At 68.2% G+C, this 57,671-nt stretch carries 47 protein-coding genes and 2 pseudogenes (1 of these 49 running past the window's edge); 19 read left to right on the forward strand and 30 right to left on the reverse strand.

Annotated elements, in window-relative coordinates:
• Positions 1-496: 496 nt before the first annotated feature.
• From WS69_RS06125 to WS69_RS06155, 8 genes are all read right to left on the reverse strand, one after another.
• Positions 497-1,105, reverse strand: a complete 609-nt coding sequence (locus tag WS69_RS06125) for an acyl-homoserine-lactone synthase (RefSeq protein ID WP_059469916.1) — start codon at positions 1,103-1,105, stop codon at positions 497-499.
• Between the two features lie 304 nt (positions 1,106-1,409).
• Positions 1,410-2,102 carry a LuxR family transcriptional regulator gene (locus tag WS69_RS06130; protein ID WP_059469917.1) on the reverse strand — a complete coding sequence of 231 codons (693 nt, stop codon included), beginning with the start codon at positions 2,100-2,102 and terminating at the stop codon, positions 1,410-1,412.
• Between the two features lie 821 nt (positions 2,103-2,923).
• Positions 2,924-4,531: an acyl-CoA ligase (AMP-forming), exosortase A system-associated gene (locus WS69_RS06135; RefSeq protein ID WP_059469965.1), complete on the reverse strand. Its 1,608-nt coding sequence runs from the start codon at positions 4,529-4,531 to the stop codon at positions 2,924-2,926.
• A 274-nt stretch (positions 4,532-4,805) separates the two neighbouring features.
• A complete protein-coding gene (locus WS69_RS34020) occupies positions 4,806-5,024 on the reverse strand; it encodes an AMP-binding protein (protein ID WP_197419216.1) in 219 nt (72 codons plus the stop codon).
• 85 nt (positions 5,025-5,109) lie between these two features.
• Entirely contained in the window at positions 5,110-5,892 is a 783-nt protein-coding gene (locus WS69_RS06140; RefSeq protein WP_059469918.1) for a 2OG-Fe(II) oxygenase, read from the reverse strand.
• Between the two features lie 111 nt (positions 5,893-6,003).
• The gene (locus WS69_RS06145) at positions 6,004-7,590 is read right to left on the reverse strand and encodes an inorganic phosphate transporter (protein WP_059469919.1); all 1,587 of its coding nucleotides are present in this window, start codon (positions 7,588-7,590) and stop codon (positions 6,004-6,006) included.
• 122 nt (positions 7,591-7,712) lie between these two features.
• Positions 7,713-8,117, reverse strand: coding sequence for an SRPBCC family protein (locus WS69_RS06150; protein WP_059469920.1), 405 nt, complete (start codon positions 8,115-8,117; stop codon positions 7,713-7,715).
• 149 nt (positions 8,118-8,266) lie between these two features.
• On the reverse strand, positions 8,267-8,731 hold the full coding sequence (locus WS69_RS06155) for an Lrp/AsnC family transcriptional regulator (protein WP_059469921.1): 465 nt from the start codon (positions 8,729-8,731) through the stop codon (positions 8,267-8,269).
• Positions 8,732-8,866: 135 nt separating this feature from the next.
• On the opposite strand from WS69_RS06155, the gene WS69_RS06160 reads away from it, so the two are divergent.
• The 4 genes from WS69_RS06160 to WS69_RS06170 all read left to right on the forward strand — a co-directional run bounded on the left by WS69_RS06160 (position 8,867) and on the right by WS69_RS06170 (position 13,601).
• Positions 8,867-9,493 (forward strand): LysE family translocator, encoded by a 627-nt coding sequence (locus WS69_RS06160; protein WP_059469922.1) that lies wholly within the window; start codon positions 8,867-8,869, stop codon positions 9,491-9,493.
• A gap of 381 nt (positions 9,494-9,874) precedes the next feature.
• Positions 9,875-11,464 (forward strand): S53 family peptidase, encoded by a 1,590-nt coding sequence (locus WS69_RS06165; RefSeq protein ID WP_059469923.1) that lies wholly within the window; start codon positions 9,875-9,877, stop codon positions 11,462-11,464.
• Positions 11,465-11,522: 58 nt separating this feature from the next.
• A complete protein-coding gene (locus WS69_RS33010) occupies positions 11,523-11,696 on the forward strand; it encodes a hypothetical protein (RefSeq protein WP_156437963.1) in 174 nt (57 codons plus the stop codon).
• 237 nt (positions 11,697-11,933) lie between these two features.
• The gene (locus WS69_RS06170; protein ID WP_059469924.1) at positions 11,934-13,601 is read left to right on the forward strand and encodes a S10 family peptidase; all 1,668 of its coding nucleotides are present in this window, start codon (positions 11,934-11,936) and stop codon (positions 13,599-13,601) included.
• Positions 13,602-13,913: 312 nt separating this feature from the next.
• Here the strand turns inward: WS69_RS06170 and WS69_RS06175 are convergent, their stop codons facing one another.
• From WS69_RS06175 to WS69_RS06200, 6 genes and pseudogenes are all read right to left on the reverse strand, one after another.
• Complete coding sequence (locus WS69_RS06175; RefSeq protein ID WP_059469925.1) at positions 13,914-14,528, reverse strand: SCO family protein; 615 nt, start codon at positions 14,526-14,528, stop codon at positions 13,914-13,916.
• A complete protein-coding gene (locus WS69_RS06180) occupies positions 14,525-15,346 on the reverse strand; it encodes a formylglycine-generating enzyme family protein (protein ID WP_059469926.1) in 822 nt (273 codons plus the stop codon). Before WS69_RS06180 ends, WS69_RS06175 begins: the two co-directional genes overlap by 4 nt.
• A gap of 31 nt (positions 15,347-15,377) precedes the next feature.
• Positions 15,378-16,935 (reverse strand): annotated as a pseudogene (gene nirK / locus WS69_RS06185) (copper-containing nitrite reductase).
• 450 nt (positions 16,936-17,385) lie between these two features.
• Positions 17,386-17,826 (reverse strand): SRPBCC family protein, encoded by a 441-nt coding sequence (locus WS69_RS06190; protein ID WP_059469927.1) that lies wholly within the window; start codon positions 17,824-17,826, stop codon positions 17,386-17,388.
• Positions 17,827-17,869: 43 nt separating this feature from the next.
• A complete protein-coding gene (locus WS69_RS06195) occupies positions 17,870-18,712 on the reverse strand; it encodes a phosphoenolpyruvate hydrolase family protein (protein ID WP_059469928.1) in 843 nt (280 codons plus the stop codon).
• 2 nt (positions 18,713-18,714) lie between these two features.
• Complete coding sequence (locus WS69_RS06200; RefSeq protein ID WP_059469929.1) at positions 18,715-19,932, reverse strand: Tm-1-like ATP-binding domain-containing protein; 1,218 nt, start codon at positions 19,930-19,932, stop codon at positions 18,715-18,717.
• A 111-nt stretch (positions 19,933-20,043) separates the two neighbouring features.
• Here WS69_RS06200 and WS69_RS06205 point away from each other — a divergent pair, with 111 nt between their 5' ends.
• Positions 20,044-21,018, forward strand: coding sequence for a TetR/AcrR family transcriptional regulator (locus tag WS69_RS06205; protein ID WP_059469930.1), 975 nt, complete (start codon positions 20,044-20,046; stop codon positions 21,016-21,018).
• A 12-nt stretch (positions 21,019-21,030) separates the two neighbouring features.
• On the opposite strand, the gene WS69_RS06210 is transcribed toward WS69_RS06205, so the two are convergent.
• From WS69_RS06210 to WS69_RS06240, 7 genes are all read right to left on the reverse strand, one after another.
• Complete coding sequence (locus WS69_RS06210; protein ID WP_059469931.1) at positions 21,031-21,675, reverse strand: LysE family translocator; 645 nt, start codon at positions 21,673-21,675, stop codon at positions 21,031-21,033.
• A gap of 112 nt (positions 21,676-21,787) precedes the next feature.
• Complete coding sequence (locus tag WS69_RS06215) at positions 21,788-22,450, reverse strand: glutathione S-transferase family protein (protein WP_059469932.1); 663 nt, start codon at positions 22,448-22,450, stop codon at positions 21,788-21,790.
• 164 nt (positions 22,451-22,614) lie between these two features.
• On the reverse strand, positions 22,615-23,517 hold the full coding sequence (locus WS69_RS06220; RefSeq protein ID WP_059469933.1) for a DMT family transporter: 903 nt from the start codon (positions 23,515-23,517) through the stop codon (positions 22,615-22,617).
• 86 nt (positions 23,518-23,603) lie between these two features.
• Positions 23,604-23,789, reverse strand: a complete 186-nt coding sequence (locus WS69_RS06225) for a hypothetical protein (protein ID WP_059469934.1) — start codon at positions 23,787-23,789, stop codon at positions 23,604-23,606.
• 487 nt (positions 23,790-24,276) lie between these two features.
• Positions 24,277-25,308, reverse strand: coding sequence for a Zn-dependent oxidoreductase (locus WS69_RS06230; protein WP_059469966.1), 1,032 nt, complete (start codon positions 25,306-25,308; stop codon positions 24,277-24,279).
• A gap of 51 nt (positions 25,309-25,359) precedes the next feature.
• Complete coding sequence (gene manD / locus WS69_RS06235) at positions 25,360-26,568, reverse strand: D-mannonate dehydratase ManD (protein ID WP_059469935.1); 1,209 nt, start codon at positions 26,566-26,568, stop codon at positions 25,360-25,362.
• A gap of 21 nt (positions 26,569-26,589) precedes the next feature.
• Positions 26,590-27,315 carry a GntR family transcriptional regulator gene (locus WS69_RS06240; protein ID WP_059469936.1) on the reverse strand — a complete coding sequence of 242 codons (726 nt, stop codon included), beginning with the start codon at positions 27,313-27,315 and terminating at the stop codon, positions 26,590-26,592.
• A gap of 174 nt (positions 27,316-27,489) precedes the next feature.
• Here WS69_RS06240 and WS69_RS06245 point away from each other — a divergent pair, with 174 nt between their 5' ends.
• The 4 genes from WS69_RS06245 (at position 27,490) to WS69_RS06260 (ending at position 33,777) form a co-directional block, all read left to right on the forward strand.
• Complete coding sequence (locus tag WS69_RS06245; protein ID WP_059469937.1) at positions 27,490-28,959, forward strand: mannitol dehydrogenase family protein; 1,470 nt, start codon at positions 27,490-27,492, stop codon at positions 28,957-28,959.
• Between the two features lie 250 nt (positions 28,960-29,209).
• Complete coding sequence (locus WS69_RS06250) at positions 29,210-30,508, forward strand: MFS transporter (protein ID WP_059469967.1); 1,299 nt, start codon at positions 29,210-29,212, stop codon at positions 30,506-30,508.
• Between the two features lie 118 nt (positions 30,509-30,626).
• The gene (locus WS69_RS06255; RefSeq protein WP_059469938.1) at positions 30,627-31,385 is read left to right on the forward strand and encodes a DeoR/GlpR family DNA-binding transcription regulator; all 759 of its coding nucleotides are present in this window, start codon (positions 30,627-30,629) and stop codon (positions 31,383-31,385) included.
• 577 nt (positions 31,386-31,962) lie between these two features.
• On the forward strand, positions 31,963-33,777 hold the full coding sequence (locus WS69_RS06260; protein ID WP_059469939.1) for a phospholipase D-like domain-containing protein: 1,815 nt from the start codon (positions 31,963-31,965) through the stop codon (positions 33,775-33,777).
• A 67-nt stretch (positions 33,778-33,844) separates the two neighbouring features.
• Here the strand turns inward: WS69_RS06260 and WS69_RS06265 are convergent, their stop codons facing one another.
• A complete protein-coding gene (locus WS69_RS06265) occupies positions 33,845-34,543 on the reverse strand; it encodes a TetR/AcrR family transcriptional regulator (RefSeq protein WP_082715992.1) in 699 nt (232 codons plus the stop codon).
• Positions 34,544-34,979: 436 nt separating this feature from the next.
• Between WS69_RS06265 and WS69_RS06270 the strand changes: the two genes are divergently transcribed.
• On the forward strand, positions 34,980-35,327 hold the full coding sequence (locus tag WS69_RS06270; RefSeq protein ID WP_059469968.1) for a hypothetical protein: 348 nt from the start codon (positions 34,980-34,982) through the stop codon (positions 35,325-35,327).
• 175 nt (positions 35,328-35,502) lie between these two features.
• Here WS69_RS06270 and WS69_RS06275 read toward each other — a convergent pair whose 3' ends face one another.
• The 3 genes from WS69_RS06275 to WS69_RS06285 form a co-directional block, all read right to left on the reverse strand.
• Positions 35,503-36,795, reverse strand: a complete 1,293-nt coding sequence (locus WS69_RS06275) for an NAD(P)/FAD-dependent oxidoreductase (protein WP_059469940.1) — start codon at positions 36,793-36,795, stop codon at positions 35,503-35,505.
• A 348-nt stretch (positions 36,796-37,143) separates the two neighbouring features.
• Positions 37,144-37,590 carry a type II toxin-antitoxin system Phd/YefM family antitoxin gene (locus WS69_RS06280; RefSeq protein WP_059469941.1) on the reverse strand — a complete coding sequence of 149 codons (447 nt, stop codon included), beginning with the start codon at positions 37,588-37,590 and terminating at the stop codon, positions 37,144-37,146.
• 59 nt (positions 37,591-37,649) lie between these two features.
• Positions 37,650-38,558 carry a LysR substrate-binding domain-containing protein gene (locus WS69_RS06285; protein ID WP_059469942.1) on the reverse strand — a complete coding sequence of 303 codons (909 nt, stop codon included), beginning with the start codon at positions 38,556-38,558 and terminating at the stop codon, positions 37,650-37,652.
• Positions 38,559-38,736: 178 nt separating this feature from the next.
• Here WS69_RS06285 and WS69_RS06290 point away from each other — a divergent pair, with 178 nt between their 5' ends.
• The 3 genes from WS69_RS06290 to amaB all read left to right on the forward strand — a co-directional run bounded on the left by WS69_RS06290 (position 38,737) and on the right by amaB (position 42,648).
• Positions 38,737-39,756, forward strand: coding sequence for a DUF1338 domain-containing protein (locus tag WS69_RS06290; RefSeq protein ID WP_059469943.1), 1,020 nt, complete (start codon positions 38,737-38,739; stop codon positions 39,754-39,756).
• Positions 39,757-39,810: 54 nt separating this feature from the next.
• Positions 39,811-41,028, forward strand: a complete 1,218-nt coding sequence (locus WS69_RS06295) for an aminotransferase-like domain-containing protein (RefSeq protein WP_059469944.1) — start codon at positions 39,811-39,813, stop codon at positions 41,026-41,028.
• 108 nt (positions 41,029-41,136) lie between these two features.
• Positions 41,137-42,648 carry an L-piperidine-6-carboxylate dehydrogenase gene (gene amaB, locus WS69_RS06300; RefSeq protein ID WP_059469945.1) on the forward strand — a complete coding sequence of 504 codons (1,512 nt, stop codon included), beginning with the start codon at positions 41,137-41,139 and terminating at the stop codon, positions 42,646-42,648.
• Between the two features lie 278 nt (positions 42,649-42,926).
• On the opposite strand, the gene WS69_RS06305 is transcribed toward amaB, so the two are convergent.
• Together WS69_RS06305 and WS69_RS06310 are read right to left on the reverse strand one after the other, a co-directional pair.
• Positions 42,927-43,505: a hypothetical protein gene (locus tag WS69_RS06305; RefSeq protein ID WP_059469946.1), complete on the reverse strand. Its 579-nt coding sequence runs from the start codon at positions 43,503-43,505 to the stop codon at positions 42,927-42,929.
• 368 nt (positions 43,506-43,873) lie between these two features.
• Positions 43,874-44,875, reverse strand: a complete 1,002-nt coding sequence (locus WS69_RS06310; RefSeq protein ID WP_059469947.1) for a LacI family DNA-binding transcriptional regulator — start codon at positions 44,873-44,875, stop codon at positions 43,874-43,876.
• 225 nt (positions 44,876-45,100) lie between these two features.
• Here WS69_RS06310 and ptsP point away from each other — a divergent pair, with 225 nt between their 5' ends.
• The 6 genes from ptsP to WS69_RS06335 all read left to right on the forward strand — a co-directional run bounded on the left by ptsP (position 45,101) and on the right by WS69_RS06335 (position 54,153).
• Positions 45,101-47,629 (forward strand): phosphoenolpyruvate--protein phosphotransferase, encoded by a 2,529-nt coding sequence (ptsP, locus tag WS69_RS06315; RefSeq protein ID WP_059469948.1) that lies wholly within the window; start codon positions 45,101-45,103, stop codon positions 47,627-47,629.
• Positions 47,626-48,930 (forward strand): 1-phosphofructokinase family hexose kinase, encoded by a 1,305-nt coding sequence (locus tag WS69_RS30300; RefSeq protein WP_082715993.1) that lies wholly within the window; start codon positions 47,626-47,628, stop codon positions 48,928-48,930. The genes ptsP and WS69_RS30300 overlap by 4 nt, the downstream gene beginning before the upstream one ends.
• A 21-nt stretch (positions 48,931-48,951) precedes the next feature.
• Complete coding sequence (locus WS69_RS06325; protein ID WP_059469949.1) at positions 48,952-50,886, forward strand: PTS fructose-like transporter subunit IIB; 1,935 nt, start codon at positions 48,952-48,954, stop codon at positions 50,884-50,886.
• A gap of 523 nt (positions 50,887-51,409) precedes the next feature.
• The gene (locus tag WS69_RS34025) at positions 51,410-51,814 is read left to right on the forward strand and encodes a hypothetical protein (protein ID WP_197419218.1); all 405 of its coding nucleotides are present in this window, start codon (positions 51,410-51,412) and stop codon (positions 51,812-51,814) included.
• Positions 51,807-52,541 carry a GNAT family N-acetyltransferase gene (locus WS69_RS06330; protein WP_059469969.1) on the forward strand — a complete coding sequence of 245 codons (735 nt, stop codon included), beginning with the start codon at positions 51,807-51,809 and terminating at the stop codon, positions 52,539-52,541. Before WS69_RS34025 ends, WS69_RS06330 begins: the two co-directional genes overlap by 8 nt.
• A 187-nt stretch (positions 52,542-52,728) precedes the next feature.
• A complete protein-coding gene (locus WS69_RS06335; RefSeq protein WP_059469950.1) occupies positions 52,729-54,153 on the forward strand; it encodes an MFS transporter in 1,425 nt (474 codons plus the stop codon).
• 437 nt (positions 54,154-54,590) lie between these two features.
• On the opposite strand, the gene WS69_RS06345 is transcribed toward WS69_RS06335, so the two are convergent.
• The 3 genes and pseudogenes from WS69_RS06345 to WS69_RS06360 all read right to left on the reverse strand — a co-directional run.
• A complete protein-coding gene (locus WS69_RS06345; RefSeq protein ID WP_059469952.1) occupies positions 54,591-55,604 on the reverse strand; it encodes a DUF2891 domain-containing protein in 1,014 nt (337 codons plus the stop codon).
• Positions 55,605-55,728: 124 nt separating this feature from the next.
• Positions 55,729-56,370 (reverse strand): hypothetical protein, encoded by a 642-nt coding sequence (locus WS69_RS06350; RefSeq protein ID WP_059469953.1) that lies wholly within the window; start codon positions 56,368-56,370, stop codon positions 55,729-55,731.
• Positions 56,371-56,946: 576 nt separating this feature from the next.
• A pseudogene (locus WS69_RS06360) lies at positions 56,947-57,671 on the reverse strand (LysR substrate-binding domain-containing protein) (it continues 267 nt past the right edge of the window).

Here is a 57,671-nt window from a genome sequence, read left to right on the forward strand (position 1 = left end):
GCCGGCTTGCCGCCCCCGCCAACATGCGGACATTTCATTTGCTACAAAACCGGACATTTCTATTTGTCCGCGACAGTCATAAAGCTGCGGATGTCGATGAGGGCCGGATCGAATGACGGGACTGGGGCCGGCCTGCATGGACGCATCGGGATGGCGGACGCTGCACTGGCGGCGCGGCGGCGCGCGTGACCGGACGCTCGCGGCCGGCGGCAGCGCGAGCACCGACGTGCAAGCGAATGAGGAATCCCGAGACGGGAGTGCCGAGCGCCCGGCAAAATCGGCTGCCTCGCGGCCAGCCGGCTGAGGCCGTGGCCATAAGCCTTGGCGCACAGTCAGCGAAGTTGGCGGAGGCCGTCCAATCCGACGGCGCGTGGCCTCGGCGGATATCCGAGCGACGCCGAACGGCGAGCGACAAAGCGAGCTTGCGCGTCGGACGTCGGACATGGCGAAATCGGCAAAAACGACAAGACGCGCGTCTCGCCCAGACGCGCTCGCGTCAATGCATCGACAGGCACGACGCGCACTGCATCCGGCCGAACGGCGCGAACGCGAGGCGCGGCAATTCGACCGAGCACGCGGAGATGCTGCCGCCTGCGTACGGCGCCGCGTTGCCGAGGCGCTGCAGCGCGAATCCCGAGCGCCGGTACAGGCGCTCGATCGACAGCGACATCACGCCGACCACGCGCGTCGCGCCGAGCGACGCGGCCACCGAGAGCACCGACGGAAAGAAATCCATCCCGAGCGGTTGGTGCCCGGTCGCGCGGCGGCGCCGGCGCGATGCGGCGAAGCGCGACATCTCCCAGACCGTCGGCGATTGCGGCGCGGGCGCCGAGCCGAGCAGATGCGGAAAGACATCGCGCAGCAGGTACGGGCCCGTCGTCGGCAACAGGCGCGCATAGCCGCATACTCGACGCGCGTCGTCGAGTGCGACGACGTGGATCGTCGACGGACCGTCGAACTCGTCCCATTCCGCATGATCGTCGCGCGCGTGGGCCGCGATCGTCCAGCCGAGCCGGCGGACGAACACGTCGTAGCGATACGCGCCGAGATCGGCCTGAACGTGCGGCGGCAGTTCGTTCAATCGGCCGGCGATGATGTATGACATGGCGCTTCGTTCTCCGATGGATCGATCGTCGGCGTGAAGATAAGGCGCGTGCGATCGCGTATGAGCGGTGATGGTTGAGAGGCGCGCGCGTCGCCGTGACGACGATCCGGCCACGCACCGAACGCGCGCCGCATACGAACGCGACATGTCCTCGCCGCTGCATGGCGACGATGACGACGGCGTACGGAATGGCGTTCGACGCGGCTCGATCAGGATTCCGATGCAATCGGCCGATCGCGTCGCGTCGGCGCACGACGCGGCGGGCGTGACGGACGGCCCTAACGCACCCGGATGGATGGTGAATTCATGGAAAAATCAGCCCTTGTCGCGTCGCCTTCACGGCGGCGAACGTGCGGCTGCGCGTGTTGAGCTTCTCCATCGCGTTCTCGATGTGGAAGTCGACCGTGTACTTGGAGATGTCGAGCATGTTTGCAATGACCCACGACGACTTGCCGCGCGCGACCCAGGTCAGGCATATCTGCTCGCGATCCGTCAGGTGGACGGAAGGCGGAATGGGGCGGCTCGTTCGCATGCTCTGGAATTGCAGATGGAACTGCATGCTGAGCAGATAGGCGTTGCGCCATTTCGCTTCGGCGTCGTGTGTCGGCGCGGTGCCGGACAGGTTGATCAGCAACACGTGTCCGAGCGGCTGATGAAGCGGAATGCTGATTCCGTTGTCGAGGCCCGCGTCCTCCGCTTCCATCAGCAGATTCCGTTCACACAGGTTCGACGTCGCAACGTCGCTCCACGAGAACGGCGTGCTGTACCGGAACGCCGCGCGAGGGACGGGATCGATGTCGAAGTAGTCGTTGCGCGTGTAATGCTCGATCCACTCTGTCGGGTAGTGCAGCGAGACGACGTTGACCGACGCGGAATGCGACTTGCCCGACAGCTCGACGATCGCATGATACTGATAGCCGATCTGCAGCGCCGCCTGCCTGAAAGTCTCGATCAGCGTGCGGACGTCGCGCGATTCCGGCAAGGCGGCGGAGAACATCGGTGCCGAAGCGCTTTCTCCCGACGACCCCGCGCCGTCATCCCCACCTGTTCGATATTCGCGTTGAAGCAGCCTGCTCAATTTGCATGCCCCCATTATTGAAAATCAAGACTTTTGGAAGTGCCGTGTACCGGATTGGGGACGCGTCGCCAATGAAAATCGGATAACGCAATGACGTTGAAATTGTCCGGAAATAATATCAAATGTAATAACGATTGCAAGAGCGGCGTTCGGATAATCGGCGATTTATTTTGAGGCGATGTTCGATATTTTTATCTCGATACCCCATGTGTTTTTCACTGTCTGCAACGATCTGGCCCATGTGGAGACGGGGTGTGGCCTGTTCGATACGGCACCCGGAATTTAAACCGCTGGCTTGATGCAATGGGCGAGTTCATTTCGTTTTTGCGTGGACGAGATTTTTGTGCGAGCCGAGTAAGTGCCGCATCGTTTCGCGAAATCGCTATCAGTAGGGAATGGTATCGAGTGGATATTCGAACGGATTCGGGTTTATTAGATGCGCGGTAAATTCTTGTTTTCCATCGAGGAATGGCGCGCGAATATATTCGTGGCGGAACGGAAACTGGCGCTGAGAAATGATTCGGCCGAATGCGGGCGCGCGCGGCTGTAGTGCGTGTCGCCGAGCGCTCGTGGACGTGAGCGCGGCAATTCAGCGCAGCGCATCGAGCGGGCGAAATGCGGTTGTAAGCGAAGGCTGCCGCATCGTGCGCGCGAGTTTCGCGACATGCGTGCCGGCCGCGTGGGAAGGTCGACCCGAAACGCCGCGCGGCGGTCAATTGCCTTGCACGGCAGGCTCGCCGTCAAAGCGTTTCGACGAGGTTCGCCGCATCCGCGCGCAACGCGATGCGGTCGAATTTCCCGTTCGGGTTGCGTGGCAGCGACGCGCGCGTCGCGATCGTATAGGGCACCATGTATGGCGGCAGTTGCTTCGCACACCACGTGCGCAGCGCATCGGGCGTGAACGAGTCGATGGACAACGGCACGACGACGAGCGTGATCGCCTCGCCGAGCTCGTCGTGCGGCACGCCGAGCGCGACGGCCTCGGCAACGAGTCCGCTCGCGTGCGCGACATCTTCGATCTCTTCCGGGCAGATCCGGTAGCCGGAGCTCTTGATCCGCGCATCGTTGCGGGAGACGAAATAGAGGAATCCATCGTCGTCGCGGCGCACGAGATCGCCCGACCAGACGGCCGTCTCACGCTGCGCGCCGCCCGGCCGCGCATCGGGCGACGGCCGATAGCGGAGCGTGGTGCGTGCAGGATCGTTCCAGTAGCCGAGCGTCACGCACGCATCGACGTGAACGAGCTCGCCGACCTCATTCGGCGCGCACGGCGCGCCGTCCTCGCGCACGACGAGGATTCGCGCGTTCGGCACTGCCTTGCCGATCGAATCGGGCCGGCGATCGGCTTCGGCGGGATCGAGATAGGTCGAGCGGAACGCCTCGGTCAGTCCGTACATCAGATACGGCAGCGCGTGCGGAAAAAGGCTGCGCAGCGCGCGCAACACAGGTTGCGGCATGTGACCGCCGGTGTTCGCGAAATAGCGTAGCCGCGCGCGCGTGTCGTCGGGCCACGCGGCGCGCGAGAGCTGGATCCAGAGCGGCGGCACGCCCGCGAAGCCGGTGATCCGCTCGCGCCGGCAGATGTCGACGATGTCCGCCGGCATCAGATAATCGACGAGCACGGCGGTTGCGCCTGCGGCCCATGCGGTCGTCAGCTGGCTGAGGCCGGCGTCGAAGCCGAGCGGCAGCGCCGCGAGAATGCGGTCTGCGGCCGTGTGACGCAGATAGTGCGCGACACTCCATGCACCCTCCAGCAGACTGCGATGGCTGAGCATCACGCCTTTCGGGTGGCCGGTCGAGCCGGGCGTGTAAAGGAGCGCGGTGAGATCGGTATCGATCGTGTCGGTTTGCCGTGACGTTGCCGCGCTTGCGTGGGCATTCGCGGCAGACTCGGGCGGCGCGTCAGCCTGAGTCCATCGCAGATACGTCGTGCGCGAGGAAGGCGTCGGCGCTTGCGTCTTCGCATCGATCAGGATCACGTATGGAATGGTCGCGAGCACGTCGTCGCCGAGAATCCGTGCGCGCAGCGACGACGTGACGATGCAGCGCGCTCCGCTGTCGGCGAGGATGTGATTGACCTGATCGGGCTTGAGGATCGGATTGATCGGCACGAACACGACGCCTGCGGCGGCCGCGCCGAGCATCGCGACGACGGCCTCGACGCGCTTGTCGAGAAAGATCGCGAGCCGCTTGCCTGGCGCGATCTCGAGCGCTTGCAGCCGCTCGGCGAATGACAGGCTCCGCGCGGCGAGTGCGCGATAGGTGAGCCGAGTGTCGTCGGTGACTAGCGCCTCGGCATCCGGCGTGCGGGATGCCGCTTGTCCGACCAGATCGAAGAAATTACGTATGGTTCCACCTCCGTTCCGAATCACGAGCGGCGCACGTCGAGCGATGTTGCGAGGCCTTCGGTGGCTAACGAGCGTCGCGCGACCGCGGCCGATCCTGGCTGCCGGAAAGAGTAGCGAATAGGCGGCGCGTGCGGCGGTCCCGCATGCAGGTAAATTGACGAACGGGGTGATGCCGAACATTGGCGAGCGCGATCGATTCGTTTTCGACGTTTCGCTAGCACACGCAAAACATGAATGCGCTGCTGTGGAGGAGATTGCATGCTCGACGGTATCGTCAATTATCCTGATGAATCTCGTTTCGCAACGTAAGCATATCTTTCAATTCGGTTGCATGTCCGGCATGCGTGGACATGTCGGATGATCGAGCGGCGCTCGGCGGCGCGATGGTCGAATCGTGCGCGCGAACGTGGATTCGCTCTGGCCCGTCGAATCGCATGGCCGATGCCTGTGCGGCGCGGCAGATGGATGCATGCGCAACCATTTCATTCGACATGGCCGATTCGCCGAGCGAGAAGATTGGGGCGAATGCGAAGCGGCGTGCATTGTCCGTAAGAGCGCGCGTCTCGTCGCGTCCGGCGTCACAGCGCGTCGTGAAAGATGATCCCGAGCGTGTGTCGCCGCCCGGCGTGCAGACGGCTCACGCCATGCCGCAGATTCACCCGATATGCGCCGCGCGCGCCTTGCACGGGCCGATGATGCACGGCGAAGATCACCGCATCGCCTTGCTCGAGCGGCACGACGTCCACGCGCGACTGCATGCGCGGCCGTTGTTCGGTGATGACGAACTCGCCGCCCGCGAAATCGACGCCCGGCTCGGACAGCAGGATCGCCGCCTGCAGCGGAAATTCGTGCTCGCCGTACAGATCCTGATGCAGGCGGTTGTAATCGCCTTCGCCGTAGCGCAGCAGCAATGGCGTCGGACGCAACTGACCGGCGGCATGACAGCGCTCGATGAACCGGGCGTGCTCGACGGGGAAGCGTGCATCGACGCGCATCAGCGTATTCCAGCGGTTCGCGATCGGCGCGAGATGCGGATAGAGCGCAGTGCGCAGCGCGTGTATCACGCGCGGCAGCGGATAACCGAAATACTTGTATTCGCCGCGGCCGAAACCGTGGCGCGCCATCGTCACGCGGCTGCGGAACAAGTCGTCGCGCGCATAGAGCGCGGCGAGCGCTTCGCACGTGCGGCGTGCGAGCAGCCCGCGGACGATCGCGCGGCCGTCGCGGTCGAGATCCTGCTCGATCGTCTGCCACGCGAGCGCGTCGATCCGCCGCGCGAGCGCCGCTTCGCGCGATGCGAAGGCCGTCGTTTCGTCGTGCGTCCGAGCGGCTGCCGCGGATGGTTCGGACGTCGTATTCATCGGTGCTTCCTCGCTGCATCATGAATGGGTCGATGCGGCGAGTCTAGCGGGACGGCCGACACGACGCGCTCCGAATCTTGCGCTGCAATCCGGCTGCGTGCGCGCATGGCGTCAGAGCAGCGCGTGGAAGCCCCAGTAGAGCGCGCCCGCGAGCACGATCGATGCGGGCAGCGTCAGCGCCCACGCGAGCACGAGGCTGCGCACGGTGCCCCATTGCAGTCCCGAGCCGTTCGCGGCCATCGTGCCCGCGACGCCCGACGACAGCACGTGCGTCGTCGACACGGGCAATCCGTACGCGTCCGCCGCGCCGATCGTCAGCATCGCGACGACTTCCGCCGACGCGCCTTGCCCGTAGGTCAGATGCTGCTTGCCGATCTTCTCGCCGACGGTCACGACGATGCGTCGCCAGCCGACCGTCGTGCCGAGACCGAGCGCGGTCGCGACCGCGACCTTCACCCAGGTCGGAATGAACTTCGTCGCGTGATCGAGCTGCGCGCGATAGCCGTCGAGCGCGCGGCGGTCCTGCGGCGAGAACGCCGGCTGTCCGGTTTTCTCCATCAGGCGCAGCGCCTCGGACACGAGATACATCGTATTGCGCACGTTGTCCGCCTGGCCTTCGGGGACTTTCGCGATCGAGCCCGTCGCGCCGACCTCGGCCGCGAGCGAGCCCGACAGTTGCCGGACCGCAGGCAGCGTCGCGCGGCTCAGTTGGCGCGACTGCACGTACGCTTCGACGTCGGCGCGAGGATTCGGCGACGGCGGTGCGTCGCCCGCGTAGCGCGTGAGTGTCGCGGCCGCCTGGTGCGCGACGGCGATGAACGTCTGCGTCTCGCCGGGCGTGACGGCCTTGTTGAGCGCGTATGCGGTCGGCACCGTGCCGATCAGGATCAGCATGATGAGCCCCATGCCTTTCTGGCCGTCGTTCGAGCCGTGCGCGAACGACACGCCGGTGCAGGTCAGGATCAGCAGGCAGCGGACCCAGAACGGCGGCGGCTCGTTCTTCTGCGGCTCGCGATAGAGGGTCGGCACGCGCACGAGCGCCTTCAGCGCGGCGAGCAGGAGGCCCGCGCACAGGAAACCGACGATCGGCGAGAGCAGCAGCGACTTGCCGACGCCCGCCGCCTGCGCCCAATCGACGCCGCTCGTGCCCGACGGCCCATGCATCAATTGGTTCGCGAGCCCGACGCCGATGATCGAGCCGATCAGCGTATGCGAGCTCGACGACGGCAGCCCGAAGTACCAGGTCGCGAGATTCCATGCGATCGCCGCGATCAGCAGCGCGAACACCATCGCGAAGCCCGCGCCATGACCGACCTGCAGGATCAGCTCGACGGGCAGCAACTGCAGGATGCCGAACGCGACCGCGCCCGTCGACGCCGCCACGCCGAGAAAATTCCAGATGCCCGACCAGATCACCGCGACGTTCGGCGTGAGCGAATGCGTGTAGATGACGGTCGCGACGGCGTTCGCGGTGTCGTGGAAGCCGTTGACGAACTCGAAGCCGAGCGCGATCGCGAGCGCGACGCCGAGCAGCAGATAGGGGAATATGGAGCGCTTGCCGACGGGTGCGAGATCGGCGAACAGATGGACGAACACGTAGGCGGCGCCGCTTGCGACGAGCGCGACGAGGAGCGCGATGCCCAGATGCCGGGTGCGACCGAGCTCTCCGCTCGTCGCGGCGGACAGGGGGTGGTTCATGACGGCCCTTGATGAGACGGACCGTTTGATCCTAGCGCTCGCGATCCGGCAGTTTGATGACAGCGCTCAAAGGGGGCGCGATTCGTCGGCTGCGAGGTCGGGGAATCGAGCGCGGGGCGGGTTCAGTTCCCGATCGCCTGCCCGATTCGCGCGAGCACGGCAGGCCAGCCGCGCTTCATCCCTTCGTACGCGATCCGCGCTTGCGGCGCGTCGAGATCGAAGCCCGCATGCTCGAGGAACACGCGTGTGCCGCCGGATTCCGGTTCGAGCCGCCACGAGATCGTCGTGTCGAGCGAGCTTTTCGCGAACGCGATCGCGAAGCGGCGCTCGGGTTCGACCGTGGTGACTTCGCATGGCTGCCGGCCCCACGGGCCCATGTCGAGCGTGAAACGGTGGCCGGGCACGGGGCGTACGTCGCCCGCCGCCCACCAGCGCGCGAGCGCCGCGGGTTCGGTGAGCGCCGCCCAGACCTGTGCAGGCGGGCGGGCGACGAATTGTTCGACGCAGATCGGTTCGGCTTCGGTCATCGCGGGGGGCTCGAAAATGCGTATCGGAGGCCATGCATGATAGCGGACGCGCAAGCGGCGTCGACAGACGGCGAGGCTCGCGTGCGCGCCGGTCTCCGTTGCGCGCACGGCTCGCGCCGCGCCCGGTCGGCGGCGACGCGCGCCGCCGCTCAAGGAATCGGCAGCTCGGCCTCGCGCTTCACCTCGCGCAGCGACAGCGCCGATTCGATCGACGTGACGCCCGGCAGCACGCGCAGCGTCTCGCGCAGAAACATCCCGTAGTCGTCGAGATCGTGCGCGACGACTTGCAGCAGATAGTCGGCGGAGCCCGACACGTTGTGGCACGACAGGATGCGCGGAATGCCGAGCACTTCGCGCTCGAAGCGGTTCGCGACGCCGCGGTCGTGAACCGCGCAGCGCAGCAGCACGAATGCGACGACGCCGAAGCCGAGTGCGTTGCGCGACAGTTGCGCGCGGTAGCGCTCGATGTAGCCGTCGCTTTCGAGCCGCTTGAGGCGGCGTGCGCACGGCGTTTCGCTCAGCCCTACCGAGTCGGCGAGGCGGGCGACCGGGATGCGGCCGTCGAGCTGCACCGCGGCGAGGATGGCGCGGTCGGTTTTGTCGAGATCGATCATGATATGGAAATGCTCTAAAAAAGCGCTTACTAGTAGTGTATTCCGATAAGTTTGGCGGGTAACCCAACCAAATAAGCCAATAAACCCTCATCGAGCAGACGCATCATGGAACCCTTTCGACACCCGGGTTTGACCATGTTTTCCGCTCACTTGCTGCTCGTCTACGTCGCTGCCGTCGTCGCCATTTACGCGGTGCCCGGGCCCGACATGGCGTGCGTGCTGCAAACGGGCATCGGCCGCGGCGCGCGTCACGGTGCGGCCGCCGCGGCCGGGCTCGGGCTCGCGCGCGCCGTGCACGTCACGCTGTCCGCGTGCGGCGTCGCCGCGCTCCTCAAGAGCGCGCCGTGGCTCTACGAGACCGTGCGCTACGGCGGCGCGCTGTATCTCGCGTACCTCGCCGTGCAGATCTTCCGCTCGCCGGCGTTCGCGCTGTCCGACGAAGGTCTGGCGCAGCCCGCCGTGCGGCTGCGCCAGACCTTCGTCAAAGGGCTCCTCACCAATCTGCTCAACCCGAAGGCGCTGCTGTTCTGCTCGGTGCTGCTGCCGCAGTTCGTCCAGCGGGGCGGCGCGCCGGTAATCGTGCAGATGGCGGTGCTCGGCGCGGTGCTCGTGCTCGCGGGCCTGTGCTTCGATCTCGCGTGCGTCGCGGGTGCGACGCGCGTCGCGGGATGGTTGCGCGCGCATCCGCTTGCGCAGACCGCGCAGCGCTGGACCTTCTCGGCCGTGCTGCTCGGCTTCGCGCTGCGGCTGTCGATCGACTGACGCGACGCGCGCGAACGCCGGCATCGCCGTCGGCGTCAACACACGCGGCCATTGGCGCATGCGAAGCAACTAACCGCGAAGCGCCGGAATTCGCGGGCCGCGCACGTCGTGCGAGGCCCGCGCCCGCCTGCGCGGGCACGCGTCGTTCGCGGTGGGCCGAACGTCGCGTGCCCGACCCCGCGATGCCATGAATGCGCCGTCACGAACGCTCGAGATGCCGACACAGGATCGCCGCGCGTGCTTTACACTTGCTCTGCCGTACTGTCGCATGGTCCTGTCGACGGCGTGTGTGCGCCGTCCGACATACCGGTCGGAACTGCGATCGCGCGACCGTGTCCGAATCCTGACAACCCGTTACCACGGCTTCTGGAGGATCCGAATATGGCAAGGCATCTTCACGCCGGCAACGAACCGCAAATCGTCGCCGAATCCACGTGCATCGGTCCATGCGATCCGGCCGAGACGATCCACGTGATGGTGATGTTGCGGCGGCAGGAAGAGCAGCACCTCGCCACGCTGTTGCAAGGCCTCGCGAGCGGCGATCCCGACGCGAAGCCGGTCTCGCGCGAAGCGTTCGCCCAGCGTTTCTGCGCGCATCCCGACGACGTCGGAAAAGTCGAAGCGTTCGCGAAGCAGCACGGTCTGACGGTCGCGCGCGTCGATCCGGTCGAGAGCGTCGTCGTGCTGTCGGGCACGATCGTGCAGTTCGAGGCGGCGTTCGGCGTGAAGCTGCAGCGCTTCGAGCATCGGACGATCGGCCAGTATCGCGGACGCACGGGCGACGTCACGCTGCCCGACGAACTGCACGACGTCGTCACCGCGGTGCTCGGGCTCGACAACCGTCCGCAGGCACGCCCGCATTTCCGGGTGCGGCCGACCTTCCAGCCCGCGCGCGGCGTCGCCGTCACCTACACGCCGCCGCAGCTCGCGGCGCTCTACGATTTCCCGCCTGGCGACGGCGCGGGCCAATGCATCGCCGTCGTCGAGCTCGGCGGCGGATATCGGCCCGCCGAGATCCAGCAGTATTTCAGCGGCCTCGGGCTCGCGCGGCAGCCGACGCTCGTCGACGTGAACGTCGGCGCCGGCCGCAACGCGCCGACCGGCGATCCCAGCGGGCCGGACGGCGAAGTCGCGCTCGATCTCGAGGTCGCGGGCGCGATCGCACCCGGCGCGACGCTCGCCGTCTATTTCACGCAGAACAGCGACGCCGGCTTCATCCAGGCGGTCAACCAGGCGGTGCACGACACGACGAACCGGCCGTCGGTCGTAACGATCAGTTGGGGCGGTCCGGAGGCCGCGTGGACGTCGCAATCGCTGCAGGCGTTCAACCGCGTGCTGCAATCGGCCGCGGCGCTCGGCGTGACCGTGTGCGCGGCGTCCGGCGACGCCGGCTCGAGCGACGGCCTGCAGGACGGCGCGAATCACGTCGACTTCCCGGCATCGAGCCCGTACGTGCTCGCGTGCGGCGGCACGCGGCTCGACGCGCTGCCGGGGCAGGGCATCCGCAGCGAAGTCGTGTGGAACGACGATGCGGCGGGCGGCGGCTCGACGGGCGGCGGCGTGAGCGCCGTGTTCGACGTGCCGGACTGGCAGAAGGGCCTGAGCGCGACGCTCGCGCAGGGCGGAAGCGCGTCGCCGCTCACGAAGCGCGGCGTGCCCGACGTCGCGGGCGACGCGTCGCCTGCGACGGGCTACGAGGTGCTCGTCGCGGGCACGTCGACGGCGATGGGCGGCACGAGCGCCGTCGCGCCGCTGTGGGCCGCGCTCGTCGCGCGGATCAACGCGGCGGCGGGCAGCCCGGCAGGCTGGATCAACCCGAAGCTGTACCGGAACACGGGCGCGCTGCGCGACGTCTCGGTCGGCGACAACGGCGCATATGCGGCGACGCCCGGCTGGGACGCGTGCACGGGGCTTGGCAGCCCCGACGGCGCGAAGGTCGCGGCGGCGCTGAAGAGCGGCGCGGCGGGATGATCGCGAGCCGGCGCGACGCTCCGACAGCGCTTCATCTGCCGACGCGCCGTCGCACTCGATGCGACGGCTCGCAGGCTGCGGCGTCGGGGCGTTTGACGTCGGCGTCGCGGCGCCGGAGATTTTGCGGCGCGGGGCCGATGGCGGCGGTGCCAACCGCAGCGGTTCGGCGGCGCAAGCCATGCCGCTCGACGGCGCCGGCGAGCCGGGCGTCGACGCGGTGACGACGCGGTGAGCAAAGGCGCCCGCGTAGCCGCAGCGGCGACGCCGGCATCGCAACGGTGCTTCGCTGCGATTGCGGCGAAGCGGTCGTGGCAGCGGACGCGCGTCGCGCGAAGCCGATGCGGTCCGGTGCCGGCTCGACGCGATCGGTTGCCCGAGACACGCGCGCCGTCGCAATCGACCGCAAACGGTTTGGCACGATTGACGATTCGTTCATGCACCACCTAATAGAACCAGAAGGAGCAGCACGATGAGCATCGATACGACATCTTCCGGCGGCGTGCAGCCGCTGCATCACGGCGCGTCGGCTTCGGTCCATGCGCCGCCGACCGTCGTGACGCCGAAGGCGGACGGCGATCAGCCATTCTTCGATCCGGTCGCGTACGGCAACGGTCCCGACGATTCTGTGACGGACACGACCGAGGCCGAGGCGCTCACGCATCACACGATCCAGATCGACGGCCGCACGATCGCGTACGCCGCGACGGCGGGCCACCTCGTGACCGTCGACCCGAGCAGTTCACAGCCGAACGCGAAGATCTTCTACGTCGCGTTCACGCAGGACGGGCAACTGGAGGAATCGCGGCCCGTCACGTTCTTCTACAACGGCGGACCGGGCTCGTCGGCGGTGTTCGTGCTGCTCGGATCGTTCGCGCCGAGGCGGATCAAGACGTCGATGCCGAGCTTCACGCCGCCCGCGCCATACCGGATGGAAGACAATCCGGACAGCCTGATCGACAAGAGCGATCTCGTGTTCATCAATCCGGTCGGCACCGGCTATTCGGCGGCGATCGCGCCGCACAAGAACCGCGATTTCTGGGGCGTCGACCAGGACGCGAACTCGATCAAGCAGTTCATCAAGCGCTATCTGACGAAGAACAACCGCTGGAATTCGCCGAAGTTCCTGTTCGGCGAATCGTACGGCACCGCGCGCAGCTGCGTGCTCGCGTACAAGCTGCATGAGGACGGCGTCGACCTGAACGGCATCACGCTGCAATCGTCGATCCTCGACTACAAGCAGGCGGGCAACCCGGTCGGCGCGCTGCCGACCGCGGCCGCCGACGCGTGGTATCACAAGCGGCTCGGCGTCGCGCCGGCGCCGACCGATCTCGGCGCGTTCGTCGAGGAAGTCGCGCAGTTCGCGCGCACCGACTATCTCGACGCGCTGCGCAAGTTCCCGCACGCCGACGCGGCCGTCGTCAAGAAGCTGTCCGACTATACCGGCATCGACACGACGACGCTGTTGTCGTGGAGCCTCGACATCGCGGGCTACGACACGCGCGGCAATTCGCTGTTCCTGACGACGCTGCTGAAGGCGCGCGGCTTGGCGCTCGGCGGGTACGACGGCCGCGTGACGGGAATCGAATCGGGGATCGCGGGCAAGATCGATCCGAACTCGGGCGGCAACGATCCGACGATGACGGCGGTGTCCGGCGTCTACACGGCGATGTGGAACGCGTATCTGAACGAGCAATTGAAGTACACGTCGAATTCGTCGTTCACCGACCTGAACGACCAGGCGTTCAAGTACTGGGACTTCGGCCATGTCGATTCGACGGGCGAGCAGCAGGGCGTCGACGCGAAGGGCAACGTGATCCTCTACACGGCGGGCGATCTCGCCGCCGTGATGGCGCTCAACGTCGACCTGAAGGTGCTGTCGGCGAACGGCCTCTACGACTTCGTCACGCCGTTCTACCAGACGGTGCTCGACTTGCAGCAGATGCCGCTCGACGATCCGAAGGTGCGCGAGAACCTGTCGGCGCGGTTCTATCCGTCGGGGCACATGGTGTATCTCGACGGCGGCTCGCGCACTGCGCTCAAGCACGATCTCGCGCAGATGTACGAGTCGACGGTGCACGACGCCGCGGCCGTGATGCGGATTCGCGCGCTGCAGGCGAAGAAGCGCGAAGGCGCGTGATGGAGCCGGGCGCGCGCCGCGAGTCGCGCGGATGCGGCTCGCGGGCGGTGCGGTGCGTGAATGCGCGTGACGGCATGGCGGCGCGCAGCGGGCGCAAGGCCGTGTGCCCGCGCTCTCGCGCGCTGGCGATCGATGCGCGGCGGCGTGTGCCGATTTCGACAGGCGTGCAACGCGCGATCGAAGGGATGCCATACGGGGATGCGGCGGCGCATGGACATCCGGCGAGGTTCGATGCAGAGCGCGTTCGCGCGAGACGCACGGCATGCCGCAGCGTTCGACGGACGAGCGGCGACGCCTCGCGTCGCCGTTTTTTTATTGCGCGGCCAACTGCTTGCGCATTGCATCGACGAACGCCGGGTCCGTCTCGCCGAGCGTGTTCGTGTGCGCGACGATGCGTCCGTCGGCATCGAGCAGCACGATCGTGCTCGAATGATTGAACTCGCCGCTCGCGAGCTTCCGGTACTGAATGCCGAGCAGCGCGGCGACGGCGCGCGTGCTGTCGCGATCGGTGCGCGCAAGCCGCCAGCGTGCATCGAGGCCGTGCGCGTTCGCGGTCTTGCGCAGCACCGCGACCGAATCGCGATCGGGATCGATCGTCACCGCGACGACCTTGATCCGTTTGCGCGCCGCCTCGCCGCCCGCGTCGAGCGTGAGGCCGATCGTCTCGAACAGCATCGGGCAGACCATCTTGCACGACGTGTAGAACATGCTGACGAGCGTCGGCATGCCGCGCAAATCGGCCAGGCGGAACGTTTTGCCGTCCTGATCGGTCAGCGTTGCGTTTGCCGGGTAGAGCGAATCGGTTGCCGTCGCAGCGGTCGCTTGCTCGGCTGCGACGGGCAGGCCCGCGCCTTCGGCGGTCGTCGCGACGCATGCGGCGGCGATCAGCGCGAGCGCGCCGCGCCGGGTGAGGTGTCCAAGCTTCATATCATTTCTCCTGAAATCGAACGGGCGCAGCGAAAACCAAGGCTTCCGGTCGAATCCGCACCGGTGAGGGAAGACAGTAGCGCGACGCGCATCAGCACCGCGTAGCTGTCGCGCCGCACGATGCTGATCGCGCCGGCGCCGCAAAACCGTTGCTGGTCCGGGTCGCCTTGCGTGCGGCTGTCGCCGCTGATGAAGAGCGCATTGAAGTCGTCGACCCATTCCCAGATCAGCCCGTGCAGGTTGCGTACGCCGTAGGCGTTCGGCGCGCCGCCGACGGGCGGCAGCACGCGCGCGGCGGGCTGCTCATACCACGACAGGATCTGCCTGCGCCACAGCGGATCGTTGCGCGCGTCGGTGCGCGTCGCGTCGGCGGCCGCCGCGTATTCCCATTCGAGCCACGTCGGCAGCCGGGCGCCTTCGCTCGCGCAATACGCGCGCGCGGCGAACCAGCTGACGCCCGTGACGGGCGCGTCGGGCGACGTCGGCTGCGCGGGATGCAGCGGGTCGGCCCAATCGGCGAGATACGCGGGACCGGCGAATACGCGCGCGACGCGATCGCGCCGCCATTCGGGATGCGCGCTCACGAACGCAGCGAACGCGCGGACCGTCACGGGCGCGTCCTGCAGCTCGAACGCGTCGATGTGCACGGGCGTCGAGCGGCCCGGCACGTCTTGCGGCAGCGCGCTTTCGAAGTCGCCGCCCGGCAGCTGCACGAAGCGCGCGGCATGCGCGCCCGCCGCAGCGAATGCAAGCGCCAGTGCGATCGCCGCGATGCGGGCGAGTCGAATCGCGCGTGACGATGTCGACGAAGCGCGCATGGCCGTCGCTCCCTGGCGTCGGTGGATCGTGTCAGTGCGAAGCCTCGGCGACCGCGGGCGTCTTCGTGCGGACCTTCGCGACCTCGTCCGCGCCGACCCGGCCGCCCGGATTGCCCCAGTTGTTCAGCACGTAGGTCAGCACATTCGCGACTTCGTCGTCGGTCAGTTGCGCCATCGGCGGCATCGCCGAATCGTAATCGCGGCCGTTGACCGTCACCTTGCCGTTCAGCCCGTGCAGCAGGATGCCGATCGCGCGCTTCGGATTCGCGGCGAGGAAATCGGAGCCGGCGAGCGGCGGGAACACGCCCGGCAGGCCGGCGCCGCCGCTCTGGTGGCACACCGCAGGTGCTCGCGAACACCGCGCCGCCCGCTTTCACTTGTTCTTGCAGCGAAAGCGGCGCGGCGGGCGTCGTTGTACGCGTCCTGACGAGCGAAGCGCAGGCATTCGCGCCCGCGGCGGCCGGTGTCGCGTTCGCCGCGGGGACCGATCCGGCCGCGGCGGCCGCACGATCGCCGCTGTAGAGCGTATCGAGCTCTTTGCCCGAATAGACCGCCTTGTTGTCCGGACCGTCGACCTTGAGGATCGCGAGCGCGCCCTTGTTGAACGCGCGGAAGATCGAGTGATCGACGAACGTGTAGTTGCCAGGCACGCGCGTATGGAACTCGATCGTCGCCGCGCCGCCCGCTGGAATCAGCGTCGTCTGCACGTTGCTCTGCGTGACGTCGGAGCCGTCCGCGCGCACCTTGTCGAACACCGCGCCGATCACGTGGAAGCTCGACACGAGATTCGGTCCGCCGTTGCCGACGAACAGGCGCACCGTTTCGTCGGTGCGCGCGCGCATCGCCTTGTCGCCCGTCAGCGTGCCTTCGGCGCCATTGAAGACGACGTAGGTCGGGCGCTCGTCGATCACCTTGTCCATGTCGAGCGATTGCAGCCCCTTCTCGCGATACTTGCCGTTCGTGTAGAAGTCGCCCTGCATCACGTAATACTCGTGGTCGACCTTCGACAGCCCTTCCGGCGGCTCGACGAGAATCAGGCCGTACATCCCGTTCGCGACGTGCATGCCGACGGGCGCGGTCGCGCAGTGATACACGTAGAGCCCTTCGTTCAGCGCCTTGAACGTGAAGCGCGATTCGTGGCCCGGTGCGGTGAAGCTCGACGCCGCGCCGCCACCCGGTCCCGTCACCGCGTGCAGATCGATGTTGTGCGGCATTTTGCTGTCCGGACGATTCTTGAGATGGAATTCGACCGTGTCGCCTTGCCACACGCGGATGAAGTTGCCGGGCACAGCGCCGCCGAAGGTCCAGAACGTGTAGTTCACGCCGTCCGCGATCGGCATCACTTTCTCGACGACTTCGAGATCGACGATGACCTTCGCCGGATAGCGGCGGGTGATGGGCGGCGGCACGTTCGGCGGGCTCACGAGCGCCGCGTGGATCGGCTCGCCTTGCGGCGGACCGAAGTCGCCGGAAATCTTGCCGGTTGCCGTCGCGGCATGCGCGCTCGCGCTCGCCGCTACGACGGCGCTCAGCACGACGGACAGGAACGTGGCGCGGAGTTGGCCACGGGTCGATTGCAGGTCTTTCATGATTCGCCCCTCGCTGGCTTCGTTTCTTCCAAGCTATCGGTCGCGAGACAGGGCAGCATTGATGTTCGGCAAATGCATCTTTTTGGGCGCACGCAGGGCGGCGAATAACTTAATCCAGGTGAATTCCGGGCGGCGCAGCTGCGCCCGCGTGTCGCAAGTGTTGCGGTGTGCGAACGGATCGCGCGCTATGCGCGGCCCGTTCGCTTCCTGCGTGGGGAGGCGCCTTCATGCGCGGCGCGATTGCGAATAGAAAGTGGCCGGCCCGTCAAGGTCGGCCAAAAAGGTTCCGGCTTCATCCGAGGGCCATTGCCAGAACCCGAGAACTCGCCGGCGGGGCTGCGTTGCCGCACCGCAAGCCGGCGGTGCGACGCAGCGGCGGCAGAAGCCGCCGGCAAGCCGCGCACGACGCCCGAAACGGGCATCGGCGCGGCGAAACACATCTGCGACATGTCAGCGCGCGCGCAGCTTGTCCGAGAGCGCGCGAAATCCCGCCGCGAACACATGCTCGCTGATCGACGCCGCAATCGGCTGTAACTCGACGCCTTCGGTCGTGAAGTTCGCCCACCATTGCGCGAACGTCTTGCCCGAGTCGGTGACGGGGAAGAGCTTCACGCCCGCGACATAGTTGCGCACCGGCATCGACGTCTCGACGATCGAATACTCGAGCGCGTGACTCGGCTCGTCGAGCTTCAGCAGCTTTTCGCGAACGAAGCCGTCCTGCAGCGTCAGGTACCGGATCGCGCCCACCGTGTGCGCGTCCGGGCCCGGCTCGAGCCGGCTTTCGACGATCGCCGGATGAAACGCGGCGAGGCCGTTGAAATCGCGGAAGAACGCCCAGACGCGCTCGGTCGGCGCGTCGATGACACTGCTGGCGAAGGAGGTGTGGTTCATCGTCGTTCGGTTCCTCGTAGAGGCGCGCGCACGCGCGCGGGCATCATGACGCGACGCGCCTGTCGATCTCCTTGAAGCGCCGCGTCATGTCGGTCAATGCGGTTTCGGCCGGCAGGCGCTCCATCGAGCTCGCGCCGTAGAAACCGTGGCACTGCGGGCACTCGCGCAGGATGTACGCGGCGTCCTCGGGCGACGCGATCGGACCGCCATGGCACAGCACGATCACGTCGTCGCGCACCGATTTTGCCGCATCGGCCCAGCGGCGCACGAGCGGCACGCAGTCGGCGAGGCGGCGCGCGGTGCTCGCGCCGATCGTGCCGCCCGTCGTCAAGCCCAGGTGCGCGACGACGATGTCGGCGCCCGCTTCGGTCATTGCGATCGCATCGGCTTCGCTGAATACGTACGGCGTCGTCAGCAGTCCCTTGCCGTGCGCGAGGCGGATCATGTCGACTTCGAGCGCGTAGCCCATCCCGGTTTCTTCGAGATTCGCGCGGAAATTGCCGTCGATGAGGCCGACGGTCGGGAAGTTCTGCACCCCGGAAAATCCGAGCCGGATCAGCTCGTCGAGAAACGCGTCGAAATTGCAGAACGGATCGGTGCCGTTCACGCCCGCGAGCACGGGCGTCGACTTGACGACGGGCAACACCTCGCGCGCCATGTCGACGACGATCTCGTTCGCGTTGCCGTACGCGAGCAGCCCCGCGAGCGAGCCGCGCCCGGCCATCCGGTAGCGGCCCGAGTTGTAGATCACGATGAGGTCGATGCCGCCCGCTTCCTCGCATTTCGCGGACAGGCCCGTTCCCGCGCCGCCACCGACGATCGGCTCGCCGCGCGCGATGGTCGCGCGCAGTTTTTCGAGGATCTCGGCGCGTGTCAGTCTCTTCATCTTCAATTCCGGTGTGCTGCGTGAAGCGATAAAAAGTGTTCGACGGCGATGTCGGCGAACTGTGGGTCGTTGATGTGCGCGGGCACGCGCACGAGGCGGCGATTGTCGGTCTGGTTCACCGTCGCCTCGAGCGCGTCGAAGAGCGCCGCGTCGGCTTCCGGGCTCCAGAACGCCTGGCCCGGCGCGTCGAGCGCCGACACGCCGCCTTCGGGAATCAGGAAGCGCACGGGGCCCGCGCACGCGTTCAGCTTCGCGCCGATCCACTCGCCGATCCGGCGGTTCTCGTCCGGCGTCGTGCGCATCAGCGTGACTTGCGGGTTGTGCTTGTACAGCAGGCGGCCCGCGTAGCGGGGCGGCATCGTGTCGATATGGCCGAAGTTCACCATGTCGAGCGCGCCGCACGAGCCGACGTACGGCACGCGGCTGCGCGCGATCGCGTCGAAGCGGTCCTCGCCGCACGCGAGCACGCCGCCCATCAGCAGGTCGCAGACTTCGGTGGTGGTGAGATCGAGCACGCCGTCGAGGAGGCCGCTGTCCGCGAGCTTCTCCATCGCATGGCCGCCGTTGCCCGTCGCATGGAACACGATGCAGTCGAAGCGGGCGTCGAGCCGCGACGCGACCGCCTGGATGCACGGCGTCGTCACGCCGAACATCGTCAGCCCGAGCGCGGGCTTCAGGTCGGCGGGCAGCGGCTGCATGTCGCGCACCGCGCCCGCGATCATGTGGGCGCCGTTCGCGAGCACCTGCCGCGAGATCCGGTTGAGGCCGGCGACGTCCGTCACCGAATAGAGCATCGCGATGTCCGACGAGCCGACGTAGGCGGACACGTCGCCCGACGCCATCGTCGAGATCATCAGCTTCGGCACGCCGATCGACAGCGCCTGCATCGCCGGCGTGATGAGCGCGGTGCCGCCCGAGCCGCCGATGCCGATCAGCGCGGCGACGTCGTCGCGGCTTTTGATGTAGCGCTCGAACGCGATCGCCATCGCGGCGATCGCGCGGCCGCGGTCGCCGCAGAACACGGCGGCCGCGCCGTCCGGATGATGCGCGGCGACGGTGTCTGCGCCGATGTCGGCCCCGAGCCCCGGCGCGCGCGTAGACAGATCGACCACGACCGCCGGGAGCCCCGCGTCGGCGATCCGGTCCTTGACGAAATGCGCTTCCGCGCCTTTTGTATCAACGGTTGCCGCAACGTAGATCTGTTTACGGTGGGGTACCATTTGGTCTCCTTCGCCAATCGTTCGTTTGTCGCCCGATGTACCGCGATTCGATTCCGCGACAACTTTAACACAGGTGAGACGGCCGTCTCAGCGGTCGCCCACACAAAACACATGCCAACTACCGTATCCGCAACGGAAACGCTGTCCGAAACGCGCACGCAGACTCGCGACCTGCTGCTGCAAACCGCGCTGTCGATGCTCGAGCAAGGCTGGTTTCCGTCGATCACCGAACTCGCGAACGCGTCCGGCGTGTCGCGCGCGACCGCTTATCGCTACTTCCCGTCGCAGGCGGCGCTCGTCAGCACCGTCGTCGACGAGAGCCTCGGGCCGGTGCTGCAATGGCAGCCGACGTCGACGTCGGTCGAGGCGCGGGTCAATGAACTGCTCGATTTCGCGTATCCGCGGATGGAGCAGCACGAAGGCGCATTGCGCGCCGCGTTGCAGGTCGCGTTGCAGCAGTGGGCGAACGAGCGTGCACGGCGCGCCGAGGACGAGCCGAAATACCGGCGCGGCAACCGCAAGCGGCTCCTGTCGCTCGCGGTCGAGCCGCTGTTGCAGGCGGGCGTCGCGCCGGCGGCGGCTGCACGGCTCGCGCAATCGTTGTCGCTGCTTTACGGCACCGAGGCGATGGTCGTGCTGAAGGATTTCTGGGGGCTCGACTTCCAGCAGTTCATGAACGTCGTCAAATGGACGAGCTCCGCGCTCGTGCGCGCGACGCTCGCGGAGGCGGGCGTCGCCGGGGCGGCGGGGAGCGACGTCGGTTCGGCGGGGGGCGTGGAGGCCGCGAGCGATGCGGATACCGAGAGCAGCGCGTCGTCGGGCGGCGCGGGGGCGGCGGGGAGCGATGCTGGTTCGACGGGCGGCCCAGGTGCCGCGAGCGACGACACCGCAGCCGTGCAGAGCAGCGTCGGATCGGCGGGCGGCGCGGATGCGGCGGGGGCCGCTGGCCCGGCCGGCAGTGCCGGTGCTGCGAGTGACGCCACTGCGTCGGGCGCTGCGGATCACGCACATGACGCCGGTGGCCCGAGCGTTGCGGATGGCGCGCACGAAGCGGCTGCTCCCGGCGACGACAAGCGCGATTCCTGAACAGCCCGCGCGTCAGCGCAGCAGTTGCCGGACGCCCAGCGCGACGACGAGCCCGCCGCAGAACCGGTCGATCGCCTTGCGGCCGCGTCGATAGGCGGTCGCGACGTCCGCATGCGACAGCGCGAGCGCGACGAAGCCGTACCAGCTCGTCGCGACCGTGGCGACCATCGCGAGCATCGCCGCGAAGGTTGGCCAGCCGACATGCGCGGGCGCGGCCGATGCGAACACGGCCGCGTAGAACGCGACCGACTTGGGGTTCGCGAGATTGGTCAGCAGGCCTTGCGCAAACGCGCGGCGGGCGCCGACACGATCGCTGCCCATGTGCCGCGGCGTGCCCGGCGCTGTCGCGCGTCGAACGCCGGCGCGGCCGGCATCGCGAATCAGCCGGAAACCGAAACGGATCAGGTAGGCGGCGCCCGCGAGCTTGACCGCGACCGCGAGCCACGGAAACGCGGCGAACACGATGCCGACGCCGAGGATCGCGCACGACGCCCACATCAGATTGACGAGCACGATGCCGCCCACCATTGCGAGCGCGTCGCGCCGGGTCGCCGAGACGGCCTTGTGCGCGACCGCGACGAAGTTCGGGCCCGGGATCACGACGCCCGCGAGATACACGGAAAAGACGGCAAAGATGGCGTGCGAATCGACATGCATGCGGGGTTCCTTCGAAGCGGCGGCGTTGGATCGGCCGTTCTCGGCGGCTCGAACGATTGCGGTGATTGCAGCGAGTGCGGCAGTCGCGTGGTCGTGCACGCGGTCGTGCAAGTCATCCCGCCGCGCCAACCGGCGCATTGAGCCATTCGGTCAGCCCTTCGCGCGCGGTCAGCTCGGCGAACGACGGCCGCGCGCGCATCCGTTCGACGTAGCGCGCGAGATGCGGCCACGCGAACACCGTGCGCGGCATGTTGCGCGTCCAGCGCATCAGCACGATCGCGAGGAAGTCGGCGGTGCTCGGTGACGCGCCGCCGAGCAGATGGTTGCGGCCGTCGCGCAGCCGGCCGTCGAATTCGTCCATCGCCGCTTCGATCTGAAGGCGCGCATGCGCGCGGACCGCGTCGGCGCCGTCCGGATCGCCATCGATGTCCGCGTAGAACCAGTTGCGCATCGCCGGCAGCAGCGTGTTCGCCAGATAGATCATCAGTTCGAACCACGCGGCGCGCTCGGGCGTGCCGGGCGGCGGCGCGAAGCCGCCTTCCGGATGGCGCTCGGCGAGCAGCATCAGCAGCGCGGTCGATTCGTGGCGCGGCACGCCGTCGACGACGAGCGTCGGCACGCGGCCCGTCGGATTCAGTCGCCGATAGTCGGGCGAATGCTGCATGCCTTCGTCGATGTTGATGCAGCAGACGTCGAACGGCACGCGCAGCTCGATCAGCATCCAATGGACGGCCATGCTGGCCGCGCCCGGCGAGTAGTACAGCGTGTACGACATGGGCGGTCTCCTTGATCGGGGGGCATCGGGTTCGACGCACGGCGAGCGGTCGAGACGCTCGATGGTAGCAAGTTCGGCGATGGTGCGCCGGGGCATGCGCGCGTCGGCGGGGACGCGTGCGCCGGGACCGCCGCGGAGGCGGATTCGCGCGGGCATGCCGGCCGTCAATTACGGCGCGCGAGCGTGACGCCGGCGAGCGCGACCGCGAAGCCGGCGATCTGCGGCGGCCCGAGCGTCTCGCCGAAGAGCGCGTAGCCCTGCAGCGCGGCGAGGGGCGGCGCGAGAAACAGCAGCGACGTCGCGCGCGCCGCCTCGCCCCGGCGCAGCATCGCCATCAGCAGCATCACCGCGACGCCGGACAGCATCGCGATGCCCCACGCGAGCGAGAACCACAGCGCGGGCGCGCCGTGCCAGCGGGTTTCGCCGAGCGCGAGCGCGGCGGCGCCGGCGACGAGCGCCGCGCCGAGGTTCTGCACGGCGACGGCGGTGCGCAGGTCGGTCTGCGCGAGCGAGCTTTTCTGATAGAGCGAGCCGGCCGTGATCGACGCGACGGCGGCGACCGCGATCGCGACGACGGCCCATGCGGGCGCGCCTCCCGCCGCCGCGCGGGCGGCGGCGAGCTTCGGCGCGAGCACGAGCGCGACGCCCGCGATGCCGAGCGCCATTCCGAGCCAGCCGCGCGCCGACAGCCGCTCGCCGAAGAGCGGCGCGGCGAGCGCGGCGGTCGCGAGCGGCTGAAGCGCGCCGAGGAGCGCCATCACGCCGGCGTTGAGCCCTTGCGCGACGGCCCAATAGCTCGCGCCGAGATAGACGCCTTGCAGCAGCGCGCCGGCGAACAGATGCCGGCCCCATTCGCGCCCCGAGGGCCAACGCGCACGGACGGCGAGCGCGACGCACGTGTAGAGGAGCGCGGTGCCTACGAAGCGCGCGAGCAGGTACAGATTCGGATCGGCGTAGGGCTTGATCGCGCGCGCGACGATGAAGCCCGTGGACCACAGCGCGACGAACGCCGCGGCGACGAGGGAAGCGGAAGCAGGCATGCGAAGCGGACCGGGCGCGGCCGACATGACGGTGAAGCCGCCGAGTATCGCGCGGCGGTGCGCCGCCGTCTTGTCGAAATCTGCACTGCCCGCGGCGCGGCGCGCCGGCCGCTTCAGTCGATCGAGAACGTGTCGAGCGGCTGATTCGCGCTGGCGTCGGTCGCGAAGCGCGCGCTCAGTTGCTGATGCAGGCGGCGCGCTTCATCGAGCGTGAGATCGATCCAGTACGGATCGCCCGCGGCGTCGTTGAGCCGCTCCGGCGGAAACTGGATTTCGAGGACGGCGCCTTTGCGATACATCGATTCACCTCTGTCGGTTGGCTTGGGGTCGAGCGGCGAGTTTAGCAATGTGCGGCGGAGCCGATTGCCGTGCGACGCGAAATACTGAATTGCTCGTGGGTGAGAGGCGATCGTCGAAAGCGGGGCGATGGGCGCCGCATGTTCTCGGCGGGGCGCGTCGTCTGGAGCGCGCGGTCCGTCCAGCGGCTGGCGCGCGGTGCGCGCGGCCGCTTCCGTTCATGCGTGCATGAGATGACGCGAGGCGGGCGAGCGCGTCGCGCGCATTGCGCGCGCCCGATCCGATCTCGCGATGCGGTGCGCATCGCTTGCTTGTCATGGCGTGGCGTGGTGGAAATCCATGCCCTTGCGCAGTTGCCGATTGTCGGCGTGCAGCGCAACCGGGCGGCCGCGCCGCTCGCCAGGCGGTGGGCGCGCGGCGCCGCCGAAGCGCCGCGACCCGATTTCGACGTTCCCGCAACCGCACCCGATGCGCGGCATCGGGCGCCGTTCATTCCGCCGCGAAATCCAGCAGGATCTTGCAGCTTTCTCGCGGATTGCGTTCCGCGAGATCGAACGCCTGCGCGACGTCGCGGAAATCGACCTTGTGCGTGACGATGTGCTCCGGATGCACGAGCCCCGCGCCGATCCATTCGATGACCTGCGGAAACATCGCGCAATTGAGCCGCGACGCGCACAGCGTCAATTCCTTCTTCGTCAGCTCCGCCTGCACGATCGACGACGGCTCCGACGAGAAGCCGAGCACGCCGATCCGCGCGGCGGGCGCCGCGAGCCGCACCGCTTCCTCGAGGATCGACGGGTGGCACACCGCATCGAAGATCAGCGTCGGACCGCCGTCGACCCCGCGCCGCTGCAGCGCGTCCGGCAGCGTTTCCGTCGCGGCGTTGATCACCTCGTCGTCGGCCGCGCCGCACTTGCGGGCGAGTTCGAGGCGCTCGCCGAGGCGATCGGTGATGAACGCGCGGATTCCGTAGACGCGCTTGAGCACCTGCAGCAGCGTGAGGCCCACCGTGCCCGCGCCGTAGATCAGCGCGACGTCGGACGGCAGCACGCCGGTGCGCGCGGTCGCGTTCGCCGCGACCGCGAACGGCTCGACGATCGCCGCGCAGGTGTCGGCGATCTCGGGCGCAATCCGGTAGGCGTTCGCGGCGGGCACGCACACGTATTCGCTGAAGCCGCCGTCGCGATGCACGCCGAGCACGCTCAGGTGGCGGCACACGTTGCGCCGGCCGATCGCGCACGCGTGGCAGCGCCCGCAGCTGATGACCGGATCGACCGCGACGGTTTCGCCGACGCGCGATGCGTCGACGCCCGCGCCGACCGATTCGACGCGCCCGACGAACTCGTGCCCGATGATCCGCGGATACGAGACGAACGGGTTCTTGCCATGAAAGATGTGCAGATCGGATCCGCAGATGCCCGCATAGCGCACGCGCACGCGCAATTCGCCCGCGGCGGGCGCGGGCATCGGCATTTCGCGCACGCCCATGCTATTGGGCCGATCGACGACGACGCTCAGCATGTCCTGATTCTCCTTCGTGTTTCGTGCATTCGGGTGATCACTCATGCGTGATCACCAATTCCACATCGAGCCGTCGCGCAAGCGGGCGACGGGCAGATACGCGCGCTCGTACGGATATTTCGCGGCGAGCGCCTCGTCGATGTCGACGCCCAGGCCCGGCACGTCGTCCATCACGAGACAGCCGTCCTCGAAGCGATAATTGTGCGGGAAGACCTCGTCGGTCAGCGCGGTGTGCGGCATCAGCTCCTGAATGCCGAAATTCGGCGCCCACAGGCCGAAGTTGACGGCGGCCGCCATGCATACGGGCGACAGGTCGGTCGCGCCGTGGAAGCCGGTGCGAACCTGGTACATCGCCGCATAGTCGGCGATGCGGCGCACGTGCGTGATGCCGCCCGCGTGGACGATCGTCGCGCGGATGTAGTCGATCAGCTGGTCGCGGATCAAGTCCTTGCAGTCCCAGATCGAATTGAAGACCTCGCCGACCGCGAGCGGCGTCGTCGTATGGCCGCGGATCAGCCGGAACGCGTCCTGATTCTCGGCGGGCGTCGCGTCTTCGAGCCAGAACAGTCGATACGGCTCGAGATCGCGCCCGAGGCGCGCCGCCTCGATCGGCGTCAGCCGGTGATGCGCGTCGTGCAGCAGATGCGGCGCGTCGCCGACTGCGTCGCGCACCTTGCGGAACAGCTCCGGCGTGTGGCGCAGGTAGAGCGCGGTGTCCCACGGCTCCTCGGGCGGCAGGCCCTTCTCGGCGGGCTCGTACGCGCCCGCGGTCTTGCCGACGCCGTACACTTTCGAGAGCCCCGGCACGCCGGACTGCACGCGGATCGCGCGGTAGCCTTGCTCGATGTGCCGATGCACGGCGTCGATCGCCTCGTCATGATCGCGTCCGGTCGCGTGGCCGTACACCATCAGCCCGTCGCGGCTCCTGCCGCCGAGCAGCTGATAGACGGGCATGCCGGCGAGCTTGCCCTTGATGTCCCATAGCGCCATGTCGATCGCGGCGATCGCCGTCATCGTCACGGGCCCGCGGCGCCAGTACGCGCCGCGATACAGGTATTGCCAGATGTCCTCGATGTCGCGCGGGTCCCGGCCGACGAGGCACGGGAACACGTGGTCCTCGAGATACGCGCGCACCGCGAGCTCGCGCCCGTTGAGCGTCGCGTCGCCGAGGCCGTAGACGCCTTCGTCGGTGACGATCTTGACCGTCACGAAATTCCGGCCGGGGCAGGTGACGATGAGGTGCAGCCGTTCGATTTTCATCCGGCTTCTCCGGTGAGGGGTTCAGTCGACAAAGTAATGCGGCGCGCGGTCGCGCACCTCCGGCAGATGGGAGCTGACGCGGTCGACGTGCATCGCGACCGACGCGCCGAGCAGCGCCATGTTGCGCGACGCGATGTGCGCGAGGATCTGCTCGTGCTCGTGCAGCGCGCGGCGCGCGTGGTCCTCGACACGATCGAGCAGCAGCCAGCGCACGCGGTCGAACTGCCGCTTCATCGGCTGCAGCATTTCCCACACGTGCGGCCGGCCGGCGAATTCGAACATCCGGCCGTGCATCGTTTCGTCGAGCGCGAAGAACGTGTCGATGTCGCGCGCGGCCACTGCGTCGCGCTGCGCGTCGACGAGTCGGGCGAGCTCCGCGAGCTGCGCCGGCGTGATCTTCTGCGCGAGATCGACGTGGTTCGCGCATTCGAGCGTGCTGCGCGCGAAGCGTCCTTCCTCGAGTATCGACACTGAGATCGGCGCGACGATCGTGCCGACCTTGCGGTAGATCTGCACGAGCCGCTCGTCGGCGAGCTGCGCGAGCGCTTCGCGCACCGGCGTGCGGCTCACGTCGATCGTCGCCGAGATCACCGCCTCCGACAGTGCGGTGCGCGGCGGCAGCGCGCCGCGCACGATCGCGTTGCGCAGCAGCGCGTGCACCTGCTGCGTATACGACTTGCCGGCATCGAGCACGAAGCCGTTCAGCGCCGCGACGACGGTGTCTTCCGTGGATTCCTTGTCGTTCATCAACTGGGTCTTCATCAAGGGCCGAGACAGGGTCTCTCTCATCTGTCTACCATGGTACATCTGACGCGCCAGATAGCCGATATAGCGTTTACACCGATAAAAATAGATGTGCACTCGGAATAATCTCCCGGCAATGCATTGACTACCATGGTACAAATCGCCGATTCAATCACCATGCCGCTTCTTTCATCTGATCAATGCCGGGATCTGCCGGCCGACGTGTCCCGCCCCCGCTACGACAGGCGCGCGCTTCGCACGGGCATCGTCCATCTCGGTCTCGGCGCATTTCATCGCGCGCATCAGGCGCGCTACACCGAGACGCTGCTCGACCGCGGCGATACGCGATGGGGGATCGCCGGCGTCGAGCTGCGGCGCAGGCATGCGGTCGATCTGCTCGCCGCGCAGGATCATCTCTATTCGGTGACCGAGCGCGACGGCGACGCTGCGCGCACCCGGATCGTCGGCGCCGTGCATCGCGCGCTGTTCGCGCCGCAGGCGCTCGCGCCGCTGCTGAGCCTGATCGCCGATCCGGACGTGTCGATCGTCAGCCTGACCGTCACCGAGAAGGGCTATTACCGGAAGGCGGGCGGCGCGGATCTCGACGTCGACGATCCGGCGATCCGCCGCGACCTGCAGCAACCGGACGCGCCTTGGACGACGCTCGGCGTCCTGGCCGCGGGCATCCGGCTGCGTGCGTCCGGCGCGCCGCTGTCGGTGGTCTGCTGCGACAACATGCCGTCGAACGGCGACACGCTGCGCATGCTGGCGACGCAATACGCGGAGCAGTTCGACGGCGCGCTCGCGCGGCGCATCCGCGGCGACGTCGCGTTTCCGAACACGATGGTCGACCGGATCGTGCCGGCCGCGACGCCCGAATCGCTCGACTGGGTCGAGGCGCGCATCGGCGTGCGCGACGAGGCGGCGATCGTCTGCGAGCCGTTCGCGCAATGGGTGTTCGAGGACCGGTTCGCGGGCGCGCGGCCGCGCTGGGAGGACGCGGGCGCGCTCGTCGCGACCGACGTGCGTCCGTACGAGAAAATGAAGCTGCGCCTGCTGAACGGCGCGCACTCCGCGATCGCCTACGTCGGCCAGTTGCGCGGGCGGCACACGGTGTCCGAGGCGATGGCCGACCCGCTGATTGACGCATTCGTGCGCGGCCTGATGGCGCGCGACTTGCTCGCGACGGTCGACGTGCCTGCCGGCTACGACGCGCGCGCGTATTGCGCGTCGTTGATCGAGCGCTTTCGCAACCCGACGCTCGCGCATCGCACCGCGCAGATCGCGACGGACGGCACGCAGAAGGTGCCGCTGCGCTGGCTGCCGGCGCTCGCGGAGAGCGCGGTGGCGGGCGTCGAGCGGCCGTTTGTCGAGCGTGCGCTCGCGGCGTGGCTGCATTACGTCGAAGTCGCGCGCGACGAGGCGGGCGCGCCGCTCGCGCTCGACGATCCCGGCGCCGATGCGCTTGCTGATCGCCTTCGCGGGGCGCGGACCGCGGCCGATGCGGTGCGCGCGGCGCTGGATTCGCTCGCGTCGCGCGACGCGGCGCGATGGCCCGATGCGCTGACGGCGCGCGTCGGCACGCATCTGGCGACGCTGCGCGAACGCGGCACGGACGCGCTGCTGCGGCCGTTGCTCGACGCTTGATCGCGCGGGCCGGCTGCGGGATCGGGCGCTCGCATTCGCGTTTGCATTCGCCATCGCCCGCCGTGCGAAGGACTTCGTTTTTCGTGCGGCAGATTTCGCGCGTAAAGCCGAGCGGAAGACGCGCCGCCCGACCGCCGCATCCGCCGGCGACACACTGCCGAAGTCGGTCCGCGGTCGGCCTTCCGTCGACGCGCCGGCGGCAACGACAAATCACATGAACGCCGGCAGCATCGGCATGAAGGAGACAGGCATGAACCAGAAAACGATGGGATGGATCACGGTATTCCTGCTGTTCATCGTGTATGGCATCAATTATCTCGACCGCGTCGCGCTGTCGATCGTCGCGCCGATGGTGCAGAAGGATCTCGGGATCGACGCTGCGCAGATGGGCATCGTCTTCAGCACGTTCTTCGTCGGCTATGCGCTGTTCAACTTCATCGGCGGCCTCGCGTCGGACCGGCTCGGGCCGAAGCTCGTCTATGTGCTGGCGGTCGGCCTGTGGTCGATCTTCTGCGGGATGACGGCGATCGCGATCGGCTTCGTCAGCCTGCTGATCGTGCGCCTGCTGTTCGGCATGGCGGAAGGGCCGCTCTGCTCGGCGGCGAACAAGATGGTCAACAACTGGCTGCCGCGCGAATCGGCGGCGACCGCGATGGGGCTCCTGAGCGCCGGCTCGCCGCTGGGCGGCGCGATCGCCGGGCCGATCGTCGGGGTGCTCGCCGTTGAGTTCGGCTGGCGGCCGGCTTTCTGGATCGTCTGCGCGATCGGCCTCGCATGGGTGCTCGTCTGGGTTGCGACGACGTCCGATCGGCCCGCGCAGCGCGTATCGACGGCCGAGCAAGCCGTGCCCGGCGGTGTCGCGCCGGCCCGCGCGGCGGCGCAGCAACCGGCCGCCGGCACCGCCGATGCGCCGCCGCTTCGCCATTACCTGAAGCAGCCGCGCATCCTCGCGACGGGCGTCGCGTTCTTCGGCTACAACTATGTGCTGTTCTTCTTCCTGAGCTGGTTCCCGAGCTACCTCGTGCAGGCGCATCACCTGAACATCCGCGAGATGAGTGTCGCGACCGTCGTGCCGTGGCTCGTCGGCACCGTCGGCCTCGCGTGCGGCGGCGTCATCTCGGACGCGATCTACAAGCTCACCGGCAACGCGATGCTGTCGCGCCGGATCGTGCTCGTGAGTTGCCTGCTCGGCGCGGGGATCTGCGTCGCGGTGGCGGGCTCGGTGCGCTCGTCGCAGAGCGCGGTCGCGCTGATGTCCGTGTCGCTCTTCTTCCTCTACGTGACGGGCGCGATCTACTGGGCGATCGTGCAGGACCTCGTCGTGCCCGCGCGGGTCGGCGCCGTCAGCGGTTGCCTGCACTGCATGGGGAGCCTGTCGGGCGTCGTCGGGCCGGCCGTCACCGGCTTCATCGTCGAACGCAGCGGCTCGTTCGTGTCCGCGTTCGTGCTCGCGGGTGCGATCGCGCTGATCGGCGCGGTGCTGTCCGCGCTGTTTCTCCGCAATCGTCCGCGCGACACGCGCATGCTGCGCGAAATCCCGATTCTGTAGGCCGGCTCGCGGCGCCGCCGGACAGGCGGGCGATCGGCGCGAGATCATTGCGCCGTACTACAATAGCCCGCCATCCGTCATTCACGATCCGACTCGCGGCCCGGCCGCGCCGCGCGCCATGCTTGCAGAACAACGTCATCGCTACATCCTGTCCGAACTCGGTCGCGCGGGCGCACTGTCGGTCGCACAGCTCGTGAACGCGCTCAACGTGTCGCGCGAGACGATCCGCCGCGATCTGAACGCGCTTGCCGCGCGCGGCCTCGTGATCACGACGCACGGCGGCGCGCTCGCCGCCGACCGGCACGAGCCGAGCGTGTCCGAGCGCGATGCGTCGCACGCGGACGCGAAGCGCGCGATCGGCCGGCGCGCGGCCGAGTTCGTGCCCGATGGCGCGTCGGTGCTGCTCGACTCGGGCAGCACGGTCCATGCGGTCGCGCTCGCGCTCGTCGACCGGCATCGACTGACCGTCTATACGAACGACTGGCGGATCGCCGGCGTGCTCGGCCGCCGCAACGGCAACCGCGTGACGCTTCTCGGCGGCGAGCTGTCCGATGACGAAGACGCGACATTCGGCCTCGACACGATCCAGCAGCTCGGGCAATACCACGTCGATTTCGCGTTCGTCGGCGCGGGCGGGATCACGCCGGACGGCACGTTGACCGATTATTCGCGCGTCGTCGCCGAAGTGCGCGGGCGGATGCTCGCGGCGGCGGCGGCGCCCGTCGTCGTCGCCGATCACTCGAAGTTCGGACGCGTGATGCCCGTGCGGATCAATGGCTCGGAGGCGGCCCGCTTCCTCGTGACCGAGCGCGCGCCGGACAAGGCGATGCGGCGGGCGTTGACGTTGCGCGGGATCGAGCTCGTCGTCTGTGGTTGAGCGGTGCGGTGTGGGGCGGTGCGTGGTGGACGGCGCGATGCGCGGGATGTTCTGACAAGTGGCGCGCTATTTCGTGTTCCGGCGCGAGCACGACAAGGCGATGCGGCGCGCCGACGTTCTGGGGAGCGGGATTGTTGTCTGCGGCGGATCGTGGTGGCAACGGCCGATGCGTCGCGAGCGCGCGATGCACGTCATGTTCCGATAAGCGGGGCGCTATTTCGTGTTCCGGCGCGAGCACGACAAGGCGGTGCGGCATGCGCCGACATTCCGGCAGATCGAGGTTGTCCTGCGGCTGATCGCTGCTGCGTCGGTCGATGTGTCGCACACCCGCGATGCAGGTCATGTGTCTCGCATTGCGCTGCGCCGCGCAGCGTGCCGTCGAACCTCGCCCTGTCTCGTTCCGCTTCGATCACCTGCCTCTCGTGCGCCCGCCCTTCGCCATGCCCCATCCGCCGCCTCGAGCCGCGTCGAAGCAAACACGACACGGAAACTTCATCGGAACGTCACACGCACGGCAAGCAAGCGCTGAACACTCGACGCTTCGACTTTGGAAGGCGATGAGCCGAGGAGGGCGGCGATGTCCGTCAGCGTGCGCAGCTATCTTTCCCCGACGTTGGTCCTGCTGGCCTTCGATTGGCCCGACGCGCGGCGGCGCGATGATTTTCTCGGTTTTGCGATCAAGCGTACGCCCGGCTTCTGGTCGACGGACGGCAAGACGCGCGCCGCGACGAGCTGGCTGCCGAACCGGCTGACGTTCGACGGCCCCGCGGCCGGCACCCAAGGCGATGCGCCGACCGATCAGGCGCCGATCCAGAAATTCATGTGGTGGGACGCGCGGATCGATCCACCGGATCGCGGCCGGACGTTTCGCTACGACGTCTATCCGGTCGTCGGCACGCCCGCGTCGCTGCACGTGCTCGAAGCCGATGCGGGCGTATGCAGCGTCACGCTGCCCGCGCACGTCGAGGATGGGATCGGCACGTGGTTCAACCGCGCGGTGGTGAGCTCGCAGGCGTTCGCGAAGCAGGTTCGCGCGCTGCATCTCGCCGCAGGCGATGCGCCGTCGCCCGACGCGGCGCTGAAGCTGCGCACGTGGCTTGCGAACGATCTGCAGGAGACCTTCGGATTGGTACTCGGCGGCGATGCGCGGCGCGCGGTGTCGGCGGTCTATCACCTGACCGATCCGCTTTGGGCGATTCCGGCATTCGACGCGTTCGGCCGCGCGCACGGCGCCGATGCGCTCGCGATCGTCTATGACGCGCACGAGACGCAGCGCGGCCGCGGCGAGCCGCCGCTGCCGTCGCCGAACCAGCCGGCCGTCGACCGATTGACGGGCATCGCGACGCTCGCACCGCGCGACAAGACGCGGATCATGCACGACAAGTTCATCGTCGCGGGCGACGAGACGGGGCCCGCGCGCGTGCTGACCGGCTCGGCGAACTTCACGACCGAGGGCATCACCGAGCAGGCGAACGTACTGCACACGTTCGAGTCGGCGGCGCTCGCCGAGCTGTACAACGCGCGAGCGCGCGCGCTCGCGTCGAATCCGGGCATCGCCGAGACCGCGCGGCTCGCGCCCGGCTGGTCGGAGGCGATCGAAATCGGTTCGGCGCGCGTGCGCGTGTCGTTTTCGCCGGAGCCGCGCGGCGTGCGCACGCAGATCGACACGGTTGTCGACGCGATCCGCGGTGCGCAGCATTCGGTTGCGTTTTGTCTCTTCATGCCGACCGATGCCGCGCTGCGCGACGCGTGCTTCGAAGCGGGCGACCGCGGGCTGATGATGTTCGGGCTCGTCAACGGGATCAGCGCGCGCGGCGCGCAGCAGGCGGACGCGGATCAGCGCGACGGCAAGACGCTCGATGCCGCGCGTCTCGCGAACCTCGAGCTGTATCACCGCAGCCGTTCGAATCGCGACGTGATCGACGCCGCGTATTTCTCTCCCGCAGCGGTGCCGGACGGCTTCGAGACGGAGCTGCGGCTCTTTCCGGGGGAAGCGCCGCCCGCTTATCCGCCCGTCGTCATTCACCACAAGTTCATCGTGATCGACGCGGAGGGGGCGGATCCGATCGTCTACAGCGGCTCGGCGAACATGAGCGGGAATTCCGAGCATTTCAACGACGAGAATCTGCTGGAGATTCGCGATGCGCGCGTCGCGGCGATCTATCTCGCGGAGTTCTTGCGGCTTTACGAGCACTATCGTGCGCGCGCGCTGGCGATCGCTTCGCGTCGCGGCTCGGGTTCGGATGCGGGTTCGGGGACGGGCGTGCGCGGCAAGCTTGCGTTGCAGCCGGATTCGCGGTGGGCGAAGAAGTACTTCGTCGCGGGAAGCCCGGAGGAGAAGGCGCGGATCGCACTTGCCGAGCCGGCGCCGGCGACGCACGCGCAGGCCTGAGCGGACTTCGGCGCTCGTCGTGGGGCTGCGCGACGAGCGCGCGGCCCCACGCGCCGTGCGCCGACGATCAGCGTGCGACGTAACGCAAGACCGTCTCGGCGATCATCGCGCGATGCCGCGTGCGCAGTCGCGGCGACGACGGATCGCGGCCGAACGCCGTGCCGAACGTATAGCGGTTCGCGACGCGATGAAAGCAGAACGAGCTGATCAGCAGATGCAGATCGAACGGATCGACATCCTCGCGGAACGCGCCGCTTTCGACGCCGTGCGCGAGCAGGTCCTCGAGCGTCTTGATGATGCTGACGTTGCGGTTCTTGAACGACTTCAGCTGCTCGAGATACTTCGCGCCGTGAATGTTCTCGATCGTCACGAGGCGCACGAAGTCGCGATGCTTGTCGTGGTAGTCGAACGTGAATTCGACGAGCCGGCGCAAGCCCTCGCGCGGCTCCAGTTCGCCGACGTTCAGTTCGAGTTCGAGCGCGCGGATGTCGCCGTAGACTTTCTCGAGTACTGCTTCGTACAGCCCTTCCTTGCTGTCGAAGTAGTAGTAGAGCATTCGCTTCGTCGTGTTCGTGCGTTCGGCGATCGAATCGACGCGCGCGCCCGACAGCCCCATCGCGGAGAACTCCTGCGTGGCGACGTCGAGGATGTTGCGCTTCGTCTGTTCGGGATCGTATTTGCGGCGCGCCTCATCGCGCCGCGCATCGGCGTCGGGCGCGGCGGCCTTGCTTCCTTGTTTCATTTTGGCGTCATCGGGCGGCGGCATGGTCGGCGCATTCTAGCACGCGCCCCAATTGGCTTCGGCCCGATTCCTGGCTCTAAAAAAGGTCCTTCGAAGATTTCCGGGGATGTCGCTGTCCGCCCCCTTGCCGCCTTTTGAAGGTCCGTGCTCGAGCGTCCGAAGTTTCCGCCACGAGATCGGGAAATACAATATCAGGTTAATTAAATCGGCGATTTTTTAGCAATTTACCCAACAAATAATATGCCAGTTCAATATAGGGTAAACGATATAAATATTTTGCCTGACGGATGACAAGGCCGGCCTACCATTCTTCTTACCACGCTATAACGAGTGGCCTCATGCTGAAGAAGCGGAAACCAACTCAACATTTTAGAAACAGATTTTATCCGGATGCAATCTCACCGCGAATGTTCACGGTGGATTGGCGCTTGTCGCCCAATTTACAATCGGAGATATCATCATGGCATATAAAGGCGCAACATTGCTGACGAATCAGTTTTTGCTCAAGGAAGACTACCTTGTCTCCACGGATGGTCGATACCAGTTCATTTTGCAGGACGATGGAAATCTCGTGCTGTACCGTCTGAGCGATCATCGGGCACTATGGGCATCCGGCACGAATGGCAAGGCCGTCTCAAAAGCAATCATGCAACAAGACGGCAATTTTGTGATCTACGGCTATCCCGGAGCCGTATGGGCAAGCGACACAAATGGCAAGCCGTATTCGACGCTCATCGTCCAGAATGACGGAAACGTCGTCATTTACGAACCGCAAGTACCCGTGTGGGCAACAGGCACCAACGAATAACGGTTGATCTGCGGCGAATAACAGGCGCGAATATTTCACCTTCCAAAACACCCAGGCCACATCTCTATATTTTTTATTTTGGCGGGTAAAAGTATTCGCGCTACAGATCGGACAAGCGATGCTTCACCGACCGGCGACGGTCTGCCTCGCGTCCCCCGAAAATCCCCGAAGAACCCTAAAAAACGGGTTTGTCGAAACGTGTGCGGCGGCGCGCGGCGAGCGCATCCCGCGCCTCGTACGCGCTGTACGTGAGTTGTGCGGCGGCCAGCCCGGCGAGGCCGAATGTGCGTGTGAGGCCGAACCTTGCGAAGCCGTCCGGCACGGGCCGCCGTTCGGCGAGCGCTGCTGCGAGCACCTCGCCCGCGACCGTCGTCGGCGCCATCCCGTGGCCGCCGAAGCCGACCGCGTGCCAGACGCCATCCGGGTCGCGTCCGATCTGCGGCATCTTGTGGCGCGCGTAGCTCATGAGCCCGCCCCACGCGAACTGCACGGCAACGTCGCGCAACTGTGGATAGACGCGCACGAGGTCGTGCTTGAGCAGCCGCGCGATGGCGTCCGGCCCGCGTTCGAGCACCGAGATGCGGCCGCCCCACAGGATGCGTGAGTCGGCGAGCGGCCGGTAGTAGTCGAAGGCGAAGCGGGTGTCGTAGACGGCCGACCGGCATGCGATCGCGTCGGCGAGCCGCGCGCCGAGCGGCTCGGTCGCGATCACGTAGGTCGCGATCGGCAGCACCGCACGCTCGATGCGCGGATACACGCCGCGCGCATAGCCGCCGCCCGCGAACACGACGCGCCGCGCACGCACGGCGCCGCCGTCTGTCGCGACGACGAAGCCCGCGCCGTCGCGGCGGATCGTGCGCGCGGCCGAATGCTCGTGGATCCGCGCGCCGCCGCGCGTGGCCGCGGCCGCGATGCCGAGCACGTACTTGAGCGGATGGAAGTGGAACGCGTTGCGCTCGAAGAGCCCGCCGTGATAGCGGTCGGTTTTCAGGCGCGTGCGCAACGCGTTTGCGTCGAGCGGCTCCCATTCGACGCCGAACACTTCCTTCATCAGCTTGCGCGGTGCGTTCAGGCGCGCCGGATCGTCGAACCAGTTCGCGAGGATCACGCCGCCGTCGACCAGCTCGCAGTCGATGCCGTAGCGCGCGGCGCGCGCGCGGATCAGGTCGATCGCGTCGATCGTCAACCGATAGAGCGCGCGTGCGGACTCGGGGCCGAGCATGCGCAGGAGATCCGCGTTGTCGAGGCTGTAACCGCCGAACACGAAGCCGCCGTTGCGGCCTGACGCGCCGAAGCCGACCGTCTGCGCGTCGAGCACCGCGACGTCGCGCACGCCGCGCTCGACGAGCCCGAGCGCTGTCGACAGGCCGGCGAGGCCGCCGCCGACGATGCAGACATCGACGTCGACGCGATCGGCGAGCGCGGGGTAGAGCGTGCGTGTCGCAGTGGCTTCGTAGTAGTTCTGCATGCGGTTGTCGTGTGTGAGCGAACGAGGATGAATGATCTGACTATCGTATCGGGTGTCTCGCGTGCGTTGAAGCAGAGTCTGCCCGGATGGACGGGCGGGCGTCGCGCGTTGCCGGCAGCCCTTGGAGGCTGGCGGATTCCGATTTCGAGTCGTTGTTCCCGGGGCTTTGTGTTCGGGGCGTGATTTCTCGCGGCTCGACGCTCGGCCAGTTGTTTCAATCTTTGCCGACCGCCGACCGCCGACCGCCGACCGCCGACCGCCGACCGCCGACCGCCGACCGCCGACCGCCGACCACCGCGAACCGCGAACCGCGAACCGCGCGGCGTCAACCGCCAACCGCCCCGGCCATCAACCGTCGTCTGCGGCGCGTGAACCGCATGCGTCGTGCATCGGACGCGTGCCGCCGCCGCGCGGCGAGCCGTCCGCGGCGTCGCGGGCGCCCCCGGTGCGGCACTCAACTGGCGACGCGTCCAAGCCGCCACCCGAGTCGCCCGTCGTACTGTCATTGGCCAAAGGCGCAATGCCTTCGGCCGCAATATCTGCGACCTCATCGCTCCCATCGCCGCCTTTGCCGCCTCCGGTCCCGCCGTGCATCGGCCCGGCCTCTGCCTGCGCCGCCCGATCGCGCTCGAGCCGATGATAGTGATCGAGCCGCCTGGCGTCGATCAGCGCGACGTACGCCGCGCCGTTCTTCGTGATGATCTTCTCGCCGCCGTCCCGCGCCTCGTCGGCCAGCTCGGAAAAGCGGGCGCGGGCGATGGACAGTGGCACGATGTCGCCGATGTGAATGGTCATGGTCGATCTCGCGTGGCCGGCTGCCGCCGGCCGATGAACGGATGAACAGGATGGTCGCGTCAGCTTATCGTCCGTGTCGGCGCGACGGAATCCAGCCATTCGGCCAACGCGACGAACGGCTCGCTGTCGGCGGCGGCGTCGGGCGCGACGAGGTAGTAGCCGGCGTCGCTCGGCAGCCGCAGGTCGAGCGGCGCGCAAAGGCGCCCCGACGCAAGCTCGTCGGCGACGAGGAGCGCCGGCATCAGCGCGACCCCCATTCCCGCGTGCGCGGCCGCCGTCAGCATCGTGAACAGTTCGTAGCGCGGCCCGCGCACCGCGCGCAGGTCGTTGTCGAGGCCGTGCGCGCGGAACCAGTCGCGCCATGCGTCCGCGCGCGTCGACAGGTGCAGGAGCGGCAAATCGAGCAGCGCGTCGCGCGTGATCCGCCGTCCGCCCGCGGGCAGCAGCGCCGGACTGCAGACGGGCAGCATGTCGCCTTCGAGGAACAGCAGCCGCCCTTGCGTGCCGGGCCACAGCGCGTGGCCGAAGTAGATCGCCGCGTCGAACGTCGAATCGCTGAACAGGAACGGCTCAGTGCGCACCGACAGATTGACCGTGATGTCGGGCCGCAGCGCGCGGAACCGCGGCAGGCGTGGAATCAGCCATTGGCTCGCGAACGTCGGCACGACCGCGAGCTCGAGCGTCGCGCCGATCCCGCGCTGCGCCATCAGTTCGAGCGTATCGCGCTCGATCCGCTCGAGGTTGCGGCGCACGAGCGCCGCGTAGTGCCGGCCGTGCGGCGTCAGCACGACCCGCTTCTTGATCCGCAGGAACAACGCGACGCCGAGCCGCTCCTCCAGCGACGTGATCTGACGGCTGACCGCGCTTTGCGTGAGCGCGAGCTCGTCGGCCGCGCGGGTGAAGCTTTCGTGGCGGGCCGCCGCTTCGAAGACCTGCAGCGCCGCGAGGTTCGGAATGCCTTTTCGCATCGACGGATGAAAGATCGGAAATTTGCGACTTGGTGAGTTTTTGGAATGAACTGGTGAGTTTATATCAATTGCCGAGCCAATTTCGCGCATTGAGAATTGACCCTCTGATCATTTCAGCGCGCCGCTCAATGCGTGGCGCGCATGCCGCCAGAACGACGCAAACCCACGGAAGAACCCGATGAACGCGAACCTCGCCGCCTTGCTCGCCACCGTTTCCGATCAGCCGACCATCGACGAGTTGATGCGGCTGATGCATGTCCCGACGTGTTTCGAGCGCTGCGAGCCGGGCGTCGTCACGCGCGCCGAGCTCGCGCAGGCGCTCAACATGGCGCTGTTCGCGGATCTGCTCGAACGGGTGCCGACGGGCCGCGCGTACACGCGCGACGTCGCGCGCGACGGCGGCCGCGTGACGTTCGACCATGGCGCGCTGCGCACCGTGCGCTGGCCGTCGTGCGGCGCGCTGCCGCCCGGCGAAGCGGCATTCACGCGCATTCTTCGGCCGCTCGGCTATCGGCTGAACGGCACGTATCCGCTCGAACGCCTCAAGATGACGGGCCGCTCGTACGCGCATCTCGACGCGCCCGACCAGATCGCGCAGTTCTTCGTCAGCGAACTGCATCCGGAGCGCTTCAGCGCCGCGTTCCAGCAGGCCGTGACGAACGTGCTCGGGACGTCGGCCGATCCGCTGACGCCGCAGGCGGTCGCGACGCTCGCCGAGCTCGAGCGCGACGCGTCGCTGCCGCTTGCCGGCGCCTGCGCGCTGGTGCCCGTGCTCGTGCGCTGCTTCGATCGCCAGCATGCGTCGCCTGCGCTTGCCGATTACGAAACGCTGCTCGCCGAGTCGGCCGAGATGGCGTGGATCGCGACCGAAGGCAACGCGTTCAATCATGCGACCGACCGCGTGCCCGACGTCGACGCGCTCGCCGCCGCGCAGCGCGCGCTGGGGCGGCCGATCAAGCCGGCCGTCGAGGTGTCGCGCTCGGGGCGCGTGCGGCAGACCGCATTCCGCGCGGACCCTGTGACGCGCACGTTGGTTGACGCGTCCGGCGCGCTCGTCGAGCGCGAGGTGCCGGGCTCGTTCTACGAATTCATCACGCGTGACGCGGTCGCCGATGCCGAGACCGGCCGCCGCGCGCTCGATCTGAGCTTCGACGCGGGCAACGCCACCGGCATCTTCAAGATGACGGCCGCCGCCTGAGTCGCCCGGCTTTCCGTCCGCCTTTCGCCCGACTTCCATCGTACCGGAGCCGCCATGACGCTCGCCGCCGCCGTCGATTACCCGTTCGCCGCGCCGTTCGCCGATCCGCAGGGATCGCCGATCCGCGAGCTGTTCAAGCACGTCGGCAAGCCGGGGATGATCTCGTTCGCGGGCGGCTATCCGTCCGCCGATCTGTTCGATCGGGAAGGCATCGCGGCCGCGTTCGCGGACGCGGCCCGCGACGATCCGCTCGCGTGCCTGCAGTACGGCGACACGGCGGGCCAGCCGGGCCTGCGCCGCGCGCTCGCGGACTGGATGGCGAGCGCGCGCGGCGTGACGTGCGACGCTTCGCAGGTGCTCGTCACGACGGGCTCGCAGCAAGGTTTCGACCTGCTCGTGCGCACGCTGATCGAGCCGGGCGACGTCGCGCTCGTCGAGGCGCCCGCGTATCCGGCCGCGCTGCAGGCGTTGCGGCTCGCGGGCGCGAAACTCGTGCCGGTGCGCACCGACGGCGACGGCGTCGATCCCGATGCGCTCGCCGTGCTGCTCGCCGCGTGGCCTGCGAGCGAGCGTCGCCCGAAGCTGCTGTACACGGTGCCGACGTTCGCGAACCCGACGGGCGCGACGCTGCCGCCGGCGCGCCGCGCGACGCTCGCCGCGCTCGCGGCCGACGCGCAATTCGTGCTCGTCGAAGACGACCCGTACGCGGACCTGCGCTTCTCCGGCGAGCCGGTGAAGCCGGTGCTCGCGCACGCCGGCGCCGAAGACTGGACCGTCTACCTCGGCAGTCTGTCGAAGATCGTCGCGCCGGGCTTGCGGATCGGCTGGGCGGTCGCGCCCGCCGCGATCGCGCGCCGGATGACGGTCGCGAAGCAGACGAGCGATTTGTGCACCGCGCCGATCGCGCAGGAGGCGATCCGGCGCTATCTGGACAGCGGCCGGCTCGCCGCGCATCTGCGCACGATCGCGCAGACTTACGGGAGCCGCTGCCGCGCGCTCGTCAGCGCGCTCCGGCAATTCGTGCCGGACGAAGTCGAGTGGCGCGAGCCGGCGGGCGGCATGTTCGTGTGGGCGCGCCTGACGGCCGGCCGCGACGCCGCGGAGGCGCTCAAGCGCGCGCTCGCGCACAACGTGATGTATGTGCCGGGCGCGGCGTTCTACGCGCGCGACGCGGACGCGAGCAGCCTGCGGCTGTCGTTCGCCGCACCGGGCGAAGCGGAGATCTTCGAGGGCGTGCGCCGGCTGCGCGCGGCGCTCGCGGCGGACCGCTAGGCCGAACGGCCAGGCCGCTTGCATGCGGCGCGCGAACGCGGTCCAATCGATTCATTCGCGGCGGCGACGCCGCACCGATCAACCTGATTCCGTTCTGAAGAGGAAGCGATGCAATTCAACGACATTCTCGCCGCGCTCGACGTCGATCTGGCCGGCTGGCAAGGCAGCGCGCTGACCGCCCGGTCGCCCGTCGACGGCGCGACGCTCGCGACGCTCGCCGCCGACAGCCCGGCCGAAACCGAGCGCAAGATCGACGCCGCGCATCAAGCGTTCCTCAAGTGGCGCACGGTGCCCGCGCCCGTGCGCGGCGAGCTCGTGCGCGTGTTGGGCAACGTGCTGCGCGAGCACAAGGCGGCGCTCGGCCGGCTCGTCACGCTCGAAGCGGGCAAGATCGCGTCCGAGGGCCTCGGCGAAGTGCAGGAGATGATCGACATCTGCGATTTCGCGGTCGGCCTGTCGCGGCAGTTGTATGGCCTCACGATCGCGTCCGAGCGCCCCGGCCACCGGATGATGGAAACCTGGCATCCGCTCGGCGTGTGCGGCGTGATCTCCGCGTTCAATTTCCCGGTCGCCGTATGGTCGTGGAACGCGGCGCTCGCGTTCGTCTGCGGCGACCCGGTCGTCTGGAAGCCGTCCGAGAAGACGCCGCTCACCGCGATCGCTTGCCATGCGCTGTTCGCGAAGGCGGTACGCGCATTCGACAAGACGCATCCGGGCGTCGTGCCGGAAGGGCTGCATCAGCTCGTGCTCGGCGGCCGCGACGTCGGCGAGGCGCTCGCCGCTTCGCCGAAGGTGCCGCTCGTGTCCGCGACGGGCAGCGTGCGGATGGGCATCGAGGTCGCGCAGGTGCTGAGCCGGCGCCTCGCGCGCAGCCTCCTCGAACTCGGCGGCAACAACGGGATGATCGTCGCGCCGAGCGCGGATCTCGATCTCGTCGTGCGCGCGGTCACGTTCGCGTCGGTCGGCACCGCGGGCCAGCGCTGCACGACGCTGCGCCGGCTGATCGTGCATCGCAGCGTCGCCGATCAACTGCTGCCGCGCCTCGAGAAGGCGTTCGCATCGGTGAAGGTCGGCGATCCGCTCGAGACGGGCACGCTGGTCGGCCCACTGATCGACCGCGCGGCATTCGACGCGATGCAAAAGGCGCTCGCCGATGCGCGCGAGCAGGGCGGCGATGTGAAGGGCGGCGAGCGCGTCGACGTGGGCCATGCGGACGCGTACTACGTGCGCCCGGCGCTCGTGCGGATGCCGAAGCAGACGGCCGTCGTCACGCGCGAGACGTTCGCGCCGATTCTCTATGTGCTTGTCTACGACGACTTCGGCGATGCGCTCGCGATCCACAACGGCGTGCCGCAAGGGCTGTCGTCGGCGATTTTCACGAACGACGTGCGCGAAGCCGAGCAGTTCATGTCGGCGGCGGGCAGCGATTGCGGGATCGTCAACGTGAACATCGGCACGAGCGGCGCGGAGATCGGCGGCGCGTTCGGCGGCGAAAAGGAGACGGGCGGCGGTCGCGAATCGGGCTCGGACGCCTGGAAGAGCTACATGCGCCGCGCGACGAACACGATCAACTACAGCCGCGAATTGCCGCTCGCGCAGGGCGTGAAGTTCGACGTGTAAGCGGCAGCACGGCGGTTCGGAAGGGCGCGCGTGTGGTCCGCTTGCGCGCCGCCCGAAGAAAAAGGCTCGGGGTCGATTCCGAGCCTTTTTCCTGTCGCGCTTCCGGCACGCGCCGATTCCGATCGTCGCTGCACGCAGCCGCCCATGTCAGGCCGACGCGTGCGTTCGGCGAGCGTTTGCCGGGATCGCGGCCCGGTAGCGAAGGCCGACGGCTTGTCGTATTTCGTCGAGGCCGACGCTTGGCGCGAAAGCGGATCGGCAAATGATGGTGCGGGGCGTCAGAACCAGCCGGATATCCATCCCGCGATTCCCTTGAACGTACTTTTGATGCTGTCCCAGGCGTTGTGGAGCCACGCGACGACATCTCTTACGACGCCCACGATGAAATCCGCAATCTTGTTGAAAAGATCATTGAAGAAGTTGCCGATCTTATCCATCAACGCAACAATGGGGTGCTGAAGTTCAGGGTGTTCCAGTCCGATTTTGATCGCCGTGTCGAAAATCTTGTCGATTCTCGTGTTGGAATCCTCCTTCGCCTTTTTTCTCTGTTCTTCCATCTTCTTTTTGAATTCTTCGACGGAAGCGGGAGACGCTCCTGAACTCTTCAGTGCTTCGGTTGCGCGGACGATACCGGTTTCGATTCCGCTCGCTTCTTCCTGCCCCGACGATTGAGCGTCGATTTGCAAACCCTTCAGCAAATCGTTTTCCTGCGCCGAAAGCTTCGCGGGAGACGCCTGCGCTGCACTGAAATAAGAAGCAAGATGCTGCGATGCGGCATAGCGACGAGGCGACGTTTGACCGAGCGAGGATTTGTAGTGCGTGCGCATTTCCTCCAGGACATCGACAAATTGGCTCATTTTGTGACTCCTCGAAAAGCACGGATTTAATTTGAATGTGAGAGCCGTGCCGACCATCTCTCGACTAGAGATTAGGATTTATTCAGTGGCGAATACCCACCATTTTTGTTAGCTTGACATTGTTGGGGAATGGGTTTTTTTGACGGCGGCGGGCGGAATTTGCCGCTTCACGCCAGTGCGCCTCGGGTTTCGATTCCGTCATGCGTGGTCGTCGCCCGGACAAGACGCGCGGCGAGCGCGGCATGCCATCGTGTCGATGCGCGAACGGCGCTGAACATGGTTCACGAACGGCGGGCACGTACGAAGGCTGCGGCTCGTCGGCTTTACCGCACCGGGCCGTGGACAGGCTGCTCCGGCATGCTGAGCGCTTACGCGTCCGCTCGCGCCGCAGTCGAGCCCCGCACGATCAACTCCCCGGGCAGTACCAGCGTGCGCGCGGACATCGCCGGATCGGCGAGCCGTTGCGTCAGCAACTGCATCGCGTTCTTGCCGATTTCGTAGACGGGTTGCGCGATCACCGTCACGCCGGGTGTGACGAGATCCGTCCACGCGTCGTTGTCGAAGCCCGCGAGCGCGACATCGTCCGGCACGCGCGCGCCGTGCTCGCGCAGCGCGCGATACGCGCCGAGCAGCAGCAGGCCGTTGCTCGCGACGATCGCGTCGGGCCGCGCGGCCGGGTTGCCCGCGAGCCATGCGCGCACGCGCGCATGTGCGGCCTGCGGATGCGGATCGACGAACTCCGCTTCGGCCGGCAACGCGTGGCGGCGCAGCGCGTCGACGAACGCCGCATGTCGTTCGCGGCCGGTCGTGCTCGCGTTGCCGAACAGTCCCGCGACGCGCCGGTAGCCGCGCTCGACGAGGTGCTCGACGAGCCGCGTCGCCGCGTCGCGGTTGTCGAGCGTGATTGCATCGGCCACGCCCGCCGGCCCCGCGCGGTCGATCATCACGACCGGAAACGCGTGCGCGCGCGCATCGAAATGCCGCGCGGCGTCGTACGTCGGCGAATAGATGACGCCCGTCACCCGCTCGCTCTCCATCAGTCGCAGATACATCGCTTCCTTTTCCGGATTCTCGTCGGTGTTGCAGAGGATCACGCGCATCCCTTGCGCATACGCGGCGTCTTCGACCGCGCGGCTCACCTCGGTGAAGAACGGGTTGCGCACGTCGGAGACGATGAGGCCGATCGTCGCGGTATCGCCCGAGCGCAGCCGGCGCGCGGCCGCGTTCGGCCGGTAATCGAGCCGCTCGATCACCTCGAGCACGCGCCGGCGCACGGTGTCGCGCACCGGACCGTTGTTCGACAGCACGCGCGAGACCGTCGTGACCGACACGCCCGCTGCTTCCGCGACATCCTTGATTCGTAACGCCATGGCAACTGGAATCGATTTCTTTTCGGATCGGTATTTACCCTGAATCCGGGTGACGGAAACACTGCCTGGCGCATACGCCGCCGCCGCCCGTGGACAGGCCTTTTGGCTATTCTAGCGAGGGCCGTCGTACATTTCACGCAGTTTCCTGAAATCAGGGAACGCTTGACGGTGAAAGTGGTATCGATTTCAATACGCACATTCCAACGATTGATCTCAGGAGACGCGATGCCGCCGTTGCTCACCGCGGAACTCGTCCGGCTCGGCGCGAAGGCCGCCTCGAAACACGATGCGATCGGCCAGGCCGGCGCGCTGCTCGTCGCGGCGGGCGTCATCGAGCCCGGTTACGTCGACAGCCTGCACGGCCGCGAGACCGTGTCGAACACGTATCTCGGCAGCGGCGTCGCGATTCCGCACGGGTTGCAGGAGGATCGCCATCTGATCCGCCGCACGGGCGTCGCGGTGCTGCAGGTGCCGGACGGCGTCGAGTGGCAGGGCGGTGAGCGCGCGCGTCTTATCGTCGCGATCGCCGCGCAGTCCGACGAACACATCGCGCTGTTGCAGCGCCTGACCCGGCTGATCGGCGATCCGCCGCAGCTCGAGCGGCTGCTCGCCGCGCGCGATCCGCAAGCGATCGTCGACGCGCTGAACGGCGCGGGCGCAGCGCGCGCGGCAGGCGCCGCCGTCGTCGAGGCGACGCCCGCCGACTACGCGCACAAGGTCGACGTGATCCTCGACTACCCGCACGGCCTGCACGCGCGGCCCGCGAGCGCGTGGGTCGCGACCGCGAAGCGGTATCGGGCGGCGTTGCGCGTGCGCCATGGCGACGTCGCCGCCGATCCGAAGAACCTCGTCAGCCTGCTGCAGCTCGGCGCGACCCCGCAGGCGCGGCTCGTCGTGTCCGCGCAGGGCGTCGACGCGGCCGACGCGCTCGCGGCGCTCGCACGCACGATCGAAGCGCTCGCCGCCGAGGAGCATGCGCGCGCGGCGGCCGCGCAGGCGCGCCGGCAGAGCGTGCAGCCCGCGCTGTGGACGCCGGAGGATCCTGCGACCGCGATCGAAGGGATCGGCGCGGGGCCGGGCCTCGTGACGGGGCCGGTGCGCGTGCTGCGCGCGACGCGCGTCGACATCGAAGACAGGCCGGGCGACACGCTCGACGCGACGCGTCGTCTCGACCAGGCGCTGATCGAGACCGCCGCCGAGCTCGACGCGCTCGCGCGCGAGACCGCGTCGCGGCTCGGCGCGGCCGAAGGCGAAATCTTCGTCGCGCAGCGGGAGCTGCTGAACGACACCGAGCTGCTCGGCGAGACCGCGCGACTGATCGTCGACGGGCACGGGCTCGCGTGGGCGTGGCATCAGGCCGCCGAAGCACAGGCCGAACGGCTCGCCGCGCTGCCTGATTCGCTCCTCGCCGCACGCGTGACCGACCTGCGCGACGTCGCGCGGCGCGTGCTGCGGCATCTCGGCGAGACGGGCGCGGGCGACGCGACGGGTGGCGGCGGCGACGCAAACGCGCCGTCGATTCTGATCGCCGAAGACCTGACACCATCCGACACCGCGCGGCTCGACCCAGCCGTGACACTCGGTTTCTGCACGGTCGCGGGCGGCCCGACGTCGCACACGGCGATCCTCGCGCGCACGCTCGGCGTGCCGGCGGCGGTCGCGTGCGGCGCGAGGCTGATGGAGGTTGCCGACGGCGCGCGCGCGGTGCTCGACGGCAACGCGGGGCGGCTGTACGTCGGCGTGTCGGCGCGCGACGCCGAGCGCGCGCGTCAGGTCGAGCAGCGCCTGCTCGAGGAGCGGCGGCGCGCGAGCGCGAACCGCGCGCTGCCTGCGGCGACGCTCGACGGCCACGTGCTCGAGATCGGCGCGAACATCACGCGGCCGGGCCAGGTCGCCGACGCGCTCGCGCAGGGCGCGGACGGCGTCGGCCTGATGCGCACCGAGTTCCTGTTTCTCGAGCGCCGCGACGCGCCCGACGAGGACGAGCAATACGCGTGCTACAAGCAGATGGTCGACGCGAGCGGCGGCCGGCGTCTCATCATTCGCACGCTCGACATCGGCGGCGACAAGCAGGTGCCGTATTTGAATCTGCCGCACGAATCGAATCCGTTCCTCGGCGTGCGCGGGCTGCGCCTGTGCCTGCGGCGTCCCGACCTGTTCGTGCCGCAGCTTCGCGCGCTTTATCGCGCGGCGAAGGAAGGGCCGCTCTGGATCATGTTCCCGATGGTGTCGACGCTCGACGAGGCGCGCGAGGCGATCGCGCTCGCCGAAACCGTGCGCGCGGAGCTCGACGCGCCGAAGGTGCCGCTCGGCATCATGGTCGAGACGCCGTCGGCCGCTGCGCTCGCCGATCATTTCGCGCAGGTCGTCGACTTCTTCTCGATCGGCACGAACGACTTGACGCAATATGTGCTCGCGATCGACCGCGAGCACCCGGAGCTCGCGCGGCTCGCCGAAAGCCTGCATCCGGCTGTGCTGCGGATGATCCGGCAGACGGTCGACGGCGCGCGCCGTCATCGCAAGTGGGTCGGCGTGTGCGGCGGGCTCGCGGGCGATCCGCTCGGCGCGTCGATTCTCGCGGGCCTGGGCGTCGACGAACTGTCGATGAGCGCGCGCGACGTCGCCGCAGTGAAGACGCGGCTGCGCGGCGCGCGGCTCGACGCGCTGCAGGCGCTCGCGCGGCGCGCGCTCGACTGCGCGGACGTCGATGCGGTGCGCGCGCTCGATTCGGCCGAGATCCGGGTGGCCGCATGACGACCGTCGTGACCGTGACGCCGAATCCGGCGCTCGACCAGACCGTGCGCGTGTCCAACCTGACGCTCGGCGACGTGAACCGCGCGGAGTCGCTCGAATTCAACGCGGGCGGCAAGGGCGTGAACGTCGCCGGCTGCCTCGCCGACTACGGGATCGCGACGATCGCGACCGGGCTGCTCGGCGCGGCCGACAGCGCGGCGTTCGACGCGATGTTCGCCGACAAGCAGATCGCGGACCGCTTCGTGCGGATCGCGGGGCGCACGCGGATCAACGTGAAGCTCGTCGATTCGGCGCGCGGCGAGACGACCGACATCAATCTCGCGACGTCGCTGCCGACGCCCGCCGACGTCGCGGCGCTCGAGCGCCGGATGATCGAGCTCGCGGCGCCCGGCCGCTGGCTCGTGCTCGCGGGCAGCCTGCCGCCGGGCGTCGACGCGTCGTTCTACCGGCGCGCGACGCGCGCGCTGCACGGCGCGGGCGCGCGCGTCGCGCTCGACACGAGCGGCGCGCCGCTCGCCGATGCGCTCGCGGCCGACGATCCGCGCGAGTTGCCGGATCTCGTGAAGCCGAATCTCGCGGAGCTCGAAGCGGCGCTCGGCCGCGCGTTGCGCGACGAGGACGCGATCGTGCGTGCGGCGTGCGAGCTTGCCGCGCGCGGGATCGCGTATGTCGTCGTGTCGCTTGGCGCGAAGGGCGCGTTGGGCGTCGCGGCGGATGTCGGGGCGAGGGCTTTGGGCGCATCGGAGGTATCGGAAGTATCGGAAGTATCGGAAGCGCCGGCGGCATCGAAGGCATCGGTCGGATCGCGGACGTTCGATGCGACAAAGTCGTCGAAGCTGGAGACCGTGGACGCGCTCGCATCTTCGACCGCATCGCCGGGATCCGAAGGGCGGCTGTTGTCGATGGTACGTTCGGCATCGCCCGCATCGATTGCATCGCCCGCATCGGCATCGCCCGTATCGGCATCACCCACATCGACAACCGCAGGCGCGCCGACCTCGCCGCAACGCGCCACCCCGCATCCGGCCATCTATCGGATCTTCCGCGCGACGCCGCCGCGCGTGCCCGTCGCGAGCACGGTCGGCGCGGGCGATGCGTTCGTCGCTGGGCTCGTCGCGAGCCTGACCGAAGCGCGCGCGTGGGGCGACGCGGGCCGTCGCGCCACCGCGTTCGCGGCTGCGAAGCTCGCGCGCGTCGGCCCGCATTTGCCCGATCGCACGACGCTCGACGCACTCGCCGCGCAGGTCGAAGTCGAGACTTTCACGCTGACCGCCGCGGCGGACGGCGTCGTTCATTCATAAGCCGGCAGGCCGGAGGCACGCATGGAAAAATTGATCGGACTCGTGGCGGCGCCGGCGCGGACGGCCGCGCCGGCCTTCGCCGCGCACGCGCTGAACCGCGCGGCGCAGGCGCGCGGCATCGCGCTCGCGCTCGAAACGCGCAGCGCGCTCGGCGTGCAGACACCGTTGTCCGCCGACCAGATCGACGCGGCGAGCGCCGTGCTGATCGCGGCGGACGACCCGGCGTCGATCGACGAAGCGCCGTTCGCGGGCAAGACGATTCACCGCGTGTCGGTCGACGACGCGATCCGCGACGCGCACGCGGTGCTCGCGCGCGCGGCGGGCTGCGCGTCCGAGGCGGCCGTCGCGGATGCGTCCGCACACGCGGCAAACGGCGCGGCGCCCGTCGGCGGCGCGGTATCGGCTGCTTCGCGAGCGGAGGCGCAAGCGGTGCGCGGCGCGCCGGCCGCGTCGCTCGCGGCGGCGCGTTCCGGCGTTGCCGAAGCGCCGCGCGCGCCGATTGCGGCGTCGGCCGACGCCCGTCCGCTGAAGATCGTCGCGATCACGTCGTGCCCGACCGGCATCGCCCATACGTTCATGGCGGCCGAGGGGCTCGCGCAAGGCGCGCAGGCGCTCGGCCATGCGATCCACGTCGAGACGCAGGGCTCGGTCGGCGCGCAGAACAAGCTGACCGATGCGCAGATCGCCGAAGCGGATCTCGTCGTGATCGCCGCCGACACGCAGGTCGACAAGCGCCGCTTCAAGGGCAAGCGGCTCTACGAGACGGGCACGAAGGGCGCGATCGGCAAGGGCGCGGCGCTGATCGGGCGGGCGATCGCCGAGGCGCGCATCGAAGGCGGCGCGGCGGCGGGCGCCGGGGCGGGCGCGGGCGCGCCGGCGCTCGCCGATCAGGTCGCGGCCGCGAAGCAGGCGCGCGCCGCGAAAGCGGGCGGCCCGTATCGACATTTGATGACGGGCGTGTCGTACATGCTGCCGTTCGTCGTCGCGGGCGGCCTGCTGATTGCGCTGTCGTTCGCGCTCGGCGGCATCTACGCGTTCGACGACGCACACAAGGGCACGCTCGCGTGGTCGCTGTTCCAGATCGGCGCGAAGTCGGCGTTCGCGCTGATCGTGCCGGCGCTGTCCGGCTACCTCGCATATTCGATCGCCGACCGGCCGGGCATCACGCCGGGGATGGTCGGCGGGATGCTCGCCGCGAGCCTGAATGCGGGCTTTCTCGGCGGGATCGCGTCGGGCTTCCTCGCGGGCTACGCGGCGCTCCTGATCAACCGGCATCTGAAGCTGCATCGCAACCTCGAAGGGCTGAAGCCGGTGCTGATCATTCCGCTGCTGTCGACGCTCATCGTCGGGCTGTTGATGATCTACGTGGTCGGCTCGCCCGTCGCGGCCGCGCTGCACGCGCTCGAAGGCTGGCTGCGCTCGATGCAGGCGGGCAGCGCGGTCGTGCTCGGGCTGATCCTCGGCGGGATGATGGCGGTCGACATGGGCGGTCCGGTGAACAAGGCCGCGTATGCGTTCAGCGCGGGACTGATCGCGAGCCACGTCTACACGCCGATGGCCGCGACGATGGCGGCCGGGATGACGCCGCCCCTCGGCATCGCGCTCGCGACCTGGCTGTTCCGCCAGCGCTTCGGCGCCGAGGAGCGCGAAGCGGGGAAGGCGGCCGCGGTGCTCGGCATCGCGTTCATCACCGAAGGCGCGATTCCGTTCGCGGCGCGCGATCCGATGCGCGTGATTCCCGCGTGCATCGCCGGCTCGGCGGTGACGGGCGCGATCTCGATGGCGGCGGGCGCCGAGCTGAAGGTGCCGCACGGCGGGATCTTCGTGCTGCCGATTCCGAATGCGGTCACGCATCTCGGCGTGTATGCGCTGGCGATCGTCGTCGGGACGCTCGTGACGGCGGTTGCGGTCGGCGCGCTGAAGCGGACGCCGCAGCCGGCGGTTGCGGGCACTTGAGATCGGGACGGCGGGCGCGGCGGCGGTTGCCGTGCGCCGTTCGGGTTTCTTTCTTGCGGCCGGGCCGAAATTGCCGGGGCATGCGTGAAACCGTGCGCCGAACGCGGCGTGCGCAAAAATCGACGAGTCAGATCGCGCCGGGTTGGTTCGGCGGCGGTTCGGGTGGGCTAACGCGACAGCCGACATTCAATAAGTCTAGCGTTTTCGCACGTCCTTGCGCGGATGGGGACGGCGGCGGGACGTCGCCGATCATCACCGCGCCACGTTCCATGCGGGTCGCCGCGCAGGTTTCTTGACGCGTGCGCGTTTGCAGCACACGCACGCTTTCGGCGGCTGTCCGAGTGGATGCTCGTCGAGCCTTGCAAGCGGCGGCGCAGGTTTGCATTCCTCGATGGTTCGCGTATTTCGTACGATTTCTGCTTGCCATTTGCCATTTGCCATTTGCCGCCCACCGCCCACTGCTTACCGCGCGTTGTTCGCTATTTGCTGTTCGCAGCTCGCAACTCACGGTTCGCAGTTCGCAGTGCGTCATGCGCCGCTCGTCGTGCGAAATGCGAAGCGCGACCTCGACGACATGCGATGTCGCGCACCGACGCTGTTCGCGTCGCGCCGCCATGCTTCATCGCTTGGCATCGACGCGCGGCATTCCATTGAGCGGAACGGCCGGTCTGATTTTCCGCGAGTCTGCTTCCATCGCGACCTGGCTGACGATACATTCCGTGAGTCGCTCGCCGATGCGCAAACGGACTTCGTCGACCGACGCCCCCGTTCGCGGGCGCCGACGCGGCATGTCTCGTCGATGCCTTTTACAATCGAATCCGCCGTCGATGCGTCGGCGGCGGCAGTCCGAGGTCTTCGAGCAGACTTCGAGCAGGCTTCGGCGCGAATCCGCGATCCATCCAACGTTCCGGGACAAGCCAGTGAGTGACAGCGTTTTCACCAACGAATTCGGGCAGCCGATCGGCGCGCCGGTGCCCGATTGGCAGCCGCGTTCCGCGCCGCCGCGCACGCCGATGCAAGGCCGGTTCTGCCGGGTCGAGCCGGTCGACGTGAGCCGGCACGCGGACGACCTGCATGCGGCGTATGCATCGGCCGCCGACGGCCGCGACTGGACGTACATGAGCGCCGGCCCCTTTGCCGACGCCGCGAGCTATCGCGCGTATCTGGCGAAGGCGGCCGAAACCGACGATCCGCTGCACCATGCGATCGTCGATCTGGCGACGGGCAAGGCGGTCGGCACCTGCGCGCTGATGCGGACGGACCGGGCGAACGGCGTGACCGAGGTCGGGTTCGTCGCCTATTCGCCGCTGTTGCAGAAGACGTGCGCGGGCACCGAAGTGATGTTCCTGCTGATGCAGCGCGTGTTCGACGAGCTCGGCTATCGCCGCTTCGAATGGAAATGCGACAGCCTCAACGCGCCGTCGCGCGCGGCGGCGCTTCGCTACGGCTTCACGTGCGAGGGGGTGTTCCGGCAGGCCGTCGTCTATAAGGGGCGGTCGCGCGACACCGCGTGGTATTCGGTCGTCGATCATGAATGGCCGGCGTTGCGATCGGCCTTCCGGCAGTGGCTCGCCGCGGAGAATTTCGACGCGCGAGGGCGGCAGCGGCAGTCGCTCGCCGCGCTGATCGCGGCGTCGCGCAGCAGCGACGCCTGACGCGTGAGAACGGCGCAGATGCGCGCGCCGGGCGCATCGGAAGGGCGGGCCGCTCGACCGTCGAGCGGATTCGGGCGAGGCGGCGATGCGGTTGGGTCGCAGGCCGCCCGGCCGGTAAAATGCCCGAAACCCCAACGGCCGCGCACGGCCGTCATTCGCCACAACGACATTCGGAGACACTCCCGCCATGGCTTCAACGGAAAGCGCCTCGCGCGCGTCGGCGTCGGCGTCCGCGACGACGATCGACGCCGGCGTCATCTCGGCGCGCCTCGACCGCCTGCCGCCCACCCGCAGCGTCTGGAAACTGGTCGCGCTGCTGAGCCTCGGTTTCTTCTTCGAGCTCTACGATCTGCTCTATAGCGGCTACGTCGCGCCCGGCCTCGTGAAGAGCGGCATCCTGACCGCGACGACGCACGGCCTGTTCGGCACGACGGGCGTCGCGAGCTTCATCGCCGCGCTGTTTGCCGGGCTGTTCATCGGCACGATTGCGTGCGGCTTTCTCGCCGACCGCTTCGGCCGCCGCGCGGTGTTCACGTGGTCGCTGCTCTGGTACACGGCCGCGAACATCGTGATGGCGTTCCAGGACACCGCCGCGGGCCTCAACTTCTGGCGCTTCGTCGTCGGGCTCGGGCTCGGCGTCGAGATGGTGACGATCGGCACGTACATCTCCGAGCTGGTCCCGAAACAGATTCGCGGCCGCGCGTTCGCGTGCGAGCAGGCGGTCGGCTTCGTCGCGGTGCCCGTCGTCGCGCTGCTCGCGTACCTGCTCGTCCCGCGTGCGCCGTTCGGCCTCGACGGCTGGCGCTGGGTCGTGCTGATCGGCGCGCACGGCGCGATCTTCGTCTGGTGGATTCGCCGGCAGTTGCCGGAGAGCCCGCGCTGGCTCGCGCAGCAAGGCCGGCTCGACGAGGCGGAGCGCGTGCTCGCCGCGCTCGAGGCGAGGGTCGAGGCGGAGCACGGCCGGCCGCTGCCGCCGCCCGCGCCCGCCGAGCCGGTCGCGCCGCGCGGCCGGTTCCGCGACATGTGGGCGCCGCCGTACCGCAAGCGCACGGTGATGATGACGATCTTCAACGTGTTCCAGACCGTCGGCTTCTACGGTTTCGCGAACTGGGTGCCGACGCTCCTCATCAAGCAGGGGATCACCGTCACGACGAGCCTCATGTATTCGAGCGTGATCGCGCTCGCGGCGCCGATCGGGCCGCTGATCGGCCTCGCGATCGCCGATCGCTTCGAGCGCAAGACGGCGATCGTCGCGATGGCCGGCGCGGCGATGATCTCGGGGCTGATGTTCAGCCAGGCGTCGGCCGCGTGGCTGCTCGTCGCGCTCGGCGTGTGCCTGACGCTCGCGAACAACATCATGTCCTACAGCTTCCACGCGTATCAGGCGGAGCTGTTCCCGACCGCGATCCGGGCGCGCGCGGTCGGCTTCGTCTATTCGTGGAGCCGCTTTTCGGCGATCTTCACGTCGTTCGCGATCGCGGCCGTGCTGAAAGGATTCGGCACGCCGGGCGTGTTCGTGTTCATCGCGGGCGCGATGGCGATCGTGATGGCGTCGATCGGGCTGATGGGGCCGAGAACCAAGGGGATCGCGCTCGAGGCGATTTCGCATTGATGCGCGACGGGCGGGCGGCGCGTGCGTGGGGGCGTTCGCGTTCGAAGCGTGCACGCGTGCCGTTCGGCTTGGCGGCGAGCGCGTCCGGCGCTGGCTTTCGGCGCGATCCACGCGGCTATGCCCGATTCCGGCGTGCAAGGCGTGGCGCCGAGCGTCGGACGGGCGAGCCCAAGCTGCAGGCGAGCCCAAGCCGCGCGTGTCTTGCATTCGACGCGACCCACGACGGCTTTTCCGATCCGTGGCGGCTCGCCTGATTCGCGACGAGCTTTCCTGAACTGCGGCGGCTCGCCCGATTTGCGACGAGTTTGCCCGATCGGAGACAGTTCTCTCGATTCGCCGCGAGCTTTCTCGACCCGCCGCCACAGCTCGCTCGACTTGCGGCAGCTCTCCGGCTTCGCGCCACGCCGAATTCAATCGCGGCATTTCCGCCGCCCGACTCAGGCCTCCAGCGCGAGCAGCGCGAACGACGCGAGCCAGTGCTCGCCCATGTAGTCGCCCGCAACGTGCGCGAGCGCGCTCGCGAGATGCGTGTCGGCCGCGTCGGCGAGCACCGCCTGGCGCGGATCGCCGTCCGGCAGCGCCCGCGCGAGCGAGCGCTGGCACCACGCGCGGCTCAGGTTCAGGCCGTCGAGGTGCGCGATCTTGCCGTCGGTGCGATCGGTGACGGTGGCCGGCGTGAAGAGCGTCGCCGGCTCGCGCGCGGCGAGCGACGGCAGGAACGCGTCGAACCATGTCAGGAACTCGGCCGCCGGCAGCGCGCGCCGCATCAGCTCCGCCTCCATCAACGCAGGCGACAGGAACTCGTCGCCGCTCGGCTCCCACGCCTGGCAGTTCGCGTCGCGCAGATGCCAGCGCCGCGCGGTGTCGACGATCAGCGCTTCGAGCGCCGGATGCCGCGTCTGCCGCGCGAAATCGAGCGCGAGCGATAGCGCGAACGCGGTGTTGAAGTGCGTGCCGACGCGCAGCGGATAAGTCGCCTTCGGCAGGAACTCGATAAAGCGCTCGACGAAGATGCCGGTCAGCGGCGCGAGCGTCGCCGACCAGCGGCGGCCCGTTTCGGACGTCATCGACGCGAGCTGCGCGGACAGCGCGAGCAGCCATCCCCAGCCGTACGGCCGCTCGAAGCCGCGGTTGTGCGGCAGATCGAGGTACGCCGCTTCGCCAGCGACATTGTCGGCGGTGAAGTGCGCGTCGACGGTCGCGACGATCTGTTGCGCTTCCGGCAGGTCCGGAAAGCGATCGAGCAGCCGCGTGACGAGCCAGTAGCCGTGCACGCACGAATGCCAGTCGTAGCTGCCGTAGAAGATCGGATGCAGCGCGCGCGGTCCGCGCACGTCTTCCGGGCCGGCGAGCGAATGCGTGAGCTTGTTCGGATATTCGCGCGTCAGGTGACCGAGCGCGAGGTTCGCGAATTGCGAGGCGAGGGCGGGCGTCAGTTGTCGGGCGGTCATGGCGAGGGCGTCGAGAGAAGAGCGGCGCGCATTGCGCGCGCCGCGGTCGACGACATGTTACCCGCCGGCGTCCGCGCGTGCATGAGCGCGGCGTCGCTCGCCGCGCGCGCGGACGGCGCGGCGTCTAGGGACGGCAGTGCAACTGGCGATAACGGGTTTCGAGCTCGATCTGCCGCTCGCTGCGCTCGCGTTGTTCCTTCGCGTCCTTCTCGGTGGCCGGGTATGGCTTATGCGCCCACGGACGGCTTCCGTAGCCGGAAGGGGGCGGCGCGAAGTTCGACGGCGCGCGGCTGTTCGCGGACGGCAGCGGCCGCGACGGCGGCGGCTCGTAGACGGGCGGCGCGGGGACTTTCCACGGTGTCGAACTGTTGATCGTGCTCGGCGCGAGCAGCGCCGGCGGGGCCGAGCGCGCGGCCGCTTCCGCGTGGCGCGCCAGATTGTCGATCTTCGACGCCAGCTCGTCGCACGCTTGCTGTCGGTCGTTGTCCTGCGCGAACGCGAAATTGCGCTGCAGCGGGGCCGTGTACTGCGGCTTCGCGTCAGGCGGCGCGTGTGTCGACAGCGTTTGGGACGCGAGACTCGGAGCCGGCAGCGAATGAAGGCGGGTATTGGCGGGCGGTGGCGTGTGCGGGCGTGTCTGCGCGGGCGTCGCTCGGGATGCCGGCGTTGCGCTCGACGGCGAGCCGGCGAGCGGCTGCGCTCCCGCGCTCATGCACGCCGCCAGCAGGATCACGGCCAGTGCCGCGCGCGATTTCGGGAAATTCATGCGGCGAGTAGCGACGAAAATCTAATGAGTCGCGGATCGTCTCATGGTTAACCCGGTAATGTCGACCGGATTCGTGTGAAGATTTGTCTCGGGGCGAATGAGACGCTCGGGAATTCTGTCGATGAAAATCTTCGGCCGCATTTTGTTTGCGCTTTGCCCCGGCGAATTGGATATTCGTCTCGCGTAATTGCGGTTGCGATTTTTGAAGAGCAGATTTGAATCGACCGATAAAGCGCGATTTCGGGAGCATTGGCGAAGCGAGAGCCTTGGCCAGTGACAGGCGCGTCGTGAATTGCGCTGCGCGGCTTCAACAAAGCGCTAGCGGGAGAAGGGGCGAGCGATCCGTCGGCTGTCGAGGCGATCCGTGCCGGCGGCAGGCGGATCATTCTTGAGCGCGTGCCGCCGGCCCACGAGACCGCGGGCGTGCGGGGCACGCGTCTTCATCCGCCGATCTTCGCGCGTCGATCATGTCGCGGCCGGCGCTCGAGCGATGCGTCTCGCGATTTCCATGCGCGCACGAACCGCGCCGCCAACGGGGGCGCCGCGGACGCGGCGTTCCAATCGGCCGATGCGGTTCTATGCGTCTCGGCGACGCGGATCGCGCGCGCCGGCCGCACCATGTCGCCGATCTCGTGCGGCGGAAATCGGCGCATGTCGCGCCATCAGCTCTTCCACCCATGCGATGAACACCCTCAGCTTCATGCCGAGGTGCCGATTGGGCGGATACGCCAGATACATCGGCATGGGCTCGAGTTTCCAATCGTCGAATAGCGGCACCAGCTCGCGTCGCGCGGCGGGCGCTTCCGCCATGTAGTGCGGCAGCCAGAGAACGCCGAGGCCCGCGAGCCCTGCCGCGAGGTACGCGTTTCCGTCATCGATGGCGACCGCATAGCGGCTTTCGATCCGGATGCTCTCGCCACGCTCGCCATCGCGCCGCAGCGCGACCGAAGCGCGACCGAAGCGACTCTGCCGCTGCGTGGGCTCAGGAAGCCCACGATTCGATGATGCGTGCCGTTCAGTTCGCGAGGATGGGACGGCGTGCCGGCTGCGTCCAGATAATGCGGCGCCGCGTAAACGCCGAGCCGCAGCTCGCCGATGCGACGGGCGATCAGCGAAGAGTCGGGAAGGTCGCCGCCGCGCAGCACGCAATCGACGTTATCGCCGATCAGGTCCACCATTCGGTCGCTGACGCCGATGTCGAGCTGTATGTCCGGATAGCGCGCATGAAATGCCGGCAACGCGGGGACGAGAATCATGAGGGCGAACGGGCTGGGAACGTCCACGCGAAGACGCCCCTTCGG

This window comes from Burkholderia sp. BDU5, assembly GCF_001522845.1.
In the GTDB taxonomy this organism is placed as follows: domain Bacteria; phylum Pseudomonadota; class Gammaproteobacteria; order Burkholderiales; family Burkholderiaceae; genus Burkholderia; species Burkholderia mayonis.

Excerpts from the sequence above, each read along its gene's own strand:
- WS69_RS06125 (WP_059469916.1), bottom strand. The coding sequence starts at position 1,105 with ATGTCATACATCATCGCCGGCCGATTGAACGAACTGCCGCCGCACGTT.
- WS69_RS06130 (WP_059469917.1), bottom strand. The coding sequence starts at position 2,102 with ATGTTCTCCGCCGCCTTGCCGGAATCGCGCGACGTCCGCACGCTGATC.
- WS69_RS34020 (WP_197419216.1), bottom strand. The coding sequence starts at position 5,024 with ATGTCGAATGAAATGGTTGCGCATGCATCCATCTGCCGCGCCGCACAG.
- WS69_RS06140 (WP_059469918.1), bottom strand. The coding sequence starts at position 5,892 with ATGAATACGACGTCCGAACCATCCGCGGCAGCCGCTCGGACGCACGAC.
- WS69_RS06145 (WP_059469919.1), bottom strand. The coding sequence starts at position 7,590 with ATGAACCACCCCCTGTCCGCCGCGACGAGCGGAGAGCTCGGTCGCACC.
- WS69_RS06150 (WP_059469920.1), bottom strand. The coding sequence starts at position 8,117 with ATGACCGAAGCCGAACCGATCTGCGTCGAACAATTCGTCGCCCGCCCG.
- WS69_RS06155 (WP_059469921.1), bottom strand. The coding sequence starts at position 8,731 with ATGATCGATCTCGACAAAACCGACCGCGCCATCCTCGCCGCGGTGCAG.
- WS69_RS06160 (WP_059469922.1), top strand. The coding sequence starts at position 8,867 with ATGTTTTCCGCTCACTTGCTGCTCGTCTACGTCGCTGCCGTCGTCGCC.
- WS69_RS06165 (WP_059469923.1), top strand. The coding sequence starts at position 9,875 with ATGGCAAGGCATCTTCACGCCGGCAACGAACCGCAAATCGTCGCCGAA.
- WS69_RS33010 (WP_156437963.1), top strand. The coding sequence starts at position 11,523 with ATGCGACGGCTCGCAGGCTGCGGCGTCGGGGCGTTTGACGTCGGCGTC.
- WS69_RS06170 (WP_059469924.1), top strand. The coding sequence starts at position 11,934 with ATGAGCATCGATACGACATCTTCCGGCGGCGTGCAGCCGCTGCATCAC.
- WS69_RS06175 (WP_059469925.1), bottom strand. The coding sequence starts at position 14,528 with ATGAAGCTTGGACACCTCACCCGGCGCGGCGCGCTCGCGCTGATCGCC.
- WS69_RS06180 (WP_059469926.1), bottom strand. The coding sequence starts at position 15,346 with ATGCGCGCTTCGTCGACATCGTCACGCGCGATTCGACTCGCCCGCATC.
- WS69_RS06190 (WP_059469927.1), bottom strand. The coding sequence starts at position 17,826 with ATGAACCACACCTCCTTCGCCAGCAGTGTCATCGACGCGCCGACCGAG.
- WS69_RS06195 (WP_059469928.1), bottom strand. The coding sequence starts at position 18,712 with ATGAAGAGACTGACACGCGCCGAGATCCTCGAAAAACTGCGCGCGACC.
- WS69_RS06200 (WP_059469929.1), bottom strand. The coding sequence starts at position 19,932 with ATGGTACCCCACCGTAAACAGATCTACGTTGCGGCAACCGTTGATACA.
- WS69_RS06205 (WP_059469930.1), top strand. The coding sequence starts at position 20,044 with ATGCCAACTACCGTATCCGCAACGGAAACGCTGTCCGAAACGCGCACG.
- WS69_RS06210 (WP_059469931.1), bottom strand. The coding sequence starts at position 21,675 with ATGCATGTCGATTCGCACGCCATCTTTGCCGTCTTTTCCGTGTATCTC.
- WS69_RS06215 (WP_059469932.1), bottom strand. The coding sequence starts at position 22,450 with ATGTCGTACACGCTGTACTACTCGCCGGGCGCGGCCAGCATGGCCGTC.
- WS69_RS06220 (WP_059469933.1), bottom strand. The coding sequence starts at position 23,517 with ATGTCGGCCGCGCCCGGTCCGCTTCGCATGCCTGCTTCCGCTTCCCTC.
- WS69_RS06225 (WP_059469934.1), bottom strand. The coding sequence starts at position 23,789 with ATGTATCGCAAAGGCGCCGTCCTCGAAATCCAGTTTCCGCCGGAGCGG.
- WS69_RS06230 (WP_059469966.1), bottom strand. The coding sequence starts at position 25,308 with ATGCTGAGCGTCGTCGTCGATCGGCCCAATAGCATGGGCGTGCGCGAA.
- manD (WP_059469935.1), bottom strand. The coding sequence starts at position 26,568 with ATGAAAATCGAACGGCTGCACCTCATCGTCACCTGCCCCGGCCGGAAT.
- WS69_RS06240 (WP_059469936.1), bottom strand. The coding sequence starts at position 27,315 with ATGAACGACAAGGAATCCACGGAAGACACCGTCGTCGCGGCGCTGAAC.
- WS69_RS06245 (WP_059469937.1), top strand. The coding sequence starts at position 27,490 with ATGCCGCTTCTTTCATCTGATCAATGCCGGGATCTGCCGGCCGACGTG.
- WS69_RS06250 (WP_059469967.1), top strand. The coding sequence starts at position 29,210 with ATGAACCAGAAAACGATGGGATGGATCACGGTATTCCTGCTGTTCATC.
- WS69_RS06255 (WP_059469938.1), top strand. The coding sequence starts at position 30,627 with ATGCTTGCAGAACAACGTCATCGCTACATCCTGTCCGAACTCGGTCGC.
- WS69_RS06260 (WP_059469939.1), top strand. The coding sequence starts at position 31,963 with ATGTCCGTCAGCGTGCGCAGCTATCTTTCCCCGACGTTGGTCCTGCTG.
- WS69_RS06265 (WP_082715992.1), bottom strand. The coding sequence starts at position 34,543 with ATGCCGCCGCCCGATGACGCCAAAATGAAACAAGGAAGCAAGGCCGCC.
- WS69_RS06270 (WP_059469968.1), top strand. The coding sequence starts at position 34,980 with ATGGCATATAAAGGCGCAACATTGCTGACGAATCAGTTTTTGCTCAAG.
- WS69_RS06275 (WP_059469940.1), bottom strand. The coding sequence starts at position 36,795 with ATGCAGAACTACTACGAAGCCACTGCGACACGCACGCTCTACCCCGCG.
- WS69_RS06280 (WP_059469941.1), bottom strand. The coding sequence starts at position 37,590 with ATGACCATTCACATCGGCGACATCGTGCCACTGTCCATCGCCCGCGCC.
- WS69_RS06285 (WP_059469942.1), bottom strand. The coding sequence starts at position 38,558 with ATGCGAAAAGGCATTCCGAACCTCGCGGCGCTGCAGGTCTTCGAAGCG.
- WS69_RS06290 (WP_059469943.1), top strand. The coding sequence starts at position 38,737 with ATGAACGCGAACCTCGCCGCCTTGCTCGCCACCGTTTCCGATCAGCCG.
- WS69_RS06295 (WP_059469944.1), top strand. The coding sequence starts at position 39,811 with ATGACGCTCGCCGCCGCCGTCGATTACCCGTTCGCCGCGCCGTTCGCC.
- amaB (WP_059469945.1), top strand. The coding sequence starts at position 41,137 with ATGCAATTCAACGACATTCTCGCCGCGCTCGACGTCGATCTGGCCGGC.
- WS69_RS06305 (WP_059469946.1), bottom strand. The coding sequence starts at position 43,505 with ATGAGCCAATTTGTCGATGTCCTGGAGGAAATGCGCACGCACTACAAA.
- WS69_RS06310 (WP_059469947.1), bottom strand. The coding sequence starts at position 44,875 with ATGGCGTTACGAATCAAGGATGTCGCGGAAGCAGCGGGCGTGTCGGTC.
- ptsP (WP_059469948.1), top strand. The coding sequence starts at position 45,101 with ATGCCGCCGTTGCTCACCGCGGAACTCGTCCGGCTCGGCGCGAAGGCC.
- WS69_RS30300 (WP_082715993.1), top strand. The coding sequence starts at position 47,626 with ATGACGACCGTCGTGACCGTGACGCCGAATCCGGCGCTCGACCAGACC.
- WS69_RS06325 (WP_059469949.1), top strand. The coding sequence starts at position 48,952 with ATGGAAAAATTGATCGGACTCGTGGCGGCGCCGGCGCGGACGGCCGCG.
- WS69_RS06335 (WP_059469950.1), top strand. The coding sequence starts at position 52,729 with ATGGCTTCAACGGAAAGCGCCTCGCGCGCGTCGGCGTCGGCGTCCGCG.
- WS69_RS06345 (WP_059469952.1), bottom strand. The coding sequence starts at position 55,604 with ATGACCGCCCGACAACTGACGCCCGCCCTCGCCTCGCAATTCGCGAAC.
- WS69_RS06350 (WP_059469953.1), bottom strand. The coding sequence starts at position 56,370 with ATGAATTTCCCGAAATCGCGCGCGGCACTGGCCGTGATCCTGCTGGCG.